The organism is Pseudaestuariivita atlantica (assembly GCF_001205715.1).
GTDB classification, from domain to species: Bacteria; Pseudomonadota; Alphaproteobacteria; order Rhodobacterales; family Rhodobacteraceae; genus Pseudaestuariivita; species Pseudaestuariivita atlantica.
Map to the genome: position 1 here is coordinate 227423 of NZ_AQQZ01000006.1, position 44634 is coordinate 272056.

Sequence of the window (44634 nt, forward strand, 5' to 3'; positions counted from 1 at the left end):
CTACTGGGGGGACGAGCATTACCGCCTGACCGTCGGCCCGGAACGCGCCACGCGCATGAATGCCTGCCGCACGGCGCTGGACACGGGCGTGCCCATGGCGATCCATTCCGACGCGCCGGTCACGCCGCTCGCGCCGCTGTTCACCGCCTGGGCCGCCGTCAACCGCATCACCGCCTCGGGCCGCGTTCAGGGCGCGCATGAGCGCATCAGCGTGGACGAGGCGCTTTACGCCATCACCCTCGGCGCGGCCTATACCCTGCACCTTGATGGCGAGGTCGGCTCGATCGAGGCGGGCAAGTCCGCCGATTTCGCCGTGCTCGACGCCGACCCGACCGACGTCGCGCCCGAAGACCTGAAGGACGTGCCCGTCTGGGGCACGGTCATCGCGGGCCAGGTCCACGCGGCCGCCGACCAGTGACCACGCCCGTCACCGTCATCGGCGGCTACCTTGGCGCGGGCAAGACGACGCTCATCAACCGGATGCTGCGTCATGCGGACGGCCAGCGCATCGCGGTTCTGGTCAACGAATTCGGCGCGCTGTCGATCGACGAGGACCTGATCCTCGCGCAGGACGGCGACGTGATCTCGATCGCGGGCGGCTGCATCTGCTGCGCCTTCGGGGACAACCTGATGGGCGCGATCACCGACATGACGGCGCGCACCCCCCGCCCCGACCACATCGTGATCGAGGCGTCCGGCGTCGCCATCCCCGGCTCCATCGCGGCGACGCTGTCGCTGGTGGCGGGCGTGTCCTTTGCCGGCACGGTGGTTCTGGCCGATGTCGAGACGGTCGAGGCGCGGGCGCGCGACAAGTACCTGTCCGACACGATCCTGCGCCAGCTGGACGGCGCGGACCTGGTGGTGCTGACCAAGACCGACCTTGTGGACAGCGCCGACATAGCACGGGTCGAAGACTGGCTGAACGCCCTGCACGGTTCCGCCCGGATCCTGCACGCGCCGAACGGGACAGAGATCAACGCCCTCCTGCTGGGCGTCATCGCCGATCCCGCCGTCGCGGATACCGGCCCGCCCCGCGACCACTCCGCCGCCTACGAAGCCCTCGCCTTCCAGCAGACCGCGCCCACCGAGGCCGCCATCCTCGCCGAACGCCTCGCGCACCCCGACCTCGGCCTCATCCGCGCCAAGGGCTTCGCACGGCAACCGGATGGCGACATGCGGGAAATCCAGATCGCGGGCGCGCGCTGGCAGGTCACCGCCGTCGCCCCGGACACGCCGGGCAACCTCGTCTGCATCGCCCTGCGCCCGTGGCCTGCGAAAGCGCGCTGTATCGAGATCATGGCCGGTCACGGCTATGCCCCGGTCGCGCAATCCCGATAACGGATGATGTGAGGAAACGAGACCGGGACCGAACGGACGGTCGTGCTGGCCGACGAGACCGCGCCTGTTGCAAACCGGGACCTTTGGCTCATGGCCTGCGCTGATGCCATGTCGCGCGCGGTGTCCTTGGCGTCGTGGATTGGTCAGCGTATTCTCTTGATGACGGTGCCTTTGTCGATTTCCGGGCTGGCATATGTGCCCTGGCATGTCCCGCTGCTATCCAAGACACCTCGTCCCCTGATCGCGCGCATCGGTTGCAACTTGGGTCGCCGCCCGACCGGCCGTGGTTTTCGGTCCTTGCGGCGTCTTCAGGAAAATTTTTTCTGCCGCCCTCTTGAAGTTGCCAAAGCCGGAAACTTTCTAGGATTCGAAACGCCCGTCTGGGGTTTCACGGATACGCAGAAAAGGTTCGGCTGAGACAGCGGACCGCCCCACGTTCGCCGGAACGGGAATGATGAGGCAACGCGACTGATACCCATCGCTGCTTTCTGCGGCGACCCTTTTCTCATGGCCGTCCTCCGTGGGCGTTTCGATCCGTCGTGACCACCGTCACGACCCCGATTGGAAGCGAAGGAGGCGAGACATGTACTACCCAACCTACACACGTCGAAGCGATCCGTTCGCGCTCATGCGTTCCATGATGCGCAGTATGGACGATGGCAACATGGCCCGCGGTACTCGGGCCACATTTCCTGCCGTGAACATCTGGCAGGGCGACGACGCGGTCGCAATCACTGCAGAACTGCCGGGTGTCGACGCTGCAGACATCGACATCTCGGTCAAGGACAACGTTCTGACCCTGTCCGGGGAACGCAAGATGCCGACCCTTCCCGAGGGCGCAAAATGGCATCGCAGCGAGCGCGGCTACGGCAAGTTCACCCGCTTCATCCAACTGCCGTTCGCGGCCACCGACGACAAGGTCGAGGCCCGGATGGCACACGGTGTTCTGCGGGTCGTGATCGGTCGGCCCGAAGAGGACAAGCCGAAGAAGATCCAGATCAAGGCTGCATGAGAGGAGGAAAGGACAATGTCCAAGGAAGTCACTCAAGCCACTGAAAAGACGCCGTCCGAAGCGCCGGAAACCACAAGCGGTGCCCGCATCTATCGCCCGCTCGCGGATATCATGGAGACCGACGACGGCGTGACGCTGATGCTCGAAATGCCGGGCGTCGCCGCCGAGGACGTGGATGTCACGCTGGAGAAACGCGTGCTCTCGATCCGCGGCAAGGTGCAACCGACCGCGCCCGAAACGCTGCAACTGGCCTATGCCGAATACGGCGAAGGCGATTTCGAACGCAGCTTCACCCTGTCGGACGATTTCGACCCCGACAAGATCGACGCATCGGTGGTCAACGGTGTGCTGACGCTGATGCTGCCTCGTGCATCCGAAGCGCAGCCCAAGAAGATCGCCGTGAAAAGCGCTTAACCACGGAAGGAGAAGACCTATGCAAATCAGGGACCTTATCCCCTGGGCGCGCAAGGATCATGCGCCCGAACCGAAATCCGAAGACACCAACCCGATCGCCACGCTTCAGCATGAAATGAACCGGGTGTTCGATGGCTTTCGAAACCGCCTTGGGGACCTCGACTGGCCCTGGGGCAACGGCGAAGCCAAGTCGGACGTGGTCGAGACGAACGACACCGTCGAGGTTTCGATCGAATTGCCCGGCATGGACATGAAAGACATCGAGGTCTCGGTCACCAACGACATGCTGACCGTGAAGGGCGAGAAGAAGATCGAGCGGCAGGAGGAGAAGAAAGGCTATTACCTCTCCGAGCGCAGCTATGGCGCGATCTACCGCACGATCCCGCTGCCTCCGGGCGTGGATGGCGAAAAAGCCGACGCCAGCTTCAGGAACGGCGTGTTGACCATCAAGCTGCCGCAAACGGCTGAAGCCAAGGCCAAGGTCAAGCAGATCGAGGTCCGGGCGGCGTGAACCCGTGAACGCCCGGCGGCATGCCTGCCGCCGGGCAACCGCCAACCCCATGCAAAGGAAAGGAGACAGGAATGACGCGTACATCACTTCTCGCCAGCACCGCTCTGGCCGCACGTGTAGCTCTGAGCTCCGTCTCTTGGGCACGGCTCGCACGTGTGAACGGGCGACCGGACTGCCCTGCAATGCCGGCCTGCGCACCGGTTTGAAACAAGCCCAGAACGCCTTGACGCCCGTTGCGCCATTGGCGGTGGAGACAACGAGATGAGCAACGATCCCTACAAGACACTCGGCGTTCCCAAAACGGCATCCGATGCCGAAATCAAGAAGGCCTACCGCAAGCTGGCCAAGGAATTGCACCCCGACCTGAATCCCGACGATGCGGCGAAACAGGAACGGTTCAAGGCCGTCTCGGCGGCCTATGACCTGTTGGGCGATCCGGAAAAACGCCGCCGCTTCGATGCCGGCGAAATCGACGCCAGCGGCCAGGAACGTGCGGACCGGCAATATTATCACGAATATGCCGGACAGGATTCAGGTCGACGTTATGATCGCGGCCCCGGTTTCGGCGCGACGATGAGCGAAGAGGATCTTGGCGATATCTTCTCGCAGTTCTTCGGCCAGGGCGGCGCGCACGGACGGGGTGGCTTCGGCGGTGATTTCCATGCCCGCGGCCAGGATCTTCACTATCACCTCGAGGTTGATTTTCTCGATGCCGCAAGGGGTGCGAGGAAGGCCGTGACCATGCCCGACGGGCAGCAGTTGCAAGTCTCGATCCCGCCCGGCACCGGAGACGGTACGACCCTGCGGTTGCGCGGCAAGGGCGGCAAGGGACTTGGTGAGGGCGACCGCGGGGATGCGCTGATCTCGATAAATGTGCGCCCGCATCCGGTCTTTGTCCGCGAGGGTGACACGATCGAAATGGAGCTGCCGATCACCTTCGACGAAGCGGTTCTGGGTGCCAAGGTGGATGTCCCGACCATCGCGGGCCCCGTTTCGATGAGCATTCCCAAGGGGGCGTCCTCGGGGCAGAAACTTCGCCTGCGCGGCAAGGGCGTTTGCAGGCCCAAGGGCAAAGCCGGCGACCAGATCGTGCGTCTGAAAATCGTGCTGCCGGACCGGATTGATGCCGAGATGGAAGACATTGCCCGGCGCTGGCGCGAGGCCTCTACCTTCGATCCGCGGGCCAAGCTGAGGAGGATGGCATGAGACTGAGTGAAGACAAGGTGCTTGCCGAGATACGCCGCCTCACTCGGCGCGATCTGCGCCACTGGGTTCGCCAAGGCTGGGTGCGGCCCGTCATCGGCGAAACCGGTCCCCTCTTCGATACGCTCGATGTCGCCCGGCTGCGGCTGCTTTGCGATCTGCGAAAAGACATGGCCGTCCCTGCAAGCACGATGCCGGTCGTTCTGTCCTTGCTTGACCAGCTGCACCAAACCCGGAGGGACTTGGTCCGTCTGCTGTCCATCCTCGAAGACCAGCCGCGCGACGTACGCGCCGCTTTTGAACGCCAGTTGCGAGCCAGGAATCCGGAACAGGAGTGAATGACATGCACACTGATCTCGAAGTCTACTATCAGCTTCTCCTGAGAAGTTATCGCAGGTATCTTGAGGCCGAACGGCGTGTTTCATCCGCCCGTGAAGGCCTCCGGGAGGTTTTCCCGGTGCGGGAGATCCCGTATCACGGGACAATCGGCGCGCCCGGATCCCGGTTCCGCCGATTGTACGATGAACGCGCCTCTGCACTGTTCCGTCTGCAATCGGCCCACGAAAAGTTCCGGGCGGCCCAGCGACGGGTCGAGCGCCGGAACGCGAGCACCTGCGACGTTTTTCTGATCGGGTGGCAAAAGGACTGAGCCGCCGCGCGGCAACTGGAAGGATTGTCGCGATAAGCGGGGGTCTGGAAACGAAACTTGATCGGGTGTGCGCCTTTGACATCAACCGTTATCTCCATCCTCGCCGTTATCGGGATCGGTGTGACCGCGTATTGTGTCTGGCGCGCAATAATATCGGCACGCACACCGCAAGGCGCGGTGGCGTGGACCGTGTTTCTGGTGTCGTCCCCCTGGTTCGCGGTGCCGGCCTTCCTCGTGCTGGGACGGCGCAAGCTGCGCGATTATCGGGCGGAATGGCGACGTAGCCGCGAAATCGTCAGGGGCTTCGGCCCGGATGGTGCGTCGAGGCTCCCTCAAACCGGAAAACGTGCGGCCCTTACCGCTCTCGAACGGATCGGCGGACTTCCGTTCGCCCCCGGCAACCAGGTGCAGTTATTGGTCAATGGCGACGCGACATTCGATGCCATCTGCGCCGCGATTGATGACGCCCGAACCACGGTCTGCGTCCAGTTCTATACCATCCGGGACGACACGATCGGTCGCAGGCTTTCCGAGCATCTTGTCCGAGCGGCGAAGCGCGGCGTGAAGGTCAGGACCATGTACGATGGTGTCGGCAGCCAGAAACTGTCCAATCGCTGGGTGCGTGCGCTCGAAGAGGCCGGTGTCGTTGTTCTGAATCCGGATCAGGCACGAGGACCGACATCCCGGATCGAGATCAACTTTCGCAATCACCGCAAGACGGTGATCATCGACGGCGTGATCGCTTTCATTGGCGGGCACAATGTCGGAGACGAGTATCTTGGCCGGGACCCCAAGGTCGGACCCTGGCGCGATACCCATCTCGAAGTTCGCGGGCCAGTTGCCCTGCAGGCCCAGATGGTCTTTGCCGAGGACTGGCACTGGGCAAGCGGCGAAGCACTGGGGGACGAGTTGGATTGGAAACCGCCGGGCCATGCAGTGCCGGGTACGGGGCAGATTGCGGCCCTCGTGCCGACCGGGCCGGGTGACGAGATGGACAGCGGAACGCTGATGTTCATAACCGCGATCTCGGCCGCGAGCGAACGCATCTGGATCGCGTCTCCCTATTTCGTGCCCGACAGCGACATCCTGTCGGCCCTTATTGCGGCGGCGCTGGCCGGCAAGGATGTGCGGATCCTGCTTCCCGAAGCCATCGATCACTACCTGCCGTGGCTCGCCGCGCATGCCTATTTCGACCAAGTGCGGGCGGCGGGTGTCCGGATCATGCGCTACAAACGCGGTTTCATGCACCAGAAGGTCATTCTGATCGATGACGATCTGGCCGCCGTGGGGACCGCCAATCTGGACAACAGGTCCTTCCGGCTCAATTTCGAAAGCATGGTGTTCGTTGCTGATACCGGTTTCGCCGGCGAGGTCGAAGAGATGCTGCGCGCGGATTTCGAACAAAGCCAAGAACACGAAATCCGCCTGCAGGATTGTGGTTACAGGATTCGTTACGGGGCCCCGGTGGCGCGGCTCTGGGCACCGGTCCTGTGAAATCCATGCGCATCGTCACGTATAATATCCGCAAGGGCGTTGGCCTTGATCGCAAGCGTGATCCCATGCGTATCCTGAGGGTCTTGCGGAAAATCGACGCGGATATCGTGGTTCTTCAGGAGGCGGACCGGCGTCTTGGAAAGCGCCCGTCGGCCTTGCCTTTGGAGATGATCCGGGGAGAGACCGACTACCAGATCGTCGATCATGCCGGGAGCGATGTCAGCCTTGGCTGGCATGGGAATGCAATGCTGGTGCGCGAGGGTCTCAAGCACGATTCAACCGATCGTGTCGACCTGCCAGGACTTGAGCCTCGGGGCGCCATTTGCACCGCGTTTGACGGCATGACCGTTGTCGGCACCCACCTGGGACTGCTGCGGTTCCACCGGCATCAACAGATGGAACGGATCAGGGACCTTGTCGGCGGCGACGCATCCCGGCCAGCGCTCGTTGCCGGTGACTTCAACGAGTGGTCTGAAACATCCGGTTTCGAGCCATGGGAAGACATGTTCGACGTTCTTCGACCCGGTCGGACGTTTCATGCCGCGCGCCCGATGGCACGGCTTGACGGGTTTGCAGCGACACCGGTTCTCAACATCTTGAAAGCGGGTATTCAGGAAACGGACGAAGCCTCGATTGCATCGGATCATCTGCCGACGTGGATCGATATTGAGCGCGAAACGCATGCAGGCACCGGGGCCGAAGATCGGCAGAGCGCGGATAACGGTCCATGAAAGAAAACGCGCCCCCGCCTTCTTTGGGACTCTCCCCGCCCGGCAAAATGCCGAAGGCATGACCTACCATGATCTGCCCGGCACCTTGGGCAATCGCTCCCATGGGGCCGCGATCGTGGTGCTTGCCCTGCCCTGCACGGTTCCCATGCCCTAAGACATTCCAACGCTGTGTGGGGCTGGCGCGCGCCCATCGGGTGGTCCGGTTCGATCATTGGTGCATCATCGGTCCGTGGTCCACCGCGACCATGCTTTCGGGTGGTGGATGATGGCCCAACGAGTTGTGCCGCCTGACCGTGTGGTAGTGACGCCGCCATTGCCTGGACGGATCACGTACATCCTCGGGCCCTGTCTCGGGGGGGGCAACGTCAGACCTTTTCGGACGACCATGGGCCACCGGCACGTCTTCGATCCATTATGGCCGTACCACGATGGGATTGACGGCTTCAAAGACCGGGCGGATCGCAAAACGACCGAGGCCCGCTCTCGCCACGGGTGGCGCGCGGGAAAAACCTGGACGTCAACTCAAGCGTCAAAGAGCGTTTCGATGATCGGACAGTCCGGAACGTCGCCCTTCGCGCATTCGGCCGCCATTCCGGTGAGCGCTCGTTCGAGCTTCCCAAGATGCCTGATCTTGTCCTTGACCGTTCCCAGGTGCTCCATCGTCATGGTGTGCACGTCGCGGCAGCTCACCCCGTCCTGATCCACCATCGTCAGCATTGCCCGTATCTCGCCGATGCTGAATCCGAGCTCGCGGCTGCGCTTGATGAACGTCAGGCGCTTGAGATGGCCGTGGGTATATTGGCGGTTGCCGCCGGCGGTGCGGTCCGGTTTCGGCATCAGTTCGATACGCTCGTAGTATCGGATCGTCTCGATGTTCACCCCGGTCTCGCGGGACATTGCACCGATCGGATAGCCTCGCGCGTTCGTGATCCGTGCCATCCGCGAAACCCCTTGCACCTGTAGTCGCTACAGACGGTACGCCTGATGCCAGACCGGATCAATCGGGAACCCGAACATGACGTCAGAGGCGAATACCGTGCCCGAAAAGGAAAGCGATCTCGGCACCAGGGCTGCGACGGCGGGCGGCATTCTTGGCGCGCTCGCGATGACATCGTGCTGCATCCTCCCCTTGGTGCTGTTCAGCCTTGGCGCAACGGGCGCATGGATCGGCCAGCTGGGCGCGCTTTACCAGTTTAAGTGGCTCTTCTTTGCTTTCGCGGGCGCCTCGCTCGCCTACGGGTTCTGGAAAGCGTACCGCGCCGCGCCCCGGAGTTGTGCCGACGGCAGCTGCGATCGACCGTTGAACCGGCGCTTCATGAAAGGCGCGCTCTGGACGGCTACGCTGGTCGTCGCGCCCTCGCTTGCATTCCCCTACATCGCCCCGCCGCTCCCCGGATACTGAGAAAGGATACCCCATGCGCAACACGCTCCTGGCCCTCGGCCTGACCCCGATGACCGCCGGTATCGCCTCTGCCGGGGAACGCCAGGCCCGGATCGAGGTCACGGGGCTCTGGTGCCCGTCGTGCTCCTGCATCGTCGGCGAAGCCCTGCAGACGTCGCAGAACGTCGAGATCGTCGAGTTCGAAGGGACCGACAGCGGCGACGCCGGCATCTACACGATCACCTTCGACGACGCGCTGACCACTCTCGACGAAATCGTCGTGCAGCCCGCGGCCTATGGCTACAGCGCCGTGTTGCTCGACGACCCCTCGCAATCGTGAGGCCGGACATGAAGGACAAGCTCCTGCTGACCGGTGTGATCGGGACCGTCATCGCCGCGCTTTGCTGTTTCACACCGGTTCTCGTGGTCCTGCTTGGCGTGGTCGGGCTGTCGGCGCTGACCGGCGTTCTCGACTATGTCCTTATCCCTGCCCTCGTCTTCTTCGTTCTTCTCACGATTTACGCGCTCGTCCGCCGGGCCCGCTCCCAACAGGAAAATTCCGATGTCTGACGTCTGCTCGAACGGAAACGGAACCTACGATCTCGCCGTGGTCGGCGCCGGGTCGGCCGGGTTCTCCGCGGCGATTACCGCCGCCGAGGATGGCGCGCGGGTGGCGTTGATCGGTCACGGGGTCATCGGCGGCACCTGCGTTAACGTGGGCTGCCTGCCCTCGAAGGCGATGATCCGCGCGATGGAGGTGATGCACGCGCCACGAGCCGCCCGGCGCTTCGACGGGATCGAGGCCGAGGCGCGGATCACCGACTGGGCCGCCGTCGTGCGCCAGAAGCAGGCCTTGGTCGACGACCTGCGCGCGGCGAAATACATCGACGTCCTGCGGCGACACAACGGCATCGCCTACCTCGAAGGTGCGGCAAGCTTCGGCGAGGACGGCGTGCTGACGGTGGACTGCGCGCCGATCTCGGCCGGAAAGATCGTCCTCGCGACCGGATCGCGCCCGTATGTGCTGGATATTCCGGGCATGACCGATGTCCGCCACCACGACAGCACGTCGATCCTGGAACTGGAGCGGCTGCCCGGTTCCCTGATCGTCATGGGCGGCGGATACATCGGGGTCGAACTGGCGCAGGTGTTCGCGCGGGCCGGCGCGCGCGTCACGATCGTCACGCGCCGCGGGCTGTTGCCGGAGGCCGAGCCCGAGATCGGCGCTGCGCTGACACAGGCTTTCGAGGACGAAGGCATCGCGGTCAGGACCGTGACCTCCTACAAGCGCGTCGCCCAGGCAGGCGGTGAGATCGCCCTGACGGTCCAGACCGATGGCAGAGCCGAGACGCTTCGCGCCGAGGAACTGCTGCTCGCGACGGGCCGCGTGCCGAACACGGAAAGCCTCGCGCTCACGCGCGCCGGGATCGAGACAAACGGCCGCGGCGGCATCAGGGTCGACGACCGGATGCGGACGAGCCGCGCGGGTGTCTACGCCGCCGGCGATGTGACCGGACGGGACCAGTTCGTCTACATGGCAGCCTACGGCGCCAGGCTCGCGGCGAAGAACGCGCTGAACGGCGACAGCCTCGTCTACGACAACAGCGCCATGCCGGCGGTCGTCTTCTCGGATCCGCAGGCCGCAAGCGTCGGCCTGACCGAAGCTGCAGCCGGGGCGGCGGGTCACGACGTGCGCACCTCGGTCCTGCCGCTCGACGCCGTTCCACGGGCCCTTGCGGCGCGCGACACGAGGGGCCTCATCAAGCTGGTGGCCGACGGGCCGTCAAAGCGGCTTCTGGGCGCGCATATCCTCGCGCCGGAAGGTGCCGACAGCATCCAGACCGCCGCCATGGCCCTGAGGGCGGGCCTGACCTACGAGGATCTGGGCGCGATGATCTTTCCCTACCTGACAACGGTCGAGGGGCTGAAACTGGCCGCTCAGACCTTCGAGAAGGACGTGGCGGCACTCAGCTGCTGCGCAGGGTGATGCACATGACCGATCCCAAGCGCCTCCGCGATCTGACCGCTTCTCCGCTGGGTTTCGCGCTGCACTGGGGTTTGCCGATTGTCGCGATGCTGGCGGTGACCGGTGTGCTGCACCCCGTGAAGACCTGGGCCTCGGTGGCAGCCCTGGCCTGGATGGGCGGCGCCTGTCTCAGGAACGCGCATCGCTGCGGTCGGCGCCATTGCTTCTGGACCGGGCCGTTCTTCCTCGTGATGACGCTGCCGGTCCTGGCCTATGGTTATGGCGCGGTGCCGTTCGACATCGACGGCTGAACATGGCTGGTTATCACGATCGGCGCCGGTGCCGTCCTGGTCACCGCCATCACCGGGCGCGGCGGCAAGTATTCGTGACCGGCGGCTGCACAAGTTCCCGACTGAACTGGCAGGCGGCCACTGATCCGTAAGCCGCCGGGGGCACTCGCGGTGCAGCCGACATTCGATCGAACGGCGCGGCGCTGGTCCGGGCTCACGCAGCCGGCGCACGTTCTTCGCCGACAATTCGGCCCTGAAAGACCGCTTCCGGCCCGCTCGTCGAAGGGGCCGGTGTTCAGCCCGTCCCGCATAACCCTCGAAAGCAACGGGGAAATCCGGGCAAGGCCGAAGCCGCAGGAACTGTTCGTCGAAGGAAGTGGCGGAGCGGAAGGGATTCGAACCCTCGAGACGGTTTCCCGCCTACACACTTTCCAGGCGTGCGCCTTCGACCACTCGGCCACCGCTCCGCCGTCGGGGATACTCAAGCCCCGCCCCGAGGGCAAGGCGCAAAACGGGGCTACCGGGGGGTCAGGCGCAACCTGATGCCGTCGCGCGACCGCACGGTCAGGTGCGCCACGGGGACCGGGGCGTCGCCCACCGGTTCGATGCGGAAGGCGCGCAGGATGCGGGCGAGCAGCAGAACGCCCTCGACCATGGCGAAACCGGCGCCGGTGCAGACCCGCGATCCGGCGGAAAACGGGATGAAGGCCTCGCGCAGGCAGGTCTTGCCGTTCTCCGTCCCGAACCGGGCGGGATCGAAGGCGTCGGGGTCGTCCCACAGGCGGGTATGGCGGTGCAGGTGCCACGGCGACAGCACCATCTGCGCGCCGGGCGCGATGTCGCGGTCGCGGAAGCGTTCCGGGCAGGTCGCCTCGCGCACCATCATCGGCACGGGCGGATAAAGTCGCAGCGCCTCGCGGAAGACGTCGCGGGTGATGCGCAGTTTCGAGATTTCCGAGAAATCCCCGGTCTCCAGCGCCGCCGCCTCGTCGGCGATCCGCTCCTGCCAGTCGGGGTAACGCGCCACGAGGTAGAGCGCCCATGCCAGCGCCGAGGCCGAGGTTTCGTGCCCGGCAAGGAAGAAGATCGCCACCTGGTCGACCATTTCGGACGTGTCGAACAGATCGCCCGTCTCCGGGTCGCGGGTCGTCATGATCTTGGTGGCAAGGTCGTCGGGCGCGGTGCCCGCCGCGATGGCCGCCTGCCGGTCGTCGCAGAGGCGCGTGATCAGCCGCCGGATCACGCGGGCCGAGGCGCGCGTGTCCCGCCCGAAGAACCGGGGCATCCAGCGTGGCAGGGGCACGAAAGCGGCGAGGTTCAGGATGGGTTGCGAGCGTTGATAGGTGCGGAACTCGGCAAAGACCTCGCGCGCAATTTCGTGTTCGATGGGGATGGAGAACAGCGTGCGGAAGATCACGTCGGCGGCGGCGTGGCTGGTCTCTTCCTCGATCTCGACGGTGTCGCTACGCAGCGCCCGCAACCGCGCGACGGCGGCATCGGCGGCAGCCCACATCGCGGGATACGTGTCGCGCAGGCGCCCGCCCTCGAACGCCGGGTCGATGATGCGGCGCTGGCGTTTCCACGTCTCGCCGTTGGTCAGGAAGACGGAATTGCCCAGAAGCGGGCGCAACCCCTCGCCGATCCGGTCGGATTTCGGGAAATCGTCGGGCCGCCGCTTCAGCACCTCGGTCACGAGATCGGGCTGGTTCAAGAGGTAGGACCGGAAAAACGGCGTGCGGAACTCGGCCATCCACGCGCGGTAGAGCCGCGCGGGCTGCGCCGACAGGATATCCTGCCGGAAAAGCCGCATGTAGCGCCAGAGCGAGACCTTGTCGGGGCGCGGGGCGGGTTTGGGCGGCAGGTCCGCCGTCACGCGGCGAGGCTCGTGAATTTCGACACCGCCGCCTCGATCCGGGATTTCGACGCCTTGCGCTTGCCGTAGCGGTCCCACAGGCGCAAAGGCCCGGCCGTGATGCGGAAATAGTCGTAATCGCGCGGGCGGTCGAAGGCGCACATGTATTGAAAATGCCTGCGGAAAAAGCGCCAGCGCAAGGATTTGTGGAACTCGGGCGACAGGGATTCGCTGAAGGCGGCGGAAAAGACCAGCGGCCAGCGCGTGTCGGGGCCGGCAACGCCCGACACCGCCACCGGATCGCACAGCGCGAAGGTCGCGCCGTCGCCGGGTGCCGTCACGTCGACCCACGGGATCACGTCCTGACTGCCCATCTCGGCCAGGTCGCGGCGCAACTGGTGGGCGTCCTTCAGGAAGGACACCATCGGCACCACCTGCCCCAGCGACAGGAACGCGACGCGGCCCGGCGCGATGCGGCCCGCGCGCAGCAGTTCGGCCAGAACGCTCACACCCAGATGCGCGCCCGAGGAATGGCCGACGACCAGCACCTCGTCCACGTCCGTCTCTGCCGCCGCGGCGATGCGGTCGCCGAATTCGGCCATGCGCGCGACAAGCTCGGGCGAATAGGCCCCGCCCGTGCGCGCCGAATAGGCGTAGTCGTGCATCAGGTAATAGGCGAAGAACTTCGCGTCCTTCTTCTTGAACCATGCCAGCACCGGCCAGACGACGGCGAGGCCCAGCACGGAAGCCCACGGGTGCAGGAAGGACAGGCCCCAGCCCACGACCCCCGCCAGCGCCAGCGCGAGGATCAGTTGCAGCGTGAGGAAGATGATGGGGTAGAGCGCCGCGATGACCGGCCCGCGCCGCAGGCGCATCAGCCGCCACAACACGCCCGGCGCGATATAGGCCCATGCGGTGCGCACCAGTTGCAGGTAGGTCTGGGTGATCCCCTGCTCCATCGATCCCTTGACGATGTCGGACCAGACCAGCACCTCGAACTCGGTCTCCGTCACGGAGCCGTCCATCGACGCCTCGGTCCGCCAGCCGAACCCGCCCTTGATCGACTTGGGTTTGAGCGTGATGTCATAGCCCGAGATCGCGGCCTGCTTGGCGCTTTCGGTGCGGTACAGCTCGCGGTACCGACGCGGATGGATCGGGTCATAGCCGGGGATATAGAATACCCGGCGGGTCCGTACGGGGGTAACTGCCATGGCCCCTACCTTAGGCTTGTTTTGCCAAGGCTACCCCAACTATTTGGCGGAATTTGGGCGGTGCGGCCCGGTCACCCGAAGAGCGCGAGCGTCGGGAACGTCTCGAGCAGCCAGAAGGACAGCGCCGAAAAGGCCCCGGTCAGAAGCATGATGCCGACGACCACCAGCAGCCCGCCCATGATCTTCTCGATCAGCGGCAGGTGCGGCTTGATGCGGTTCATCACGCCCATGGCGCGGGTCAGGAACATCGCGGCCAGAAGGAACGGGATGCCAAGCCCCGCGGCATAGACGCCCAGCAGCAGCGTGCCGCGCGCCACGTCCGCCTCGGACGCGGCCAGCGACAGGATCGCGCCCAGTTGCGGGCCGATGCAGGGCGTCCAGCCGAACGCGAAGGCAAGGCCGAGGATATAGGCGCCGAACGCGCTGCCGCCGGTCTCTCCCGTGTCGATCCGCGCCTCGCGGTTGAGGAAGGGGATGGTCAGAACGCCGAGGAAATGCAGCCCGAAGACGATCACCACGACACCTGAAATACGCGCGAAAAGTTCCTGATTTTGCAGGAAAAACGCACCAAACGCCGAGGCCGTGAAGCCAAGGAACAGAAACACCGTCGACAGGCCAAGGACAAAGGACACCGCCGCACCGATGGCGCGACGACGCGCGGTGCGATCGCCCTCGATCTCGGAGATGCCGACGCCCGACATGTAGGCAAGGTAGGGCGGCACGATGGGCAGCACGCAGGGGCTGAGGAACGAGATGATGCCCGCCGTCAGCGCGATCAGCATCGCCGGCAACAGACCTGCATCTATGATGTCGAACCCGAACATGCTGCCTCTCTACGACGCGCGCGGGGCGGCGTCACCCCACCTTCCGCTCACAAGATTGTGGACGCGCTGTAACAGGGGCCTTATGTGGCGCGGCATGACGACGCTCGACGCCACGGGTCTGCTGTGCCCCCTGCCCGTTCTGAAACTGCGCAAGCGCCTGCAGGCGCTTGAGGCGGGCGCGTGCATCACGATGCAGGCCGACGATCCCGCCGCGCGTATCGACGTGCCGCATTTCTGCGCGGAATCGGGGCACGAACTGGTCGAGACGTCCGAAGACGGGCCGGTCCTCACCTTCGTAGTGCGAAAGAACGGCTGACCGGTCAGTCCGGGATGGCGTCGAGGTCGAAATCGGGCAGCGAATAGAAGGCCTGTTTGAGCGCCGCGCCCCAGCTTTCCGACAATTGCCGGAAATAGGGATCGTTCGCCTCGATCCGCCACGACTTGCCCAGCGCCAGCGCGTCGCGTGGCAGGATCTGCACGTCGAGCGGCGCATCGACCGACAGGTTCGCCTTGATCGTCGAATCGAAGCTCACCATCAGCAGTTTCACGGCGTTCTCGAAACTCATGCCCGCTTCCAGCGCGCGGACGAGGATCGGGCGGCCATACTTGGTCTCGCCGATCTGGAAGAACGGCGTGTCGTCGCTCGCCTCGATGAAATTGCCCTCGGGGTAGACGAGGAACATGCGCATCGGGCCGCCCCCGATCTGTCCGGCGACGATCAGCGTCGCGCCGAAGGCGTCGGCACCGGGGCCACCGTCCTGCCCGGCCTGGTCGACGATCACCTCTTTCAGCGTGTCGCCCACGATCCGCGCCACCTGGAACATCGACGGCGCGCGCAGGATCGACGGGTCGCGGTCCTCGGGCGCCTTCATGCGCTCTTCCAGCAGCGACACGACCGCCTGCGTGGTGGCAAGGTTGCCCGCCGTCATCAGCACCAGCGCGCGTTCGCCCGGCTCTTCCCACGTATGCATCTTGCGAAAGGTCGAGATGTTGTCGACGCCCGCATTGGTGCGCGTGTCGGACATGCAGACGATCCCGGCATCAAGCGCCAGCGCCACGCAATATGTCATCTCAGGATACCCGCCTCATTCGATCTATTGCTGTTCGACCCGCAGCGCCACGTCGAGCGTTTCCGCACCCGCGCCGAACCTCAGCCCAGATACGGGCGCGGCGTCGGTATAGTCAAACCCGGTGGCGACCTTGACGTAACGTGCATCGGGGCAAATGCCGTTCGACACGTCGAACCCGACCCATCCCAGCCCCTCGGTCCAGGCCTCGGCCCAGGCGTGGCTGGCATCCTGGTCGATACGGTCGTCCAGCATCAGGTAGCCCGACACGTAGCGCGCGGGCACACCCATGGCGCGGGCGGCGGCGATGAAGACATGCGCGTGGTCCTGGCACACGCCGTTGCCGGCTTCCAGCACGTCCTCGGCGCTCATGCTGACCTCGGTGCTGCCGGTGCGATAGCTCACCGCGTCGGCCACGGCGCGCGACAGGGCGTGCATGCGGTCAAGGTCGCTTTGATCCTCGTCCAGCGATTTCACCAGCGCCCGCACGCCCGGCCCCGGCTGGGTCAGGGGTGTCGTGCGTTCGAAGAGCCACATCGGCAGGAAGCCCGCATGGCGGCCCACGACGCCGCTGGTATCCTCGGTCGAGACCTCGCCGGAACAGGTGATCGTCACCTCGGTGGTGTTTTCCGCGAACGAGATCAGCTGCACCGTGTTCATGTGCGCGTCGCGGTAACTCAACTCCTCCCGCGCGCCGTCAAAGGCGACGTCCCACGACAGCACCTCCTGCGTGCCGTGGCTTTTCGGGGTCTTGCGCACCTGTTGCAGGCCGTAGGCCATCGGCGTGTCGAAGCGATAGGTGGTCTGGTGGGTGATTTTCAGGAGCATGGGGTCACGCGATAAACCGGTAATCTTCTTCGATCTGGCGGCCCAGCGCCGACAGGTCGCGGATGAATCCCGCCACCTCCTCGTGCAGGCCGGCCTCGAACACGGCCTCGATCGTCTGTCCCTCCAGATGCGCAGTCAGCGCGTCGGCGGCCTCCTGGCTTTGCATCCGCGCGCCGTATTGCATCGCGATATGGCCCAGGTTCTCGCTCAGCTTGCGCACGCAGAACTTCAGCGACCGCGGCATGCGCCCGTCGAAGATCAGGAACTCCGCGATATCGAGGGGCTGGGTATCGCCGCCATAGGCCATACGAAAAGCGCCCTCGGCAGAGACCGCGCGCAGGATCGTCTCCCACTGCACGTTGTCGAGCGTCGACCCCACATGCAGGGCCGAGGGCAGCAGCACGTAGTATTTCACGTCCAGAAGCCGCGCGGTGTTGTCGGCGCGTTCCAGGAAGGTGCCGATGCGTGCGAAGTTGTAGATGTCGTTGCGCATCATCGTGCCGTGCAGTGCGCCCCGCACGAAGGCCGACCGCGTCCGGATCGTGCCCAGCACCTCGGGCAGGTCGCGTTCGGGCACCCGCCGCGCCAGCACGTCGCGCAGGGTGAGGTAGCACTCGTTCACCGCCTCCCACACCTCGCGGGTCAGCGCGGTGCGCACGGTGCGCGCATTGTCGCGCGCCATCGCCACGATCTGCATGACCGAGGCCGGGTTGTCCCGGTCGCGCAGCAGGTAATCGACCACCGCCTGCGGCTCGGTCGCGTCGTATTTCGCGTCGAACCCCGCCTTGGCGCCCAGCGCGGCGAGGATCGAGGCCCATTCCGCCTCGGCCGACGAGGACCGGGTGAGCGCGATGCGCTGTCCCGCCTCCACCAGCCGCGCGGTGTTTTCCGACCGTTCGAGGTAGCGGAACATCCAGTAGAGGCCGCCTGCGGTTTTTCCCAGCATGGCCTAGTCCTCCAGCACCCAGGTGTCCTTGGTGCCCCCGCCCTGCGACGAGTTCACCACCAGCGACCCCTTCTTCAGCGCGACCCGCGTCAGGCCGCCGGGCGTGATGGTGATCTTGTCGGGCGATACCAGCACGAAGGGCCGCAGGTCGACGTGGCGGGGCGCAAGGCCGGACCGGGTGAAGATCGGCACGGTCGACAGCGACAGCGTCGGTTGCGCGATGTAATTGCCGGGCCGTGCCGTCAGCTTGGCGCGGAACGCCGCCAGTTCCTTCTTGGATGCCGCCGGCCCCACCAGCATGCCGTAGCCGCCCGACCCGTGCACCTCCTTGACCACCAGTTCCGACAGGTGATCCAGCACGTAGGCCAGCGCGTCGGGGTCCGAACAGCGCCATGTCGGCACGTTTTCAAGGATCGCCTTCTCACCGGTGTAGAATTCGACGATGTCGGGCATGTAGCTGTAGATCGCCTTGTCGTCGGCGATGCCGGTGCCGGGCGCGTTGGCGATGGTGATGCCGCCCGCGCGGTAGACGTCCATGATGCCGGGCACGCCCAGCATCGAGTCGGGATTGAAGTTCAGCGGGTCGAGGAAGTCGTCGTCCACCCGGCGGTAGAGCACGTCGATCGGCTGGTAGCCTTGCGTCGTGCGCATCGCCACGCGCCCGTCGACCACCCGCAGGTCGTGCCCCTCCACCAGTTCCACCCCCATCTGGTCGGCGAGGAACGAGTGCTCGTAATAGGCCGAGTTGTGGATGCCCGGCGTCAGCACCGCGACGCAGGGCTTGCCGTCGGTCGCGGCGGGCGCGCAAGCCGCCAGCGACTGGCGCAGCGACTTGGGATATTGCGACACCGGCCGCACCCGGTTGCGCGCAAACAGCTCGGGGAACATCCGCAGCATGGTTTCGCGGTTTTCCAGCATGTAGCTCACGCCCGATGGCGTGCGCGCATTGTCCTCCAGCACGTAGAACTGGTCTTCGCCCGTGCGCACAAGGTCGACGCCCACGATATGGGTCCAGACATTGCCCGGCGGCGTGGTGCCCACCATCTGGGGCAGGAACGCCTCGTTCCGCGCGATCATCTCGACCGGCAGGCGGCCCGCGCGGATGATCTCCTGCCGGTGATAGATGTCGTGCAGGAAGGCGTTGATGGCGCGCACGCGCTGCTCGATCCCGCGCTCCAGCCGCGTCCATTCGCGGGCCGAGATGACGCGCGGCACGATGTCGAAGGGGATCAGGCGCTCTGCCGCCTCTTCGCGGCCATAGACGTTGAAGGTGATGCCGGTGACGCGGAACACCTCCTCGGCCTCGCGCGCCTTCTTGCGCAGTCGTGCCGGATCCTGTTCGGAAAACCACGAGCCATATGTCTGGTAAGGCGTTCTGAACGCATCGGACCCGACGAGCATCTCGTCGAAAGGAGCGGGCTTGGTCATGGAGACAGGATAGCCAGAGAATTGAACGATGTGAAAGGCCTAACCCCTTTGCCGCAGGTTTGGTTCCCGCGCGGGCGCGCGATGACCAATATTTGCGCCATTGGCCGCACTACGGGCCCGCAAACCCGCGCCATGGCGTCGCAGCCGGTTGTGCCCCGCGCACGGGTGCCTAACTGGGCGGTAACCGCAGACACACCCCATGACCCGAAAGGCTTACGCATATGGACACGCTCCTTCTGTCGCGCATCCAGTTCGGCGCCAACATCTCGTTCCACATCCTGTTCCCGACGATCACCATCGCGCTCGGCTGGGTTCTTCTGTTCTTCAAGCTCCGCTTCAACGCCACCGGCGACATGAAGTGGATGGACGCCTACCGCTTCTGGGTGAAGGTGTTCGCGCTGTCCTTTGCCATGGGCGTCGTGTCGGGCATCACCATGTCCTTCCAGTTCGGCACCAACTGGCCGGGGTTCATGGAAACCGTCGGCAACATCGCCGGGCCTCTCCTGGCCTACGAGGTGCTGACCGCCTTCTTCCTCGAAGCGGCGTTCCTCGGCATCATGCTGTTCGGCTTCTCGCGCGTGCCCGGCTGGCTGCATACCACCGCGACCGTGCTGGTGGCCTTCGGCACCACCCTGTCCGCCTTCTGGATCCTTGTCCTCAACTCGTGGATGCACACCCCCGCGGGGTACGAGATCCGCGATGGCGTCGTCTTTGCCTCTGACTGGCTGGCGGTGATCTTCAACCCCTCCATGCCCTACCGGCTGGCGCACGTGCTGCTGGCCTCGGGCCTGACCGTGGCCTTCCTGATCGCGGGGCTGGCGGCCTTCCGCTGGCTGGTAGGCGAACGCAGCGCGACCGTGCGCACGCAGCTGAAAACCGGCGTGGCGCTTGGCGCGCTGCTGATCCCGGTGCAGATCTTCGTGGGCGACATGCACGGGCTGAACACGCTGGAGCACCAGCCCGCCAAGGTCGCGGCGATGGAGGGCAACTGGGAGACGCAGTCGAACGTGCCGCTTCTGCTGTTCGCGATCCCGGATGAAGAGACCCGCAGCAACCGCTACGAGGTGGGCATCCCCAACCTCGCCTCCATCATCCTCAAGCACAAGGCAGAGGGCGTCGTGCCCGGCCTGAACGATTTCGTGGCCGAAGACGGCACGCCCGAACACCCGCCCGTCCTGCCCGTGTTCTGGAGCTTCCGCACCATGGTCGGCACGGGGTTCGCGATGCTATTCGTCAGCTGGGCCGCCGTGGGGTTCATGGCGTGGCGTCGGCGCGGCGTCGAAGGCCTGCCCAAGCCGCTTCTGTGGGTGCTGGTGCCCATGGCGGGATCGGGCTGGCTGGCAACTCTCGCGGGCTGGTACACGACCGAGATCGGGCGCCAGCCGTGGCTCGTGACCGGGCTTCTGACCACCGAACAGGCTGTGGCCGAGGTGCCCGCGCCGCTCGTCGGTTCGACACTGGCGGTCTACCTCGTCGTCTATGCCGCGCTGCTGGCCGCCTATATCGGCGTGCTGTTCTACCTCAGCCTGCGTGCGGCGCGTGGGCAACTGGGCACCCGCCCCGACCCGCGCGACCCGGTGCCGGCCTCCCGTGGCGGCGTCCAGATTCCCGCCGAATGACCTGAACCCCGAAAGGACCGCGTGATGGACATCTTCGGAGACCCCGCCCAATGGCTGCCCCTAACCTTTGCCGGGCTGATGGGGCTGTCGATCCTGATCTACGTGGTCCTCGACGGGTTCGATCTGGGCGTGGGGCTGCTCTTTCCCTTCGCGGACGAGGCCGAGAAGGACCGCATGATCGCCTCGATCGGGCCGTTCTGGGACGCGAACGAGACGTGGCTGGTGATGGCCGTGGGCCTTCTGCTGGTGGCCTTCCCCACCGCGCACGGGATCATCCTGACGGCGCTTTACCTGCCGGTCGCGGTGATGCTGGTGGGCCTGATCCTGCGCGGCGTCGCGTTCGAGTTCCGGGCTAAGGCCCCGCCCGCGCACAAGCGCGCGTGGAACATGGCCTTCTTCACCGGGTCGCTGATGGCCGCGCTGTCGCAGGGCTGGATGCTGGGGATCTACGTGATGGGGCTGGAGACCACTTGGGCCACCGCCACCTTCGCCGCGCTGACCGCGCTGTTCCTGACCGTGGGCTACAGCTATATCGGGGCGGCGTGGGTCGTGCTGAAATCGGACAGCGCGCTGCAGACCAAGGCGGTTGGCTGGGCGCGTGGCGGCATCTTCGGTGTGCTTCTTGGGATCGCCGCGATCTCGGTCGCGTCGCCGCTGGCCAGCCCGCGCATCTTCGACAAGTGGTTCTCGTTTCCCGAGGCGCTTTTGCTGCTGCCCCTGCCGCTCATGTCCGGGATAGTGCTGCTGGCGCTCTGGTTCACGCTGGCGCGGCTGCCCAAGGCCGATGACAGCTTTGCGTGGGTCCCGTTCGCGGCGGGTGTCGTGCTGTTCGCGCTGGCCTTCTTCGGGCTGGCCTACAGCTTCTACCCCTACGTGGTGCCCGACCAGCTGACGATCTACGAGGCCGCCTCTGCCCCCGAATCGCTGTTCATCATCTTCCTCGGCGTCTGCATCGTGCTGCCGGTGATCGTGCTCTACTCCGCGCTCGCCTACACCGTGTTCCGCGGCAAGGCGACCGAACTGCGCTACGACTGACCGGACCTACCCAAGCCTCTCGTATCCGCACCCGCGCCGCACGGGTTATCGCCGGATCGCCGGCAAATGAACCTTCGAACTCATTGGAACCTATCGACAGATTGCATGTTTGCCTTATACGTGGGCAGCCACTTCAAGGGACTACACGGGGACCGACATGTCTACCCGCAACCAGATCGACAACACGATGCACGCTTTAGAGACCTATTTCGCAGTGGGCCTCGACGCGCATACGGATATGGACCGCCACGCGCTGCTGGTCGAATGCAAGCTGACCATCGACGCCCTGTGCGAACACCTCGAACTGGCCCAGCGGGCGCTGAACCTCGTCTGCGACCCGGAGAAATCGGCACAGGCCTTCCTCGAACGGCGCTGACGCTTCACGTCCCGCATCGGGCCTGACCGGCTCGGACGGCTTCACGAAGGTATCTGGATTGGCAGGATGGATTGGCGGGGGGGCCGGGCCGATCGCCGTGCCCTCAGCCAGTTGGTGCGGTCGAGAAGACTCGAACTTCCACGGGAGTTACCCCACAGCGACCTCAACGCTGCGCGTCTACCAATTCCGCCACGACCGCACTGTCACTGGCTTGGTAGGGGCGCGTTTAGCCCAAGCCTCCGGCCCCCGCAAGGCCTGACTTGCCCCTCTGCGCGGCCTGCCGGCGATTGCGCAGGGCGCGCAGGGCGATGGCCGCAAGGCAGACCGCGATCACCGCGTATCCAAGCTCGGGCCAGTCGGCAAAGAGCGCCCGATTGACCCGGCGACCGGGCAGGAAGTTGAAGAGCCCCGCGATCAGAAGGCCGTGCCAGAAAAGCCCCTCCATCGCCGCCCGGTGGGCGATGACATCGCCGCGCAGGATCGCCCGCATGCCCACCCACAGCGACCAGAGCGCAAGCAGCGCGAACCCGTGCAGCGGGCTGAAGGGGCCGATCACCTCGAACCCGCCGATGAAGAACGACGACAGCGCGACCCCCGCCATCGCCGCCACCCACGTATAGCCCGCAACCCGGTGCACCCCGTCATGGCGCCTGCGGAACATGGCGACGGGGCCGGACAAGAGCGCGGTCAGGGCAAACAGCACGTGGATCTGGATTTCGGCGGGGGCATGCAGCAACGGGGACAGGGTCATTTCGCTCTCTTTCTTTTGCGGGTAGAACCGGGATGACCCGAGGGGTGGAGCACCCCGCCCGATCCCGCCAGCGCGCTTACGCGAACGGAGCCTCCGATACGTGAACGACACTGTCCTGCACTCCACGCTTCGTGAATGGCGGGCCCATATCGTGGCCCCGACGACGCTGGTGCTGATGGCCTGCGCGGCGGGCCTGCTGACTCTGGCGGGTCCGTTCGGCACGGGCACGCGGCTGACGCTTCTGCCGCTGTTCCTTTACTGGTCGGTGCTCGTCGCCGCCTGCTATTCCGCCGGTTTCATCGTGTCGGGCCTTGTCGCCCGGCGATTGGCGCACCGCCCGCTCTACATCCGGCTGGCCGTGGCGAGCCTCGGGATCGGGACGCTGGTGACCGGGCTGGTGATCGCGTTGAACGCGCTTGTCTTCGGCTTCGTGCCCGCGCTGTCGGAAATCGGCCCGCTGGCGCTCGTGACCTTCGCCACCGCCGCGCTGGTGACGCTCGCCATCGACACCGTGCATCGCGCCGTGGCGCGGCCCGAGGACGCCGCGCCGCCCGCCATCCTCGACCGCCTGCCGCTCGACAAGCGCGGCGCGCTGCTGGCGCTGTCGGTCGAGGATCATTATGTCCGCGTGCGGACCGATGCGGGGGAAGAGATGGTGCTGATGCGGCTTGCCGACGCGATCCGGGAGGTGGGCGACGTGCCCGGCCTGCAGGTGCACCGCTCCCACTGGGTGGCCCTAGGCGCCGTGACAGCTGCCGCCCGCGCCGGCGACCGCGCGATCCTCACCCTGTCCGACGGGGCCGAGATCCCCGTCAGCCGCGCCAACCTGCCCGCCGTGCGCGAGGCCGGGCTCTTGCCGCGCTGACATGGTGGAGTGGATCGTCACACCGGGCCTCACCCCCTACCCCGAGGCCGTCGCGTGGATGGAGGCCCGCGCCACCGCCATCGCCGAGGGGCGCGCGGAGGAAGCCGTCTGGCTGGTCGAACACCCGCCGCTCTATACCGCCGGCACCTCGGCCAAGCCCGCCGACCTGACCGATCCCGACCGGTTCGACGTGTTCGAGACGCGGCGCGGCGGGCAATACACTTATCACGGCCCCGGCCAGCGCGTGGTCTACGTGCTTCTGGACGTGGGCAAACGCGGCCGCGACGTGCGCGCCTTCGTGCAACAGCTCGAACAATGGGTGATCGCGACGCTGGCGGAGTTCAACGTGACCGGGGAAATCCGCGACGGCCGCGTGGGCGTCTGGGTCACCCGGCCCGAAAAGCCGCCCCTGCCCGACGGCGCCCCGCGCGAGGACAAGATCGCCGCCATCGGCATCCGGCTGCGCAAATGGGTCAGCTTTCACGGGCTGTCGATCAACGTCGACCCGGACCTCGGCCATTTCGACGGCATCGTGCCCTGCGGCATCACCGGCCACGGCGTCACGTCGCTGATCGATCTTGGACTGCTGGTGGACATGGGGGACGTGGACGTCGCGCTACGGCGCACCTTCGCGGACGTGTTCGGCGGCGCAGATGACGCCGCCGACGACAGCTAGTCGTCAGACCTGATCGGCAAAGACCGAGGCAGAGATCGTCTCCCGCGTCAGCCCGCGGGCGGCCAACGCCTCGTCGCTCAGGTTGCGCAGCGCCTCGATCCGCGCGATGCGCAGGCGCAGCTTGCGCTGGCTGGGCGTCTCGAGCGCCTTTTCGATCCATGTCAGGATACGGTGGGACCAGCCGAAGCCGAAAGTACGCTCGGCAATGCGGGGCGTCTCGGTTGTCATCATGGTCATGGCAGCACCTCTTGTCATTCACACCGGCAGCCAGTGTGCGCTCTCACCTCTTAACGTAGCGATAACGCGGAAGTTCCACAGGTCCGGAATACCCAACTCCGCAGCGGCGTCCCGTTGCAGTGTGCCCGTGTCCCGGCCGGGCGTGGCACCTGCACCGAAAAGGGGTAACCGGCGCCACCCGGACGGCCCGGCAACCGGGCCGCCGCAATGTCGCACCCTGCGGCAAAGTCGTACATTGCCGCCCGCGATAGGCTCGGCTAGACAGGCGTCCAAACGGGGGCAGTGCGACTCGCGCCGCCCTTCCAGACACTTGTCGCCAGAAACGAGGGAGCTCCACATGGCCGACGCCGCCATTCACGGGACAGAGCACGAAGATCAGCGGGGCTTCTTTACCCGCTGGTTCATGTCCACCAACCACAAAGACATCGGTATCCTCTACCTGGTCGTTTCGGCCTTCATGGGGTTCGTGTCCGTCGCCTTCACCGTCTACATGCGGATGGAGCTGATGGAGCCGGGTGTGCAGCTGATGTGCCTCGAAGGCGCGCGGCTGTTCCCGTCGGCGGCCGAATGTACCCCGAACGGGCACCTCTGGAACGTGCTGATCACGGGCCACGGCATCCTGATGATGTTCTTCGTCGTGATCCCGGCGCTTTTCGGCGGTTTCGGCAACTATTTCATGCCGTTGCAGATCGGCGCGCCGGACATGGCGTTCCCGCGGATGAACAACCTGTCCTTCTGGCTGTACGTCGCCGGTTCGTCGCTGGCGGTCCTGTCGGTGCTGATGCCGGGCGGCAACGACCAGGCCGGCTCGGGCGTGGGCTGGGTCCTGTACCCGCCGCTCTCGGTCAACGAAGGCGGCATGTCGATGGATTTCGCGATCTTCGCCGTGCACGTGTCGGGCGCCTCGTCGATCCTCGGCGCGATCAACATGATCACCACCTTCCTCAACATGCGCGCTCCGGGCATGAGCCTGTTCAAGGTGCCGCTGTTCTCGTGGTCGATCTTCATCACCGCGTGGCTGATCCTGCTGTCGCTGCCGGTTCTGGCGGGCGCGATCACCATGCTGCTGACCGACCGGAACTTCGGGACGACCTTCTTCGACCCGGCCGGTGGCGGTGACCCGATCCTCTACCAGCACATCCTGTGGTTCTTCGGCCACCCGGAAGTCTACATCATCATCCTGCCCGGCTTCGGCATCATCAGCCACGTGATCGCGACCTTCTCGCGCAAGCCGGTCTTTGGCTACCTGCCGATGGTCTGGGCGCTGATCGCGATCGGCGCGCTCGGCTTCGTCGTGTGGGCGCACCACATGTACACCGTGGGCATGTCGCTCACCCAGCAATCCTACTTCATGCTGGCCACGATGGTCATCGCGGTTCCGACCGGCGTGAAGGTCTTCTCGTGGATCGCCACGATGTGGGGCGGCTCGGTCGAGTTCAAGACGCCGATGCTCTGGGCGATGGGCTTTTTGTTCCTCTTCACCCTCGGCGGCGTGACCGGCATCGTCCTGTCGCAGGCCGGCATCGACCGCGTCTACCACGACACCTACTACGTGGTGGCACACTTCCACTACGTGATGTCGCTGGGTGCCGTCTTCGCCATCTTCGCGGGTATCTACTTCTACCTGCCGAAGATGACGGGCCGCATGTACCCTGAATTCTGGGGCAAGCTGCACTTCTGGATGATGTTCATCGGGGCCAACCTGACGTTCTTCCCGCAGCACTTCCTCGGCCGTCAGGGCATGCCGCGTCGCTACATCGACTACCCCGAGCAGTTCGCCTACTGGAACTACGTCTCGTCGTGGGGCGCGTTCCTGTCCTTCGCGTCGTTCCTGATGTTCTTTGGCATCATCGCCTACACCCTCCGGGCCGGCGCACGGGTGACCGAGAACAACCCGTGGAACGAGTATGCTGACACGCTGGAATGGACCCTTCCGTCCCCGCCGCCGGAGCACACGTTCGAAATCCTGCCCAAGCGGGAAGACTGGGACAAGCAGCACTCGCACTGAGGCGCTTGACCAGGCAGAGTTGCGGAGAGCCCCGGATACGTCCGGGGCTTTCTTTTTTTGGGCGGGAGGACAGAGATGGTGTTGGGATCAACCCTGCTGGCGCTGCTAGCCTTCGCACCCCTTGTCCTCGTCCTCGGCGGGCCGGGCTGGCCCAACCGGGTGATGCTGGCCATTCCCGCCCTCTGGGCGCTCGTCGTTGTCCTTGTGATCCTGGTGGCCGAGCAGGGAGCGAGAGGCACAAACTCCGCCGCCTATCACGACACCTATTAGTTCGTGACAACGGGCGGGTACGGGACCGCGATCCTCGCCATGCTGGTCGGCGGCGTGATCGCGGTTTTCGCGCTCCGGCATCTCGGGGCATTGCGTGTCCCGCGCGCGCTCGCGCTCACCTTCGCCACGTTTCACATCGGCCTCGTGGCCGCCCACGCCTCCACCGCCCTCCTCGCTCTCACTGCGACCCCTGAGCGGCTGCTCGACGCGCCCGCCACCGTCTCGACCGCCTTCCAGATTGCATCCGTCGGCGGGGTGATCTCGCCCGCTGCGGCGCTTGTCTATCTCGCTCTGGTCGCCTGGTGCGTCTGGGCCCGCTGGCGCCATGGCCCGGTGCCCCCGGCCTGACGCCGAAAGGTCCCCGTATCCGGCCAAGCCGTGGTAGGATAGCCCCATGACCCGCTGGCTGCATCCCTTGCGCCACCACTGGCGCGGTGACCTGCCCATCCTCTGGACGCTGGCGGGTCCGATCGCGGGCGTGACCCTGCTGACCCTGTGGCTCGCGCGATCCGTCCCCTCCGCCACGCCCCTGCGCTGGGTCGTCTTCGCGGCCCTCGCCGTGGTGCTCTTCTGGCAGGTCATCGGCACGGCCCGTGCTTCCCGCCTCACGCTGCGCAGCGGCGCCGACCGGCCGCTCGGCGTGCTGGGCTACGGCGCCGCCGGGCTGGTGCTGGCGCTCGGCCTCGTAATGCTGGTCGAGATCGGAACCCCGCCAGCCCCGCCACCGCCCCCCGGCACGGCGGGCCATGCCAGCGTGACCCGCACCGGCGCGACCCTGCACCTGCAGGGCGAAATCGAGCTGCGCAGCTACTACGCGCTGGAACGCGCTCTCACCCGCCCGCCGGCAATCACCCGCCTGACGCTCGACAGCCCCGGCGGGGCGGTGCACGCCGCCCGCGGCATCGCGCGGCTGGTGCGGGAGGCCGGGCTCGACACCCATGTCACCGGGCGCTGCCACAGCGCCTGCCCGCTCATCCTGATCGCGGGACGCAACCGCAGCGCCGACCCCGCGGCGCGGATCGGCTTTCACAGCTATGCCACGCCCGGATATGCCAATACCGGCCCGCTGGTGCTTGACGACGCGGCCGCCTCGCAACGCCGCGATGCCGCCGCCTTCCGCGCCCAGGGCGTGTCCGAGGCCTTCATCGCGCGGATGTTCGACGCCGCCCACGACACGCTCTGGCTGCCCGACCACGCGACCTTGCGCGCCTCTGGCGTGCTGACGCGCTAACCCGCCGCGAGGCCGCCCACCAGGGCGGATGAGCAGCCAGCCGCCTGCGGCCAGATGTCCCTTTCCCGAACCCCACCCCGCTCCTACACTTGTTCCATGCCCTATCGCTGGTCCGACACCGCCGATCCGACGCCCACGCTCACGCTTTGGCCGCACCGCTCGCTGCCGCGCGCGGGCTTTGCCGCGGTCGTGCTCGGGTGCTTCACGGCGATCACCCTGCCGCTCTATGGCCTGCTCGGCACGGTGCTCCTCTGGGGCCTGCTGCCGTTTCTGCTGATGGCGGTCGGCGCGCTCTGGTGGGGGCTCGAAGCCTCCTACCGCTCGGGCGAGATCGAGGAACGGCTCGTCTTCACCGATCCCGACCTGCACCTCACCCGCCGCAACCCGAAGGGCGACACGCAGGAATGGCAGTGCAACGCCTACTGGGCGCGGGCCACCCTGCACCCCAAGGGCGGGCCGGTCCCGAACTACGTCACCCTCAGCGGCAATGGCCGCGAGGTCGAAATCGGCGCCTTCCTGTCCGAGGATGAACGCAAGGCGCTCTACTTGGACCTTGACCACCGGCTGCGGGGGATGCACCTCGGGTGACATGACCACCCGACCTGCTCCGCGCACGGCGCAAGCCCCCGCCCCGCCCAAATGGCACCGCACCGCCCTGCGCGCGGCACCGTGGCTTGCGCGGCTCGGCTTCCTGACGCCCAACGCCTCGGAACGCGCAGCACTTGCCCTGCGGGATGCCGCCCCGGCGCTGCGTTCCGCCGCAGAGGTCGTCTTCCTGATCCCGCTGGTGGGTCGTGACGCCGTGCAGGACTGGCCCGGCACGGTGGCCCGCCTGCACGCGACGCTGGCGCAGTTCCAGCGACAGACCGACCCGCGCTGGCGGGCGGTGATCTGCGGGCAGGACGCGCCGGACGACCTGCCGGACGACCCGCGCATCGCGTGGCTGCCCTTCACCGAAGAGGTGGACGGCAACGACAAGTGGGCCAAGCTCGCCGCGCTCACCGCGCCGGGGTCCGCGCACCTGCAAACGCCCGCCTATGCCATGACCTTCGATGCCGACGACCTCGCCTCCCCCGACCTCGTGGCCGAGATGCTGACCCGCGCCGCGCCGGGTGGCTACCTTGTCGAACGCGGATATGTCTGGAACGTCGGCACCGGAGCGGTCGGGGCCGCGCGCCCGCAATCGCTGACCGAACCGGGGGCCAAGGCGTTCTGGAAGCTGTGTGGCTCCTGCGCCGCCCTGCGGATCGACCCGGCGGCGGGCCCCGAAGGCCCGGCGCTGCTACAGGCGATGAGCGCGCATGAACACCGCATGTTCCCGCATCTCGCGGCACTGGCCGGACAGCGGCTGACACCGCTTCGCGCGGCATCGGTCGTGTACCTGCTGAACCACGGCGACAATTTCGGCGCCCGCCGCGGGCGCGTGGGGTTCAAGGCGCGTTACGTCGACCGCTTCGCGCTCTCGCCCTCCGAACGGGCGGCGTTCGACGCCGCCTTCCCCGGCCTTATCCAGTCGCCGACAGACGGTCCTTGATCTTGGGACCCACCGCGCCGAAATCCATCTGGCCGGTATGGTTGGCCTTCAGCACGCCCATCACGCGGCCCATGTCGCGGATCGAGCTTGCACCGACCTCGGCCAGTGCGGCGTCGATCGCGGCCTCGACCTCGGTCTCGTCGAGCTTGCGGGGCAGGAACTCTTCCACCACCACGATCTCGGCCAGTTCGCGCTCGGCCAGGTCCAGCCGCCCGCCCTCTTCATAGGCCTTGGCGCTTTCCTGGCGCTGCTTGACCATCTTGCCGAGGATCGCCAGCACCTCGTCGTCGCTGACGCCCTCGTCGTTGCCCGTGGCACGGGCCGCGATGTCCTTGTCCTTGATCGCCGCCGAGATCAGCCGCAGCGTGCCCAGACGCTCGGCTGCCTTCTCCTTCATCGCTGCCTTGGTCGCTTTCGACAGGCGCGCGCGCAGTTCGCTCATCGGTCATCCCCAATCGATGGTTCGAGCGCCCTCTCTATCCCCGCCGCCCCTTCAATTCAAGCGCGCACCGCCCCTTGACGCTCCCCGGAGGCCTGCGTATCTCACCGACAATTTGCCCGACCCCCAAGTCTGCCCGAAGGGAATGCCCATGCCGCACCGCACGCCCCGCCCGACCGCCTGCCTCGCCCTCGCCGACGGAACGCTGTTTTACGGGCGCGGGTTCGGTGCCACGGGCACGCGCACGGCAGAGCTGTGCTTCAACACCGCCATGACGGGCTACCAGGAGATTATGACCGACCCCTCCTATGCGGGCCAGATCGTGACCTTCACCTTCCCCCATATCGGCAATGTGGGCGTGAACCCCGACGATGACGAGACCGCCGACCCGGTGGCCGAGGGCATGGTCGTCAAGTGGTCCCCGACCGAGCCGTCGAACTGGCGTGCGGTCGAACGCCTGTCGGACTGGCTGGCGCGGCGCGGACGGGTCGCCATCGGCGGCATCGACACGCGCCGCCTGACCCGCGCGATCCGCCAGCAGGGTGCGCCCCACGTGGCGCTGGCTCACGACCCCGAGGGCAATTTCGATGTCGAGGCGCTGGTCGCCGCGGCGCGCGGATTTTCCGGGCTCGAAGGGCTCGACCTCGCCAAGACGGTGACCTGCGCGCAAAGCTATCGCTGGAACGAAACCCGCTGGGCCTGGCCCGACGGGTTCGGCACCCAGACCGAGCCCAGGCACAAGGTCGTCGCCGTCGATTACGGCGCCAAGCGCAACATCCTGCGCTGCCTCGCCAGCGCCGGCTGCGACGTCACCGTGCTGCCCGCCACCGCCACGGCCGAGGACGTGCTGGCGCTGGATCCCGACGGCGTCTTCCTGTCGAACGGCCCCGGCGACCCGGCAGCGACCGGCGCATACGCCGTGCCGATGATCCAGGGCGTGCTGGACAAGGACCTGCCCGTCTTCGGCATCTGCCTCGGCCACCAGATGCTGGCGCTCGCGCTGGGGGGCAAGACCGTCAAGATGAACCACGGCCACCACGGCGCGAACCACCCGGTGAAGGACCTCGAGACCGGCAAGGTCGAGATCACGTCGATGAACCACGGCTTCGCCGTCGATGCGCAATCGCTGCCCTCCGGGGTCGAGGAAACGCACCGCTCGCTCTTCGACGGTTCGAATTGCGGCATCCGGCTGTCGGGCAAGCCCGTCTTCTCGGTCCAGCACCACCCCGAGGCCAGCCCCGGCCCGCAGGACAGCTTTTACCTGTTCGAGCGATTTGCCTCCTCCATGGGAAGATGACGGCTGATTTCCCCCACGATTTCCGGCGGAAATTAACCAAGCTTTAATCGAGATGAACGAATCTTTGCCGGCACGCGTGACAACGGAGCGCCGGCATGAGCAACGCATTGCTGCGGCCCGACACCACCGGGGTGCCACGGGGCGGGCAACATCACGGGGAACCACTGGGCCGGATCCTTCTGGAGACCGGCGCGCTTGGCGTTGACCAGCTGGCCCATGCCATGGCGTTGCAGGCGGCCTCCGGCGCCCCGGTCGAGGACGTGGCGCTGGCCGAGGGCATGATCTCGGCCACGGCACATGCCGAGGCGCGGGCACGTCACCACGCCGCGCTGCACGTGAGCCGCGACGCCACCCCTCCCGATCCCGAGTTGCGTCACCTTGTCGACGTCGAAACCTGCCTCGCCCACGCCATCGTGCCGTGGACGCGGATCGGCGATGCGATCCTCGTGGCCACGTCGCGCCCCGACACCTTCGATGCGGCGCGGGAGGCGCTGCCGAACGATATCGGGCCGGTCATCATGGGCCTGACCTCGGACCACGACCTGCACGACACGATCGCCGAATGGTACCGCGAGGACCTGCGCGCCGCGGCAGAGACGCGGGTGCCAGACGACCTGAGCTGCCGGTCGCTTGGCCGGACCAACGGTTTGCGCGCGGTGCCGCTTGTACTGGGGCTGGCGATGCTGGTCTTCCTTGTCCTCGCCCCGCAGGTCTTCTTCGCCGCGCTGGCGGGCTGGGCGGCGCTGTCCCTGCTGGCGGCGCTGGCGCTGAAACTCGCGGCCTTCGCCGCGCATTTCCGCGCGCCCCGCGATGCGCCCCTGCCGATGTTCCACCACCGCCCGCGCGTCTCGGTCCTCGTGCCGCTGTTCCACGAGACGGATATCGCGCAGGACCTCATCGCGCGGCTTCGGGCGATCACCTATCCCAAGGCGCTGCTCGACGTGGTGCTGGTGCTGGAAGAGGATGACAGCCAGACCCGCGACCTGATCGCCGGGACCGACCTGCCGCCATGGATGCGCACCATCGTGGTGCCCGACGGCGCGATCAGGACCAAGCCGCGCGCGATGAACTACGCGCTCGGCTTCGTGTCGTCCGAAATCGTCGGCATCTACGATGCCGAGGACGCGCCCGATCCCGACCAGATCGACCTTGTCGCGGCCCGTTTTGCCGAACGCCCGCGCGAAGTGGCCTGCCTGCAGGGGATCCTCGATTTCTACAACCCGCGCGCCAACTGGCTGTCGCGCTGCTTTGCCATCGAATACGCGACATGGTTCCGGGTGATCCTGCCCGGCCTCGCGCGGCTGGGCTTCGCGATCCCCCTCGGCGGCACAACCGTGTTCTTCCGCCGCGACGTGCTGGAAGAGGTGCATGGCTGGGACGCGCATAACGTCACCGAAGATGCCGACCTCGGCATCCGGCTGGCGCGGTTCGGCTACCGGACCGAACTGATCGCGACCGTGACGCGGGAGGAGGCCTGCAACCACGCCTGGCCCTGGGTGCGGCAACGCTCGCGCTGGCTCAAGGGCTACATGGTCACCTACCTCGCCCACATGCGCCACCCGCTGCGGCTGTGGCGTGACCTCAGGCCGTGGAAATTCCTCGGCTTCCAGGTGTTCTTCCTGTCCTCGCTGTCGCAATTCCTGCTGGCGCCGGTGCTGTGGTCCTTCTGGGTGGTGCTGATCGGCCTCGCCCACCCGCTCGACGCGTGGATCGGGGGCAGTGCCGTCTGGCATCTGGGCCTTGCCTTCCTGTTCTCGGAAGTGACGGCGCTGGTCATCGGGGCGGTGGCGGTGTCGCGCACCGATCACCGGGGGCTGACGCCGTGGATTCCCACGCTTGTCTTCTATTTCCCGCTGGGTTGCGCGGCGGCCTACAAGGGACTGATCGAGGTGCTGGCGCGGCCGTTTTTCTGGGACAAGACCACCCACGGCAAGGGCTGACCCGGTTCAGGGCTCCTGCGGCAACAGGATCGAGGCATCCCCGTAGCTGAAGAACCGGTATTCCCGCGCAATCGCATGGGCATAAATCTCGCGGATGCGCTCCGGTCCCATCAGGGCCGAGACGAGCATCATCAGCGTCGATTTCGGCAGGTGGAAATTGGTCATCAGCGCATCCGCCGCGCGGAAGCTGAAACCGGGCGTGATGAAGATGTCGGTCCAGCCCTCCCACGCCGCGACCTCTCCGGTCTCGCGCGCCGCCGTCTCGATCAGGCGCAGGGCGGTGGTGCCCACCGGGATCACCCGCCCTCCCTCCGCACGGGTCCGCGCGATGGCCTCTGCCGCCGCCTGCGGCACCCGGCCCCATTCGGCATGCATCTTGTGGTCGCGCACATCGTCGACCTTCACGGGCAGGAAGGTGCCCGCGCCCACGTGCAGCGTGACATGGGCGAACCCGACGCCCCGCGCCTCCAGCGCCTTCAGCAAGGGCGCATCGAAATGCAGCGATGCCGTGGGGGCTGCGACGGCCCCGTCCTCCGCCGCCCAGACGGTCTGGTAATCGTCGCGGTCGGCGGCATCGGCGGGGCGCAGCGCCTCGATATACGGCGGCAAGGGCATCGCGCCCGCCTCCTTCAAGGCGGCATCGAACGTGCCATCGGCTACGGTGAAGTCCAGCGTCGCCTGCCCGTCCGCCCGGCCCGTTACACGTGCCGACAGGCGGGGGGAGAACACGATCTCCTCCCCGTCCTTCACCTTGCGCAAGGGTTTCAACAGCGCCGTCCACGCCCCGTCACCCTGCGGTTCGAGAAGCGTCGCCTCGATCCGCGCGCGGGCCTCGCCGCGCACCCGCTCCCCGCTCAGCCGCGCGGGGATCACGCGGGTGTCGTTCAGGACCAGCAGGTCACCGGGGCGCAGCACCTGCGGCAGGTCGCTCACGATGCGGTCGGCGATGCTGTCGCGCCCCGCCACCAGCAGGCGGGCCGAGGACCGGGGCCGCGCCGGGCGCAGCGCGATCCGCCCCTCGGGCAAATCGAAATCGAAATCGGACAGCTTCATGCGCCGCTACTTAACCTTGGGCGGCGGCTTGCGGAAGAGATCGCGGAACATCCCCGGCGTCAGGATCGACATCGGGTTCACGCCGACCTTGGGATTGGCCGCCGTGCCCTTGATCCAGTAATGGAAGCCAAACAGCCCCTCCCGGTTGCGCGAGAAGATCGCGCCGATCCCGTTCAGCAGGTAGATGGGCGACACGACACCCTGCATGTCCATGTAGCCGTCCTTCATGCGGTAGATCCCGTCCATCGAGATACCCATCGACGGGCCGACGGCGCTTGATTTCGTGATGGTCACCCGGTCGGGTGCCAGCCGGAAATCGGCATCCACGTCGGAAAAGAAGATGCCTTCGCCCGCCATCTGGTCGATCAGGCCGACCACGCTGATCGCGCTGAGAAGCGCGGCGATGGCCGGCGCGTCGGTCAGGCGCGTGTTCTGTATCTTCAACGCGCCGTCGTAATGGCCCGGCCGGTCCGCCACGGGCCGCATGCGCAGGGTCAGCGCCCCGCCCGATGCGCGCCTCAGAAGCCCCGCCGCGCTCAGCGCCTTGCCGGCATCCTTCGAGCGCAATTCGAACCCGCTGCCATTCCGCGACGGCGTAACCCGCCCCTCGACCGTGGCGCGGCCGTTGACCTTGCCCCGGAACGACCCGTCAAGGCCCTTGCCCATGGTGAAACTGCCCTGGAACGGCGCAAGCCGGATCCCTTCCGAGATCACCAACTCCTCGACCACGATGGCGAGCGGGGCGTTGCCGCCCCCTGCCGCGCCACCACCGCTGCCCTGCCCCGCATCCGCGCCGAACGGGGCCGAGCGCATGTCGACCCGCGCGCCTTCCACCCGGATCGCGGGCGTGGCGTTTGCCCCGCGCGAGGTCAGCGTCACCGCGGCGTCCAGCCACGACCCCGCCCGCACCCGGTCAAGCCGCGCCGCCTTGAACGCGCCGTTCGGCCCGAGGTCCAGCGCGCCCGATGCCTTCAGCCCCGGCGCGCTGAGCGACAGGCGGTCCACCTTCGGCGCCTCGCCCAGCGACCCCGCCACGCGGAACTCGCCCGTCTGGCCCTGGCTCATCTGCCAGTTGATCGGCGGGATTTTCAGCCCCAGCCCCGCCAGCGAGGACGTCAGCGCGAAACTCGGCGCCTTGCCGCGTCCCAGCGTGATCGACAGATCGCCGGTGCCCTGTCCCGAAAGCGTGCCCTTGGGCAGCGTGATCCCGAAGGCGCGCAATCCTGAATCAGACAGCGTCACGCGCGCCTTCACCTCCCCCGGCACACCGGGTTTGCCCAGCGGCTGGCGCCACGACCCGTCGAACGGCACGTCCGACAACAGCCCCTTGCCCGCGATCACGATGGCCTCGGGATCGACGGTGACATCCAGCGAGGACGCGGCGAGCGTCCGTCCCTTGATCAGCGTGTCGCTGACCACGCCGGTCGCGGTGCCGCTGAAGGCATAAGTCACCTCGCCCGGCGCGAGCTTGGGCTTGATCGGCAGGGCGATGTCGCCCTCGAACCGCGCCCGCCCTTCCCTGGCCAGCGTCACCGGCTGCCCGGCCTTGGTCAGAAAGCGGAACGGCGGCTGATCCAGAAGCGACAGGATCGCCGTGACCGGCCCCTCGCCCTGCAGCGCGATTTCCGCCGGGTTCGGCCTGAGGCGCAGGTCGGGCATGACGTATTCGGTGCCGCCGACCTCGATCCGTCCGCCCTCGGGCGCGGTGATGTGGCCGCCCCGCGCGCTGACCGCCAGCCGCCCGTCATAGAGCGTGAACTGCCCCGACCCGTCCTCGATCGGTGGAAGTGTCTTCATGAACCGCACCCTGGCGTCGTCGAACCCGAACCCGAGGTAGAGGTTCACCTTCTGGTCGGCACCGGGTTCGCCGTTGCGCATTGCGAACTGCACGTTCGACAGAATCGCCTCGGGCACGTTGGTCGCCACCCAGTCGCGCGTCTTTTTCTTGAACTCGGCCGGCCACAACTCCATCACGCGCGGCGCTTCAAGCCGTTCGGCGACCGCCTCCAGCCCGTAGACCCAGCCATCCGGCCCCGCCGCCGCACGTCCCCTCACCGTGACCGGAAGGAACGGATCACGCAACACCGCCTGCCCCAGCTTCACCTCGAACGGGTCGAGCGTGACCTTCAGCGCAAGGTTGGCCGCGCCCAGTTCGCGTTCGCCGTCGAACACGTCGCCCATCGTCCCGGCCACGTGATCCAGCTGGAACTGGCCGGTATAGGCGGTGGGCAGCCCGTTGCGGATATCGCCCAACAGGACCTGCCCGCGCCCGCCCAGCGACAGCCACGCGCTGTCGAGGTCCAGAAGGTCGAACTGCAACTCCCCGCTCGCCGGGTCATAGACGAACCCGGTCCGCGCCGAGCGGAAGGGGATGGGGCGCGTCGCCTCGGTCGGCTGCACCACGCCCTCGCCCAGCGTCAGCGAGGCCTGCAAGGGCGACAGCCCGCCGCGCTGACCGATCTCGCCCGACAGGGTGCCCGAAATCGGCGCCCGCAACACGTCGAGCCACGCCAGAGCGGGCGATTGCGTGGCAAGGTCCTGCGCCGCGAAATCCGCCACGTCGAGCGCGAAGCGCGACTTGCCGGTGTCGAGGTCGGTCGTCATCTCCGCCTCGAGGCTCGCCACGTAGCTGCGCCCGCCGAGGACGGCGAAACTGCCCGCGACCGTCACGTCACGGTCCTCGCGGGTCACGTCCACGCGGCCCCCGTCCACCGTCCAGTTGCGGCCCGCCCGCGCGTCGTCGTAGCGGATCGTCAACCCGTCGAGCAGGACACGCTCCATCCCGTCGAGCCGCGGATCGTTGAGCGTGGTGGTCACCGCCTCCAGCGCGCTGGGAAGGTCGGAAAACTGCGCCCGCGCTCCGCCGCCCTGCCCGAAGGACAGATCCAGCGTGCCATCCCGCGCGCGGCCCACGGCAACGACGACGCCCGACACGTGCAGGTCGCGCGCCCGCACCTGTCCCTGCGCCACCGCGCCGAAGGACAGGCCGAGATCGATATCGTTCAGGCTCAGCCGCGTCAGGCCCTGCAGGTCCGACAATTCCACGTCCTGCAACCCGATCCTCGGGCGCAGGTCGTCCTCGAACGCGACGCGCATGCGGGACACGCGGATGTCGTGCTGCGGCAAAAGCTCCTGCAGGCGCGCCTCGACCCGGCGCTCCACCCATGCCGGCGCCTCGAAGGCGCGGCCCGGCAGGGTCAGCGCCAGCCCCCCGCCGGCCACGCCCAGCACCACCGCGATGCACAACAGCCACAGCGCGGCGCGGCCCATCCGCGCCGCCGCCCGACCGCCGCTCCCGGACGGTTCGTCCGGCCCTGTCACCGCTTCGCTCACGCGCGCTGCACCTTTCCCCGATTGCAACCGTTCGGCTGGGCTTTATTGTGCCGCGACGCGGCCTAGTTTGGAACCGGCAAGACCGCAACATGCGCAAGGAGACGCCGATGCCCGCCGATACCCTCACCGCTCCCGCCCTGATCCTGCCGCGCGACGGCGGCGGCACCGTCGATCTGTCCGCCGTGGGCGGGCCTTACGTGCTGTTCTTCTACCCCAAGGACGACACGCCCGGCTGCACCAAGGAATCCATCGCCTTCACAGGCCTTCTGCCCGAGTTCGACGCGGCGGGCGTCAAGGTCTTCGGCTGTTCGCGCGACACGGTCGCCAAGCACGACAAGTTCATCGCCAAGCACGACCTCGGCATGCCGCTTCTGTCGGACGAGGACGGCGCGCTGACCGAACATTTCGACGTCTGGGTGGAAAAGCAGATGTACGGCAAGACCTACATGGGCATCGAACGGTCCACCTTCCTGATCGACGCCGACGGCAACGTCGCCCGCGAATGGCGCAAAGTGAAGGTGCCGGGCCACGCCGAAGAGGTGCTGGAGGCCGCGAAGGCGCTGTAAGGCCCTTTCCGGCTGGCGCTTTCCCGTACCGCAGGCTTAGACAGTCCACATGACCCAGACGCTTTGCGACATGGCGGTGGAGGTGCTGACGACACCCGATGGCCGCGCCAAGACCGCTCTCAGCCGCCGCCACGCCGCGACGTGGTTCGCCGCGCGGGAGGCTGGCACGCCGCTGCCCGTGGGCACCGCCAAGCCGCCCCTGCGCCCCGCACGCCCCGATGCGCCCGAACTGCTCGACCCGCGCGATGTGCCGAAACGCAAGCCCGGCAGCCCGCAGGGCCGCATCGCGCTGTTGCACGCCGTGGCGCATATCGAACTGAATGCCGTGGACCTGCACTGGGACATCATCCCGCGCTTTGCCCATGTGAACATGCCCTTGGGATTCTACGATGACTGGGTGAAGGCGGCGGACGAAGAATCCAAGTATTTCAACCTGATGTGCGATTGCCTTGAGGAACTGGGCAGCCATTACGGCGCCCTGCCCGCCCATGCCGGCATGTGGCGCGCGGCCGAGGACACGGTGGACGACTTCATGGGCCGGCTGGCGGTGGTGCCCATGGTGCTGGAGGCGCGCGGGCTCGACGTCACGCCCGGCATGATCGAGATCTTCCGCAAGGCGGACGCCACCAGCGCCGTCGCCGCGCTCGAAACTATCTATGCCGAGGAAGTGGGCCATGTCGCCTATGGCTCGAAATGGTTCCATTTCCTCTGCGGCCGCCACGATCACGACCCCAAGGACGCCTTCCACACCCTCGTGCAACGCTACTTCAAGGGCGCGCTCAAACCGCCCTTCAACGAGGAAAAAAGGGCCGAGGCGGGATTGCCGCCGGACTTCTACTGGCCGCTGGCCGCAAGTTGACGTAGGGGCAACAAATCGGGAGATAACCCGGTGGAATCGGCAAGTTTTTGCCATTTGGCACCGGTTATCCACAGGACGCCGCCGGTGCTGCGCAAAAATGTTGCGTCGAAAAGCAAGGTCTGATTAACCGATCTGCAGGGTGCCGCTTGGGGAGGCGAGCGCCGGGTCCATACGTGGGCCGACGTTGGGGAACAGGGAGCAAGGCAGCATGCGCACTCGGCTGGCGATCAAGGTAGATCATATCCTTGAGAAATACTTTCCGGAACGCCGTCTGTTCCTGCGCTCTGAAACCGATACCCGCTTCATCCGTCTCCGCCCGACCACCCAGTTGATGGCCTTTGCCGGGTCGGCCACGATCGTCGCATGGGCGATCATCGCCTCGGCGATCCTGCTGATGGACTCGATCGGGTCCGGCAATTTCCGCGAACAGGCCAAGCGTGACCAGCAGACCTACCTGCAACGCCTGAACGCGCTGAGCTACGAGCGCGACATGCGCACGGACGAGGCGCTGGCCGCCCAGAAACGGTTCAACACCGCGCTGGCGCAGGTGTCGGTCATGCAGGAACAGCTTCTGCAATCCGAAACCCGCCGCCGCGAGCTGGAAACCGGGATCGAGGTGATCCAGGCCACGCTGCGCAAGACCATGAAAGAGCGCGAGACCGCCCGCGAGGAGGCCGAGCAGCTTCACGCCGCGCTTGACGGCAGCGGCGGCGGCTCGCTGCCCGCGGCCCATGGCGGATCGGACGCAACCGTCGATCTTCTGGCCGAAGCGCTGGCCACCACCGCCGCCGAACGCGACCAGGTTGTGGCCGATGCACAGGATGCGCTGGTTCGTGCCGACGAGATGCAGGCGGAAATTCGCCTGCTCGAAGAAAAGAACGATCGCATCTTCCGCCAGCTCGAAGAAGCGATGACGATCTCGGTCAAGCCGCTCGACAAGATGTTCAAGCAGGCGGGCCTGAACACCGACAGCCTGCTGAAGACCGTGCGCCGCGGTTATTCCGGCCAGGGCGGCCCGATGGCGCCTCTCAGCTTCTCGACCCGCGGCGAAGACCCTTCGGCGGACACGCTGCGCGCAAATCGCCTTCTGAATCAGATGGATAAGCTGAACGTCTACCGCATCGCGGCGCAGAAGGCCCCGTTTGCCATGCCGCTGAAATCGGCGTTCCGCTTCACTTCGGGCTTCGGTCCGCGCTGGGGCCGGATGCATTCGGGCACCGATTTCGCCGCTGCGCACGGCACCCCGATCTACGCCACCGCCGACGGCGTCGTCACCCATGCCGGGTGGAGCTCGGGCTATGGCAAGCTGGTGAAAATCCAGCACGAGTTCGGCATCGAAACGCGTTATGCCCACAACTCGAAGCTGTTCGTGAAAGTTGGCCAAAGGGTCTCGCGCGGGCAGAAGATTAGTGCTATGGGGAATACCGGACGCTCCACCGGGACCCACCTGCATTACGAAGTGCGGGTTGGCGGTCGTGCGGTGAACCCCATGATCTACATCAAGGCTGCAAACAATGTTTTCTAAAAGCAAAATCAACGATCCGGCACCGAAACCGGATTCGGGCGCGACGCCGGCACCCTCTGCCGCGAAAGACAGCGCACCCGCGCCGAAATCCGAGTTCAAGGCCGCCGCGCCCAAGCAGAAGGCGCCCGCCTCTGTCCTGTCGAACGACCTGCACATCACCGGCAACATCAAGACGACCGGCGACATACAGGTCGAAGGCACGGTCGAAGGCGACATCCGCGCGCACCTGCTGACCATCGGTGAAAGCGCCACGATCAAGGGTGAAGTCATGGCCGACGACGTCGTCGTGAACGGCCGCGTCGTGGGCCGCGTGCGCGGCCTGAAGGTCCGCCTGACCGCCACCGCGCGGGTCGAAGGCGACATCGTGCACAAGACCATCGCGATCGAGTCCGGCGCGCATTTCGAAGGCTCGGTGCAGCGCCAGGACGATCCGCTGAATTCCAAGGCAAAGCTTCCGGGCGCCGCCACCGCGTCCGCGGCCCCTGCCCCGGCAGCCTCCGCCGCCGAATAAAACCGCCTCTCCAGGCGCAAGACGATACGCCCCGCAGGCCACCCGGCCCGCGGGGCGTTTCCGTCTTACCCGCTCACAACAGGAAGTCGCCGGCGGCCAGCATCACCTCGCCGGTCAGCTCGATCTCGAAATCGGTGAACGCGTCGCCGTTGGTGTCGGCCTCGATGATGGTGTTGCCGCGATCGTCGAGGCGATAGCGCAACTGCCCCGCCACCCCGGTGAAATCCGCACTGCCGATGAAGTCGAAGGCCTGGTTGCGGCCCACGGTCACGTCGGCGTCGATGCGGCCGATCTCGATCCGGTCCACGCCTGACACGAAATCGGTGATCACGTCGCGCTCTCCCTCGCCGATCCCGCTATCGAGCGGCGAGAAATAGATGAACCGGTCGCGCTGTGCCGGGTCGCCACCGCCGGTCATGATGTCGGCACCGATATTGCCGTAAAGCGCATCGGCCCCGCCTTCACCGTTCAGAACGTCGTCACCGGCCCTGCCATACAGCCGGTCGGAAAAACCGCCACCGAAGAAGGTGTTGATCCCGGCATCGCCCCGCAGCGCGTCCACCACGTCGCTGCCCTGGAAGACCTCGACATGCAGGTATTCCTTGTCGACCCCGTCACCGAAATTGAACCGCGTGTTCTGCAAGTCGACGCTGACGCGGGTGGTGGAATTGGCAAAGCTGACGGTGTCGATGCCGTCGCCCCCGTCGATCTGCTGCATGCCGCTCGACGCCATGATCGTGTCGTCGCCCTCGAAGCCATAAAATGCGCCCGGAGCACCGCCGATCATGTCGTCGCCCGCGGTGCCGAACCAGGCATCGGCGCCGATATCGATAAAGCTGAGCGAATAGTCGACAGGCCCACCTCCCTGATCGCGGATCACCGCCACGTAGAAAGACGTGGTGGCGGTCGGGGTATACTGGATCGACGGAGAACCGCCGGCAGATCCGACGTCGCGCGCGATCCAGTCGGACAGGACTCCGGTCCAGTCGGATTGATAAAGAAGAACGGCCAGATCGTTGGCCATGTCGATATTCCCCGCATCGAACTGGTAGGTCCGGCCCGCGAACAACTCGACCGCGTAGACATCGTCATCGGGCGTGCCGTCGACCGACACGGTGCCGGTCACGTCCTCGCCAAGGTACAGCACCGCCTCGGTATCCGGTCCGCCCGACGGTTCGACCGGGGTTGCGATGATCTCCAGCGCGTAATTTCCGACCGACGCGTCGTTGAACGACCCCGCCGACAGGAAGAATGTCGATGTCGTGCTGCTTGTGAAGGTGAACGAGCTGTTCAACGAGCCGATGATATCGTCGTTCTCGATCACCGTCAGGCCGTTGAACAACACGCCTCGCAGGTAGGTGTCGACGCCGGACCCGCCGCGCTCCGACAGGTTGACGGTATAGGTCATGCGCGGCTCGATCACGAGGCCCACGAAATCGCGGTCTCCTCCTGCGTCAAGCGTCCCGTTCAGCACGTCACCCGGCGCCAGCGTCAGCGGCGTCGAGATGTCGTCCGGCAGGTCGGTGCCTTCTACGAAAGTGGCCATGGATCGCCCTCCCCCCAGTTGGAGCGCGCGTCAGCCGCCCGCACCGGTTATCGGGGCAATCCGGGTTGACGCATCGTCGATGCCTAGGGGTGAGGATTGATTCACACAATGCAAACCTCTGATTTGCATTGCCTTTCCGCACAATTGGCCGCGCCCCCGTGCAGGGGGCGCAGGGCCTGGTCAGATCAGGAAGTCGGTCACGGCGAGGTCCATGGTGCCGGTCAGCTCGATCTCGAAATCCGAAGCACCGTCGCCATCGGTGTCGGCCTGGATGATCGTGTTGCCCTGTGCCGAGTTGAAATACCGCAACTCGCCCGGCGTGCCGGAAAAGCCCGTCCGCCCGATCCAGTCGAAATCCTGGTTGCCGCCGCGCGTCGTGTCGGCGTCGAGCCGGCCGATCTCGATCCGGTCCACGCCGGTCACGAAATCAGTGATCACGTCCCGGTTCTCGCGCCCGACCCCGCTGTCGGAATTCTGGAAATAGATGAACCGGTCACGCTGCATCGGATCGCCGCCGCCGGTCAGTACGTCGGCCCCGGCATTGCCGTACAGCGCATCCGCGCCGGTCTCCCCGTCCAGCTTGTCATTGCCCGCGCGTCCGTACAGCCGGTCGCTGAACCCGCCGCCGAAGAACGTGTTGTCATCCGCGTCGCCCCGCAACTGGTCGGCAAAGCCGCCCGCGCGGAAGACCTCGACCGACAGGTAGGAGTTGCCGACCGCATCGCCGAAATCGAACCGGTCGTTCTGCAGGTCTTCCATCACGCGGCCCGTCGCGTTTTCGAACGATACCTCGTCTTCGCCCTCGCCGCCGTGGAACGCCTCTGCCGTCGTTCCGGCCAGCAGGGTGTCGTTGCCGTCGAGGCCGTAAAAGGTCGTGGTGCCGTTCATGGCCTGCATGCTGTCCGCGCCCGCCGTTCCGACTTCGGCGTCGCTGCCCGTGTCTTCCACGGTCACCACGTAATTCCCGGTATCCGCCGGGTTCGAGGCCAGCACGTCGATGAAGTAAAGGCCCGTCTCCGTCGTCGTCCACGTCACCCGCGCATCGTTGTCTGGCCCGCCATTGTCATTGCCCCGCAGGAAGGTGCCGTCGCCGGTGCGGAAGCGCAGGAAGCTGTCGTCCAGTTCGGACGCCGACCCGTCGCCACCCACGTCGATCTGGTAGGTCCGGTCGGTGAACAGCTCGACCCCGATCCAGTCGCGGTCGCTGCCGGTTTCCAGCTCGTTTGCGAAGGTGCCGCCCGCGTACATCAGCGCGTCGCTGAACCGGTCGGCGGGCAGGTCCGCGGGCCGGGATTCGACGCTCAGTTCATAGCGGCCGGTGTAGTAATCGGCATACCCGCCGGCAGAGATGTAGTAGGTCGCGGTCTCGGTCGGCGTGAATTGCATGTAGCTGTCGAGGCCCGGCCCGCTGTCGTCATCGCGCCGGACAAAGCTGCCATCGGCATCGAAAAGCCGCAGATACGGGTCGCGCAGTTCCCCGTTCGTCTGGTCGCCTTCCAGCCGGATCTCATAGGTGAAGCCTTCTTCCAGCGTGATCTCGTACCAGTCGCGATCACCGCGGACGTGCAGGTTGCCAAGGTAGGTATCCCCGGCGGCGAAACTGTAGGTCGTGGATGTCGAAGCGTCGGCGTCAGCGCCTTCACGGAAAGTCGTCATTTCCATCTCCAATTCATTTCAAGAAAATTCGTGCAAATAGAATTTGGTCTATGTGCAATTCCAGATTACCGAGGAGGCAATTGCCATCCACGATAATCCGGAATTACAGGGGTTTTTGACGATTTTCGCCCTGGTTTTGACGATAGCCGCCTAGATCAGGAA

The 44634-nt window shown here is 66.3% G+C and carries 50 protein-coding genes and 2 tRNA genes (1 of these 52 running past the window's edge); 35 read left to right on the plus strand and 17 right to left on the minus strand.

Features of this window, described 5'->3' with window-relative positions:
* From ATO11_RS14435 to ATO11_RS22395, 12 genes are all read left to right on the plus strand, one after another.
* Nucleotides 1–418, plus strand: the 3' portion of a protein-coding gene (locus ATO11_RS14435) for an amidohydrolase (RefSeq protein ID WP_050531604.1). 1226 nt of this gene lie to the left of the window's left edge; the window shows 418 of its 1644 coding nt (coding positions 1227–1644); its start codon lies off the left edge, out of view; its stop codon occupies nucleotides 416–418.
* Complete coding sequence (locus ATO11_RS14440) at nucleotides 415–1338, plus strand: CobW family GTP-binding protein (RefSeq protein ID WP_050531605.1); 924 nt, start codon at nucleotides 415–417, stop codon at nucleotides 1336–1338. The genes ATO11_RS14435 and ATO11_RS14440 overlap by 4 nt, the downstream gene beginning before the upstream one ends.
* A gap of 42 nt (nucleotides 1339–1380) precedes the next feature.
* Nucleotides 1381–1755: a M48 family metalloprotease gene (locus ATO11_RS21830; protein WP_134643128.1), complete on the plus strand. Its 375-nt coding sequence runs from the start codon at nucleotides 1381–1383 to the stop codon at nucleotides 1753–1755.
* Between the two features lie 166 nt (nucleotides 1756–1921).
* Complete coding sequence (locus ATO11_RS14445; protein ID WP_050531606.1) at nucleotides 1922–2350, plus strand: Hsp20/alpha crystallin family protein; 429 nt, start codon at nucleotides 1922–1924, stop codon at nucleotides 2348–2350.
* Nucleotides 2351–2365: 15 nt separating this feature from the next.
* On the plus strand, nucleotides 2366–2764 hold the full coding sequence (locus ATO11_RS14450) for an Hsp20/alpha crystallin family protein (RefSeq protein ID WP_050531607.1): 399 nt from the start codon (nucleotides 2366–2368) through the stop codon (nucleotides 2762–2764).
* 19 nt (nucleotides 2765–2783) lie between these two features.
* Nucleotides 2784–3275 carry an Hsp20/alpha crystallin family protein gene (locus tag ATO11_RS14455; RefSeq protein ID WP_050531608.1) on the plus strand — a complete coding sequence of 164 codons (492 nt, stop codon included), beginning with the start codon at nucleotides 2784–2786 and terminating at the stop codon, nucleotides 3273–3275.
* Nucleotides 3276–3536: 261 nt separating this feature from the next.
* Nucleotides 3537–4481 (plus strand): DnaJ C-terminal domain-containing protein, encoded by a 945-nt coding sequence (locus ATO11_RS14460; protein WP_050531609.1) that lies wholly within the window; start codon nucleotides 3537–3539, stop codon nucleotides 4479–4481.
* The gene (locus ATO11_RS14465; protein ID WP_050531610.1) at nucleotides 4478–4816 is read left to right on the plus strand and encodes a MerR family transcriptional regulator; all 339 of its coding nucleotides are present in this window, start codon (nucleotides 4478–4480) and stop codon (nucleotides 4814–4816) included. Before ATO11_RS14460 ends, ATO11_RS14465 begins: the two co-directional genes overlap by 4 nt.
* 5 nt (nucleotides 4817–4821) lie before the next feature.
* Nucleotides 4822–5127 carry a hypothetical protein gene (locus ATO11_RS14470; protein ID WP_134643129.1) on the plus strand — a complete coding sequence of 102 codons (306 nt, stop codon included), beginning with the start codon at nucleotides 4822–4824 and terminating at the stop codon, nucleotides 5125–5127.
* A 75-nt stretch (nucleotides 5128–5202) separates the two neighbouring features.
* Nucleotides 5203–6621: a cardiolipin synthase gene (gene cls, locus ATO11_RS14475; RefSeq protein WP_082176349.1), complete on the plus strand. Its 1419-nt coding sequence runs from the start codon at nucleotides 5203–5205 to the stop codon at nucleotides 6619–6621.
* 5 nt (nucleotides 6622–6626) lie between these two features.
* Nucleotides 6627–7352: an endonuclease/exonuclease/phosphatase family protein gene (locus tag ATO11_RS14480; RefSeq protein WP_050531613.1), complete on the plus strand. Its 726-nt coding sequence runs from the start codon at nucleotides 6627–6629 to the stop codon at nucleotides 7350–7352.
* A gap of 58 nt (nucleotides 7353–7410) precedes the next feature.
* The gene (locus ATO11_RS22395; protein ID WP_165586983.1) at nucleotides 7411–7506 is read left to right on the plus strand and encodes an exopolysaccharide biosynthesis protein; all 96 of its coding nucleotides are present in this window, start codon (nucleotides 7411–7413) and stop codon (nucleotides 7504–7506) included.
* Between the two features lie 368 nt (nucleotides 7507–7874).
* Here ATO11_RS22395 and ATO11_RS14485 read toward each other — a convergent pair whose 3' ends face one another.
* Complete coding sequence (locus tag ATO11_RS14485) at nucleotides 7875–8291, minus strand: MerR family transcriptional regulator (RefSeq protein ID WP_050531614.1); 417 nt, start codon at nucleotides 8289–8291, stop codon at nucleotides 7875–7877.
* A 76-nt stretch (nucleotides 8292–8367) separates the two neighbouring features.
* Between ATO11_RS14485 and ATO11_RS14490 the strand changes: the two genes are divergently transcribed.
* From ATO11_RS14490 to ATO11_RS14510, 5 genes are read left to right on the plus strand one after another with little or no spacing between them, the layout of a single operon-like run.
* Nucleotides 8368–8754: a mercuric transporter MerT family protein gene (locus ATO11_RS14490; protein WP_050531615.1), complete on the plus strand. Its 387-nt coding sequence runs from the start codon at nucleotides 8368–8370 to the stop codon at nucleotides 8752–8754.
* A gap of 13 nt (nucleotides 8755–8767) precedes the next feature.
* Entirely contained in the window at nucleotides 8768–9073 is a 306-nt protein-coding gene (locus ATO11_RS14495; protein ID WP_050531616.1) for a hypothetical protein, read from the plus strand.
* An 8-nt stretch (nucleotides 9074–9081) separates the two neighbouring features.
* The gene (gene merF / locus ATO11_RS14500; protein WP_050531617.1) at nucleotides 9082–9303 is read left to right on the plus strand and encodes a mercury resistance system transport protein MerF; all 222 of its coding nucleotides are present in this window, start codon (nucleotides 9082–9084) and stop codon (nucleotides 9301–9303) included.
* A complete protein-coding gene (gene merA / locus ATO11_RS14505) occupies nucleotides 9296–10720 on the plus strand; it encodes a mercury(II) reductase (RefSeq protein ID WP_050531618.1) in 1425 nt (474 codons plus the stop codon). Before merF ends, merA begins: the two co-directional genes overlap by 8 nt.
* A gap of 5 nt (nucleotides 10721–10725) precedes the next feature.
* The gene (locus ATO11_RS14510) at nucleotides 10726–11010 is read left to right on the plus strand and encodes a hypothetical protein (RefSeq protein WP_050531664.1); all 285 of its coding nucleotides are present in this window, start codon (nucleotides 10726–10728) and stop codon (nucleotides 11008–11010) included.
* 356 nt (nucleotides 11011–11366) lie between these two features.
* Here the strand turns inward: ATO11_RS14510 and ATO11_RS14515 are convergent.
* The 4 genes from ATO11_RS14515 to ATO11_RS14530 all read right to left on the minus strand — a co-directional run bounded on the left by ATO11_RS14515 (nucleotide 11367) and on the right by ATO11_RS14530 (nucleotide 14876).
* Nucleotides 11367–11456: transfer RNA gene (locus tag ATO11_RS14515), tRNA-Ser, on the minus strand.
* A gap of 50 nt (nucleotides 11457–11506) precedes the next feature.
* A complete protein-coding gene (locus ATO11_RS14520; RefSeq protein ID WP_242601427.1) occupies nucleotides 11507–12862 on the minus strand; it encodes a cytochrome P450 in 1356 nt (451 codons plus the stop codon).
* A complete protein-coding gene (locus ATO11_RS14525) occupies nucleotides 12859–14052 on the minus strand; it encodes a hypothetical protein (RefSeq protein WP_050531619.1) in 1194 nt (397 codons plus the stop codon). The genes ATO11_RS14520 and ATO11_RS14525 overlap by 4 nt, the downstream gene beginning before the upstream one ends.
* Before the next feature lie 71 nt (nucleotides 14053–14123).
* Nucleotides 14124–14876: a cytochrome c biogenesis CcdA family protein gene (locus ATO11_RS14530; protein ID WP_050531620.1), complete on the minus strand. Its 753-nt coding sequence runs from the start codon at nucleotides 14874–14876 to the stop codon at nucleotides 14124–14126.
* Between the two features lie 94 nt (nucleotides 14877–14970).
* On the opposite strand from ATO11_RS14530, the gene ATO11_RS14535 reads away from it, so the two are divergent.
* Nucleotides 14971–15192 (plus strand): sulfurtransferase TusA family protein, encoded by a 222-nt coding sequence (locus ATO11_RS14535; protein WP_110553716.1) that lies wholly within the window; start codon nucleotides 14971–14973, stop codon nucleotides 15190–15192.
* A 4-nt stretch (nucleotides 15193–15196) separates the two neighbouring features.
* On the opposite strand, the gene ATO11_RS14540 is transcribed toward ATO11_RS14535, so the two are convergent.
* Genes ATO11_RS14540 through ATO11_RS14555 form a run of 4 tightly spaced genes read right to left on the minus strand, consistent with a single transcriptional unit; the run spans nucleotide 15197 to nucleotide 19118 of the window.
* The gene (locus ATO11_RS14540; RefSeq protein ID WP_050531622.1) at nucleotides 15197–15946 is read right to left on the minus strand and encodes a proteasome-type protease; all 750 of its coding nucleotides are present in this window, start codon (nucleotides 15944–15946) and stop codon (nucleotides 15197–15199) included.
* A 24-nt stretch (nucleotides 15947–15970) separates the two neighbouring features.
* Nucleotides 15971–16771, minus strand: a complete 801-nt coding sequence (locus ATO11_RS14545) for a transglutaminase family protein (RefSeq protein WP_050531623.1) — start codon at nucleotides 16769–16771, stop codon at nucleotides 15971–15973.
* A gap of 4 nt (nucleotides 16772–16775) precedes the next feature.
* On the minus strand, nucleotides 16776–17717 hold the full coding sequence (locus tag ATO11_RS14550; RefSeq protein ID WP_050531624.1) for an alpha-E domain-containing protein: 942 nt from the start codon (nucleotides 17715–17717) through the stop codon (nucleotides 16776–16778).
* Nucleotides 17718–17720: 3 nt separating this feature from the next.
* Nucleotides 17721–19118 carry a circularly permuted type 2 ATP-grasp protein gene (locus ATO11_RS14555; RefSeq protein ID WP_242601430.1) on the minus strand — a complete coding sequence of 466 codons (1398 nt, stop codon included), beginning with the start codon at nucleotides 19116–19118 and terminating at the stop codon, nucleotides 17721–17723.
* 248 nt (nucleotides 19119–19366) lie between these two features.
* Here ATO11_RS14555 and ATO11_RS14560 point away from each other — a divergent pair, with 248 nt between their 5' ends.
* The 3 genes from ATO11_RS14560 (at nucleotide 19367) to ATO11_RS14570 (ending at nucleotide 22175) form a co-directional block, all read left to right on the plus strand.
* Entirely contained in the window at nucleotides 19367–20764 is a 1398-nt protein-coding gene (locus ATO11_RS14560) for a cytochrome ubiquinol oxidase subunit I (protein ID WP_050531626.1), read from the plus strand.
* 24 nt (nucleotides 20765–20788) lie between these two features.
* A complete protein-coding gene (locus ATO11_RS14565) occupies nucleotides 20789–21799 on the plus strand; it encodes a cytochrome d ubiquinol oxidase subunit II (RefSeq protein ID WP_050531627.1) in 1011 nt (336 codons plus the stop codon).
* Nucleotides 21800–21956: 157 nt separating this feature from the next.
* Nucleotides 21957–22175 (plus strand): hypothetical protein, encoded by a 219-nt coding sequence (locus ATO11_RS14570; protein WP_050531628.1) that lies wholly within the window; start codon nucleotides 21957–21959, stop codon nucleotides 22173–22175.
* A 112-nt stretch (nucleotides 22176–22287) separates the two neighbouring features.
* Here the strand turns inward: ATO11_RS14570 and ATO11_RS14575 are convergent.
* Both ATO11_RS14575 and ATO11_RS14580 read right to left on the minus strand, forming a co-directional pair.
* A tRNA-Leu gene (locus ATO11_RS14575) sits at nucleotides 22288–22374 on the minus strand.
* Between the two features lie 27 nt (nucleotides 22375–22401).
* Complete coding sequence (locus ATO11_RS14580) at nucleotides 22402–22926, minus strand: DUF2306 domain-containing protein (RefSeq protein WP_050531629.1); 525 nt, start codon at nucleotides 22924–22926, stop codon at nucleotides 22402–22404.
* Between the two features lie 100 nt (nucleotides 22927–23026).
* On the opposite strand from ATO11_RS14580, the gene ATO11_RS14585 reads away from it, so the two are divergent.
* Entirely contained in the window at nucleotides 23027–23791 is a 765-nt protein-coding gene (locus ATO11_RS14585; protein WP_050531630.1) for a LytTR family DNA-binding domain-containing protein, read from the plus strand.
* A gap of 1 nt (nucleotide 23792) precedes the next feature.
* Nucleotides 23793–24467, plus strand: a complete 675-nt coding sequence (gene lipB, locus ATO11_RS14590; RefSeq protein ID WP_050531631.1) for a lipoyl(octanoyl) transferase LipB — start codon at nucleotides 23793–23795, stop codon at nucleotides 24465–24467.
* 3 nt (nucleotides 24468–24470) lie between these two features.
* Here the strand turns inward: lipB and ATO11_RS14595 are convergent, their stop codons facing one another.
* Nucleotides 24471–24704, minus strand: a complete 234-nt coding sequence (locus tag ATO11_RS14595) for a hypothetical protein (RefSeq protein ID WP_050531632.1) — start codon at nucleotides 24702–24704, stop codon at nucleotides 24471–24473.
* 337 nt (nucleotides 24705–25041) lie between these two features.
* On the opposite strand from ATO11_RS14595, the gene ctaD reads away from it, so the two are divergent.
* The 6 genes from ctaD to ATO11_RS14625 all read left to right on the plus strand — a co-directional run bounded on the left by ctaD (nucleotide 25042) and on the right by ATO11_RS14625 (nucleotide 29747).
* Nucleotides 25042–26712 (plus strand): cytochrome c oxidase subunit I, encoded by a 1671-nt coding sequence (gene ctaD, locus ATO11_RS14600; RefSeq protein WP_050531633.1) that lies wholly within the window; start codon nucleotides 25042–25044, stop codon nucleotides 26710–26712.
* A 75-nt stretch (nucleotides 26713–26787) separates the two neighbouring features.
* Nucleotides 26788–26982 carry a hypothetical protein gene (locus ATO11_RS14605; protein ID WP_050531634.1) on the plus strand — a complete coding sequence of 65 codons (195 nt, stop codon included), beginning with the start codon at nucleotides 26788–26790 and terminating at the stop codon, nucleotides 26980–26982.
* A gap of 39 nt (nucleotides 26983–27021) precedes the next feature.
* A complete protein-coding gene (locus ATO11_RS14610; RefSeq protein ID WP_134643130.1) occupies nucleotides 27022–27330 on the plus strand; it encodes a hypothetical protein in 309 nt (102 codons plus the stop codon).
* A gap of 46 nt (nucleotides 27331–27376) precedes the next feature.
* A complete protein-coding gene (locus tag ATO11_RS14615; protein WP_050531636.1) occupies nucleotides 27377–28213 on the plus strand; it encodes a COG3904 family protein in 837 nt (278 codons plus the stop codon).
* A gap of 96 nt (nucleotides 28214–28309) precedes the next feature.
* Entirely contained in the window at nucleotides 28310–28801 is a 492-nt protein-coding gene (locus ATO11_RS14620) for a DUF2244 domain-containing protein (protein ID WP_050531637.1), read from the plus strand.
* A 1-nt stretch (nucleotide 28802) separates the two neighbouring features.
* On the plus strand, nucleotides 28803–29747 hold the full coding sequence (locus tag ATO11_RS14625; RefSeq protein ID WP_050531638.1) for a hypothetical protein: 945 nt from the start codon (nucleotides 28803–28805) through the stop codon (nucleotides 29745–29747).
* On the opposite strand, the gene ATO11_RS14630 is transcribed toward ATO11_RS14625, so the two are convergent.
* Nucleotides 29719–30189 (minus strand): GatB/YqeY domain-containing protein, encoded by a 471-nt coding sequence (locus tag ATO11_RS14630; protein WP_050531639.1) that lies wholly within the window; start codon nucleotides 30187–30189, stop codon nucleotides 29719–29721. The two genes, ATO11_RS14625 and ATO11_RS14630, sit on opposite strands and share 29 nt — an antisense overlap.
* A gap of 148 nt (nucleotides 30190–30337) precedes the next feature.
* Here ATO11_RS14630 and carA point away from each other — a divergent pair, with 148 nt between their 5' ends.
* Entirely contained in the window at nucleotides 30338–31483 is a 1146-nt protein-coding gene (gene carA, locus ATO11_RS14635) for a glutamine-hydrolyzing carbamoyl-phosphate synthase small subunit (protein WP_050531666.1), read from the plus strand.
* A gap of 95 nt (nucleotides 31484–31578) precedes the next feature.
* A complete protein-coding gene (locus ATO11_RS14640; RefSeq protein WP_082176342.1) occupies nucleotides 31579–33423 on the plus strand; it encodes a glycosyltransferase in 1845 nt (614 codons plus the stop codon).
* A gap of 6 nt (nucleotides 33424–33429) precedes the next feature.
* On the opposite strand, the gene queA is transcribed toward ATO11_RS14640, so the two are convergent.
* Nucleotides 33430–34476, minus strand: a complete 1047-nt coding sequence (gene queA, locus ATO11_RS14645; protein ID WP_050531640.1) for a tRNA preQ1(34) S-adenosylmethionine ribosyltransferase-isomerase QueA — start codon at nucleotides 34474–34476, stop codon at nucleotides 33430–33432.
* A 6-nt stretch (nucleotides 34477–34482) separates the two neighbouring features.
* Complete coding sequence (locus ATO11_RS14650) at nucleotides 34483–37809, minus strand: YhdP family protein (RefSeq protein WP_134643131.1); 3327 nt, start codon at nucleotides 37807–37809, stop codon at nucleotides 34483–34485.
* 107 nt (nucleotides 37810–37916) lie between these two features.
* Between ATO11_RS14650 and ATO11_RS14655 the strand changes: the two genes are divergently transcribed.
* From ATO11_RS14655 to ATO11_RS14670, 4 genes are all read left to right on the plus strand, one after another.
* Nucleotides 37917–38375 carry a peroxiredoxin gene (locus ATO11_RS14655; protein WP_050531668.1) on the plus strand — a complete coding sequence of 153 codons (459 nt, stop codon included), beginning with the start codon at nucleotides 37917–37919 and terminating at the stop codon, nucleotides 38373–38375.
* A 49-nt stretch (nucleotides 38376–38424) separates the two neighbouring features.
* Complete coding sequence (locus tag ATO11_RS14660) at nucleotides 38425–39234, plus strand: ferritin-like domain-containing protein (protein ID WP_082176343.1); 810 nt, start codon at nucleotides 38425–38427, stop codon at nucleotides 39232–39234.
* Between the two features lie 208 nt (nucleotides 39235–39442).
* Complete coding sequence (locus ATO11_RS14665; RefSeq protein WP_165586984.1) at nucleotides 39443–40759, plus strand: M23 family metallopeptidase; 1317 nt, start codon at nucleotides 39443–39445, stop codon at nucleotides 40757–40759.
* Nucleotides 40749–41270: a bactofilin family protein gene (locus ATO11_RS14670; RefSeq protein WP_050531642.1), complete on the plus strand. Its 522-nt coding sequence runs from the start codon at nucleotides 40749–40751 to the stop codon at nucleotides 41268–41270. Before ATO11_RS14665 ends, ATO11_RS14670 begins: the two co-directional genes overlap by 11 nt.
* A gap of 73 nt (nucleotides 41271–41343) precedes the next feature.
* Here the strand turns inward: ATO11_RS14670 and ATO11_RS14675 are convergent, their stop codons facing one another.
* Both ATO11_RS14675 and ATO11_RS14680 read right to left on the minus strand, forming a co-directional pair.
* Nucleotides 41344–42816, minus strand: coding sequence for a calcium-binding protein (locus ATO11_RS14675; RefSeq protein WP_050531643.1), 1473 nt, complete (start codon nucleotides 42814–42816; stop codon nucleotides 41344–41346).
* Nucleotides 42817–42996: 180 nt separating this feature from the next.
* Complete coding sequence (locus tag ATO11_RS14680) at nucleotides 42997–44472, minus strand: calcium-binding protein (RefSeq protein WP_165586985.1); 1476 nt, start codon at nucleotides 44470–44472, stop codon at nucleotides 42997–42999.
* Nucleotides 44473–44634: the final 162 nt, after the last annotated feature.

Bases quoted from the DNA above. Each gene is read 5' to 3' on its own strand.
- ATO11_RS14495 (WP_050531616.1), top strand. From the start codon at position 8,768: ATGCGCAACACGCTCCTGGCCCTCGGCCTGACCCCGATGACCGCCGGT.
- ATO11_RS14665 (WP_165586984.1), top strand. From the start codon at position 39,443: ATGCGCACTCGGCTGGCGATCAAGGTAGATCATATCCTTGAGAAATAC.
- ATO11_RS14680 (WP_165586985.1), bottom strand. From the start codon at position 44,472: ATGACGACTTTCCGTGAAGGCGCTGACGCCGACGCTTCGACATCCACG.
- ATO11_RS14535 (WP_110553716.1), top strand. From the start codon at position 14,971: ATGACGACGCTCGACGCCACGGGTCTGCTGTGCCCCCTGCCCGTTCTG.
- ATO11_RS22395 (WP_165586983.1), top strand. From the start codon at position 7,411: ATGACCTACCATGATCTGCCCGGCACCTTGGGCAATCGCTCCCATGGG.
- ATO11_RS14675 (WP_050531643.1), bottom strand. From the start codon at position 42,816: ATGGCCACTTTCGTAGAAGGCACCGACCTGCCGGACGACATCTCGACG.
- ATO11_RS14640 (WP_082176342.1), top strand. From the start codon at position 31,579: ATGAGCAACGCATTGCTGCGGCCCGACACCACCGGGGTGCCACGGGGC.
- ATO11_RS14540 (WP_050531622.1), bottom strand. From the start codon at position 15,946: ATGACATATTGCGTGGCGCTGGCGCTTGATGCCGGGATCGTCTGCATG.
- queA (WP_050531640.1), bottom strand. From the start codon at position 34,476: ATGAAGCTGTCCGATTTCGATTTCGATTTGCCCGAGGGGCGGATCGCG.
- ATO11_RS14610 (WP_134643130.1), top strand. From the start codon at position 27,022: ATGCTGGTCGGCGGCGTGATCGCGGTTTTCGCGCTCCGGCATCTCGGG.
- merF (WP_050531617.1), top strand. From the start codon at position 9,082: ATGAAGGACAAGCTCCTGCTGACCGGTGTGATCGGGACCGTCATCGCC.
- ATO11_RS14480 (WP_050531613.1), top strand. From the start codon at position 6,627: ATGCGCATCGTCACGTATAATATCCGCAAGGGCGTTGGCCTTGATCGC.
- ATO11_RS14530 (WP_050531620.1), bottom strand. From the start codon at position 14,876: ATGTTCGGGTTCGACATCATAGATGCAGGTCTGTTGCCGGCGATGCTG.
- ATO11_RS14525 (WP_050531619.1), bottom strand. From the start codon at position 14,052: ATGGCAGTTACCCCCGTACGGACCCGCCGGGTATTCTATATCCCCGGC.
- ATO11_RS14555 (WP_242601430.1), bottom strand. From the start codon at position 19,118: ATGCTCGTCGGGTCCGATGCGTTCAGAACGCCTTACCAGACATATGGC.
- carA (WP_050531666.1), top strand. From the start codon at position 30,338: ATGCCGCACCGCACGCCCCGCCCGACCGCCTGCCTCGCCCTCGCCGAC.
- ATO11_RS14625 (WP_050531638.1), top strand. From the start codon at position 28,803: ATGACCACCCGACCTGCTCCGCGCACGGCGCAAGCCCCCGCCCCGCCC.
- ATO11_RS14570 (WP_050531628.1), top strand. From the start codon at position 21,957: ATGTCTACCCGCAACCAGATCGACAACACGATGCACGCTTTAGAGACC.
- ATO11_RS14450 (WP_050531607.1), top strand. From the start codon at position 2,366: ATGTCCAAGGAAGTCACTCAAGCCACTGAAAAGACGCCGTCCGAAGCG.
- ATO11_RS14560 (WP_050531626.1), top strand. From the start codon at position 19,367: ATGGACACGCTCCTTCTGTCGCGCATCCAGTTCGGCGCCAACATCTCG.
- ATO11_RS14620 (WP_050531637.1), top strand. From the start codon at position 28,310: ATGCCCTATCGCTGGTCCGACACCGCCGATCCGACGCCCACGCTCACG.
- ATO11_RS14465 (WP_050531610.1), top strand. From the start codon at position 4,478: ATGAGACTGAGTGAAGACAAGGTGCTTGCCGAGATACGCCGCCTCACT.
- ATO11_RS14670 (WP_050531642.1), top strand. From the start codon at position 40,749: ATGTTTTCTAAAAGCAAAATCAACGATCCGGCACCGAAACCGGATTCG.
- ATO11_RS14445 (WP_050531606.1), top strand. From the start codon at position 1,922: ATGTACTACCCAACCTACACACGTCGAAGCGATCCGTTCGCGCTCATG.
- ATO11_RS14580 (WP_050531629.1), bottom strand. From the start codon at position 22,926: ATGACCCTGTCCCCGTTGCTGCATGCCCCCGCCGAAATCCAGATCCAC.
- ATO11_RS14485 (WP_050531614.1), bottom strand. From the start codon at position 8,291: ATGGCACGGATCACGAACGCGCGAGGCTATCCGATCGGTGCAATGTCC.
- ATO11_RS14490 (WP_050531615.1), top strand. From the start codon at position 8,368: ATGACGTCAGAGGCGAATACCGTGCCCGAAAAGGAAAGCGATCTCGGC.
- ATO11_RS14545 (WP_050531623.1), bottom strand. From the start codon at position 16,771: ATGCTCCTGAAAATCACCCACCAGACCACCTATCGCTTCGACACGCCG.
- ATO11_RS14565 (WP_050531627.1), top strand. From the start codon at position 20,789: ATGGACATCTTCGGAGACCCCGCCCAATGGCTGCCCCTAACCTTTGCC.
- ATO11_RS14550 (WP_050531624.1), bottom strand. From the start codon at position 17,717: ATGCTGGGAAAAACCGCAGGCGGCCTCTACTGGATGTTCCGCTACCTC.
- ATO11_RS14460 (WP_050531609.1), top strand. From the start codon at position 3,537: ATGAGCAACGATCCCTACAAGACACTCGGCGTTCCCAAAACGGCATCC.
- ATO11_RS14455 (WP_050531608.1), top strand. From the start codon at position 2,784: ATGCAAATCAGGGACCTTATCCCCTGGGCGCGCAAGGATCATGCGCCC.
- merA (WP_050531618.1), top strand. From the start codon at position 9,296: ATGTCTGACGTCTGCTCGAACGGAAACGGAACCTACGATCTCGCCGTG.
- ATO11_RS14605 (WP_050531634.1), top strand. From the start codon at position 26,788: ATGGTGTTGGGATCAACCCTGCTGGCGCTGCTAGCCTTCGCACCCCTT.
- ATO11_RS14660 (WP_082176343.1), top strand. From the start codon at position 38,425: ATGACCCAGACGCTTTGCGACATGGCGGTGGAGGTGCTGACGACACCC.
- ctaD (WP_050531633.1), top strand. From the start codon at position 25,042: ATGGCCGACGCCGCCATTCACGGGACAGAGCACGAAGATCAGCGGGGC.
- ATO11_RS14595 (WP_050531632.1), bottom strand. From the start codon at position 24,704: ATGACCATGATGACAACCGAGACGCCCCGCATTGCCGAGCGTACTTTC.
- ATO11_RS14510 (WP_050531664.1), top strand. From the start codon at position 10,726: ATGACCGATCCCAAGCGCCTCCGCGATCTGACCGCTTCTCCGCTGGGT.
- ATO11_RS14655 (WP_050531668.1), top strand. From the start codon at position 37,917: ATGCCCGCCGATACCCTCACCGCTCCCGCCCTGATCCTGCCGCGCGAC.
- lipB (WP_050531631.1), top strand. From the start codon at position 23,793: ATGGTGGAGTGGATCGTCACACCGGGCCTCACCCCCTACCCCGAGGCC.
- ATO11_RS14615 (WP_050531636.1), top strand. From the start codon at position 27,377: ATGACCCGCTGGCTGCATCCCTTGCGCCACCACTGGCGCGGTGACCTG.
- ATO11_RS14630 (WP_050531639.1), bottom strand. From the start codon at position 30,189: ATGAGCGAACTGCGCGCGCGCCTGTCGAAAGCGACCAAGGCAGCGATG.
- ATO11_RS14470 (WP_134643129.1), top strand. From the start codon at position 4,822: ATGCACACTGATCTCGAAGTCTACTATCAGCTTCTCCTGAGAAGTTAT.